Source organism: Polaribacter sp. (assembly GCF_049276715.1).
In the GTDB taxonomy this organism is placed as follows: Bacteria; Bacteroidota; Bacteroidia; order Flavobacteriales; family Flavobacteriaceae; genus Polaribacter.
Window position 1 is genome coordinate 115,344 of the sequence record NZ_JBASWY010000046.1, and the last position, 51,774, is coordinate 167,117.

Annotated in this window: 43 protein-coding genes and 3 tRNA genes (1 of these 46 cut by a window edge); 26 read left to right on the forward strand and 20 right to left on the reverse strand. The window is 30.1% G+C overall.

Going from position 1 to position 51,774, the window contains the following annotated elements; translation table 11 throughout:
• Both WAO74_RS12810 and WAO74_RS12815 read left to right on the forward strand, forming a co-directional pair.
• On the forward strand, positions 1-1,146 hold the 3' portion of the coding sequence (locus WAO74_RS12810) for a glycoside hydrolase family 30 protein (protein WP_422162648.1). Its footprint begins 360 nt before the window's first position; only the last 1,146 of its 1,506 coding nucleotides appear in the window; its start codon lies off the left edge, out of view; the stop codon is at positions 1,144-1,146.
• Positions 1,147-1,155: 9 nt separating this feature from the next.
• Positions 1,156-2,694, forward strand: coding sequence for a sugar porter family MFS transporter (locus tag WAO74_RS12815; RefSeq protein ID WP_422162649.1), 1,539 nt, complete (start codon positions 1,156-1,158; stop codon positions 2,692-2,694).
• 553 nt (positions 2,695-3,247) lie between these two features.
• Here WAO74_RS12815 and WAO74_RS12820 read toward each other — a convergent pair.
• The gene (locus tag WAO74_RS12820; RefSeq protein WP_422162650.1) at positions 3,248-3,520 is read right to left on the reverse strand and encodes a hypothetical protein; all 273 of its coding nucleotides are present in this window, start codon (positions 3,518-3,520) and stop codon (positions 3,248-3,250) included.
• Between the two features lie 503 nt (positions 3,521-4,023).
• Positions 4,024-4,377, reverse strand: coding sequence for a DUF7222 domain-containing protein (locus tag WAO74_RS12825; protein WP_422162651.1), 354 nt, complete (start codon positions 4,375-4,377; stop codon positions 4,024-4,026).
• An 879-nt stretch (positions 4,378-5,256) separates the two neighbouring features.
• On the opposite strand from WAO74_RS12825, the gene WAO74_RS12830 reads away from it, so the two are divergent.
• Entirely contained in the window at positions 5,257-6,975 is a 1,719-nt protein-coding gene (locus tag WAO74_RS12830; RefSeq protein WP_422162652.1) for a BT4734/BF3469 family protein, read from the forward strand.
• Between the two features lie 447 nt (positions 6,976-7,422).
• Positions 7,423-10,530 carry a DEAD/DEAH box helicase family protein gene (locus tag WAO74_RS12835; protein ID WP_422162653.1) on the forward strand — a complete coding sequence of 1,036 codons (3,108 nt, stop codon included), beginning with the start codon at positions 7,423-7,425 and terminating at the stop codon, positions 10,528-10,530.
• Between the two features lie 298 nt (positions 10,531-10,828).
• Here WAO74_RS12835 and WAO74_RS12840 read toward each other — a convergent pair.
• Together WAO74_RS12840 and WAO74_RS12845 are read right to left on the reverse strand one after the other, a co-directional pair.
• Positions 10,829-10,914, reverse strand: a tRNA-Leu gene (locus tag WAO74_RS12840).
• A 23-nt stretch (positions 10,915-10,937) separates the two neighbouring features.
• Positions 10,938-11,009, reverse strand: a tRNA-Gly gene (locus WAO74_RS12845).
• 335 nt (positions 11,010-11,344) lie between these two features.
• Here WAO74_RS12845 and WAO74_RS12850 point away from each other — a divergent pair.
• The gene (locus WAO74_RS12850; RefSeq protein ID WP_422162654.1) at positions 11,345-12,064 is read left to right on the forward strand and encodes a hypothetical protein; all 720 of its coding nucleotides are present in this window, start codon (positions 11,345-11,347) and stop codon (positions 12,062-12,064) included.
• A gap of 3 nt (positions 12,065-12,067) precedes the next feature.
• Entirely contained in the window at positions 12,068-12,631 is a 564-nt protein-coding gene (locus WAO74_RS12855; protein WP_422162655.1) for a DDE-type integrase/transposase/recombinase, read from the forward strand.
• A gap of 401 nt (positions 12,632-13,032) precedes the next feature.
• On the opposite strand, the gene WAO74_RS12860 is transcribed toward WAO74_RS12855, so the two are convergent.
• Positions 13,033-13,106, reverse strand: a tRNA-Asn gene (locus tag WAO74_RS12860).
• Positions 13,107-13,288: 182 nt separating this feature from the next.
• On the opposite strand from WAO74_RS12860, the gene WAO74_RS12865 reads away from it, so the two are divergent.
• From WAO74_RS12865 to WAO74_RS12890, 6 genes are all read left to right on the forward strand, one after another.
• A complete protein-coding gene (locus WAO74_RS12865; RefSeq protein ID WP_422162656.1) occupies positions 13,289-16,021 on the forward strand; it encodes a 2-oxoglutarate dehydrogenase E1 component in 2,733 nt (910 codons plus the stop codon).
• Between the two features lie 212 nt (positions 16,022-16,233).
• Complete coding sequence (odhB, locus tag WAO74_RS12870; RefSeq protein ID WP_422162657.1) at positions 16,234-17,442, forward strand: 2-oxoglutarate dehydrogenase complex dihydrolipoyllysine-residue succinyltransferase; 1,209 nt, start codon at positions 16,234-16,236, stop codon at positions 17,440-17,442.
• Positions 17,443-17,727: 285 nt separating this feature from the next.
• The gene (locus tag WAO74_RS12875) at positions 17,728-18,672 is read left to right on the forward strand and encodes a tRNA dihydrouridine synthase (protein WP_422162658.1); all 945 of its coding nucleotides are present in this window, start codon (positions 17,728-17,730) and stop codon (positions 18,670-18,672) included.
• 33 nt (positions 18,673-18,705) lie between these two features.
• Positions 18,706-19,884, forward strand: a complete 1,179-nt coding sequence (locus WAO74_RS12880; RefSeq protein ID WP_422162659.1) for an MFS transporter — start codon at positions 18,706-18,708, stop codon at positions 19,882-19,884.
• A 37-nt stretch (positions 19,885-19,921) separates the two neighbouring features.
• On the forward strand, positions 19,922-22,324 hold the full coding sequence (locus tag WAO74_RS12885; protein ID WP_422162660.1) for a helix-turn-helix domain-containing protein: 2,403 nt from the start codon (positions 19,922-19,924) through the stop codon (positions 22,322-22,324).
• A gap of 181 nt (positions 22,325-22,505) precedes the next feature.
• The gene (locus WAO74_RS12890) at positions 22,506-22,877 is read left to right on the forward strand and encodes a VOC family protein (protein ID WP_422162661.1); all 372 of its coding nucleotides are present in this window, start codon (positions 22,506-22,508) and stop codon (positions 22,875-22,877) included.
• A gap of 10 nt (positions 22,878-22,887) precedes the next feature.
• On the opposite strand, the gene WAO74_RS12895 is transcribed toward WAO74_RS12890, so the two are convergent.
• From WAO74_RS12895 to WAO74_RS12905, 3 genes are all read right to left on the reverse strand, one after another.
• On the reverse strand, positions 22,888-24,342 hold the full coding sequence (locus tag WAO74_RS12895) for an ATP-binding protein (protein ID WP_422162662.1): 1,455 nt from the start codon (positions 24,340-24,342) through the stop codon (positions 22,888-22,890).
• 141 nt (positions 24,343-24,483) lie between these two features.
• Positions 24,484-26,169: a single-stranded-DNA-specific exonuclease RecJ gene (recJ, locus tag WAO74_RS12900; protein ID WP_422162663.1), complete on the reverse strand. Its 1,686-nt coding sequence runs from the start codon at positions 26,167-26,169 to the stop codon at positions 24,484-24,486.
• Between the two features lie 21 nt (positions 26,170-26,190).
• Positions 26,191-26,616: an OsmC family protein gene (locus WAO74_RS12905; protein WP_422162664.1), complete on the reverse strand. Its 426-nt coding sequence runs from the start codon at positions 26,614-26,616 to the stop codon at positions 26,191-26,193.
• Positions 26,617-26,698: 82 nt separating this feature from the next.
• Here WAO74_RS12905 and WAO74_RS12910 point away from each other — a divergent pair, with 82 nt between their 5' ends.
• Complete coding sequence (locus tag WAO74_RS12910) at positions 26,699-28,855, forward strand: T9SS type B sorting domain-containing protein (protein ID WP_422162665.1); 2,157 nt, start codon at positions 26,699-26,701, stop codon at positions 28,853-28,855.
• 5 nt (positions 28,856-28,860) lie between these two features.
• The gene (locus WAO74_RS12915; RefSeq protein ID WP_422162666.1) at positions 28,861-29,463 is read left to right on the forward strand and encodes a carboxymuconolactone decarboxylase family protein; all 603 of its coding nucleotides are present in this window, start codon (positions 28,861-28,863) and stop codon (positions 29,461-29,463) included.
• A gap of 2 nt (positions 29,464-29,465) precedes the next feature.
• Here WAO74_RS12915 and WAO74_RS12920 read toward each other — a convergent pair whose 3' ends face one another.
• The 4 genes from WAO74_RS12920 to WAO74_RS12935 form a co-directional block, all read right to left on the reverse strand.
• The gene (locus WAO74_RS12920; RefSeq protein ID WP_422162667.1) at positions 29,466-29,807 is read right to left on the reverse strand and encodes a HopJ type III effector protein; all 342 of its coding nucleotides are present in this window, start codon (positions 29,805-29,807) and stop codon (positions 29,466-29,468) included.
• The gene (locus tag WAO74_RS12925; RefSeq protein ID WP_422162668.1) at positions 29,807-30,637 is read right to left on the reverse strand and encodes a DUF4886 domain-containing protein; all 831 of its coding nucleotides are present in this window, start codon (positions 30,635-30,637) and stop codon (positions 29,807-29,809) included. The genes WAO74_RS12920 and WAO74_RS12925 overlap by 1 nt, the downstream gene beginning before the upstream one ends.
• A gap of 95 nt (positions 30,638-30,732) precedes the next feature.
• Complete coding sequence (gene rsmI / locus WAO74_RS12930) at positions 30,733-31,404, reverse strand: 16S rRNA (cytidine(1402)-2'-O)-methyltransferase (RefSeq protein ID WP_422162669.1); 672 nt, start codon at positions 31,402-31,404, stop codon at positions 30,733-30,735.
• A gap of 84 nt (positions 31,405-31,488) precedes the next feature.
• Entirely contained in the window at positions 31,489-31,848 is a 360-nt protein-coding gene (locus WAO74_RS12935; protein ID WP_422162670.1) for a cupin domain-containing protein, read from the reverse strand.
• A 98-nt stretch (positions 31,849-31,946) separates the two neighbouring features.
• Between WAO74_RS12935 and aspS the strand changes: the two genes are divergently transcribed.
• The 3 genes from aspS (at position 31,947) to WAO74_RS12950 (ending at position 36,353) form a co-directional block, all read left to right on the forward strand.
• A complete protein-coding gene (gene aspS / locus WAO74_RS12940; protein WP_422162671.1) occupies positions 31,947-33,701 on the forward strand; it encodes an aspartate--tRNA ligase in 1,755 nt (584 codons plus the stop codon).
• A gap of 43 nt (positions 33,702-33,744) precedes the next feature.
• Entirely contained in the window at positions 33,745-34,455 is a 711-nt protein-coding gene (locus WAO74_RS12945) for a DUF6503 family protein (protein WP_422162672.1), read from the forward strand.
• A 122-nt stretch (positions 34,456-34,577) separates the two neighbouring features.
• A complete protein-coding gene (locus tag WAO74_RS12950) occupies positions 34,578-36,353 on the forward strand; it encodes a chloride channel protein (protein ID WP_422162673.1) in 1,776 nt (591 codons plus the stop codon).
• A 10-nt stretch (positions 36,354-36,363) separates the two neighbouring features.
• Here the strand turns inward: WAO74_RS12950 and WAO74_RS12955 are convergent, their stop codons facing one another.
• Both WAO74_RS12955 and glpQ read right to left on the reverse strand, forming a co-directional pair.
• Positions 36,364-36,897, reverse strand: coding sequence for a hypothetical protein (locus WAO74_RS12955; protein ID WP_422162674.1), 534 nt, complete (start codon positions 36,895-36,897; stop codon positions 36,364-36,366).
• Positions 36,898-36,959: 62 nt separating this feature from the next.
• Entirely contained in the window at positions 36,960-37,949 is a 990-nt protein-coding gene (glpQ, locus tag WAO74_RS12960; protein ID WP_422162675.1) for a glycerophosphodiester phosphodiesterase, read from the reverse strand.
• A gap of 114 nt (positions 37,950-38,063) precedes the next feature.
• Here glpQ and WAO74_RS12965 point away from each other — a divergent pair, with 114 nt between their 5' ends.
• From WAO74_RS12965 to WAO74_RS12975, 3 genes are all read left to right on the forward strand, one after another.
• Positions 38,064-38,303, forward strand: a complete 240-nt coding sequence (locus tag WAO74_RS12965) for a hypothetical protein (RefSeq protein WP_422162676.1) — start codon at positions 38,064-38,066, stop codon at positions 38,301-38,303.
• Between the two features lie 237 nt (positions 38,304-38,540).
• A complete protein-coding gene (hflX, locus tag WAO74_RS12970; protein WP_422162677.1) occupies positions 38,541-39,752 on the forward strand; it encodes a GTPase HflX in 1,212 nt (403 codons plus the stop codon).
• Between the two features lie 38 nt (positions 39,753-39,790).
• Positions 39,791-40,156 carry a hypothetical protein gene (locus WAO74_RS12975; protein ID WP_422162678.1) on the forward strand — a complete coding sequence of 122 codons (366 nt, stop codon included), beginning with the start codon at positions 39,791-39,793 and terminating at the stop codon, positions 40,154-40,156.
• Between the two features lie 48 nt (positions 40,157-40,204).
• On the opposite strand, the gene WAO74_RS12980 is transcribed toward WAO74_RS12975, so the two are convergent.
• The 6 genes from WAO74_RS12980 to WAO74_RS13005 all read right to left on the reverse strand — a co-directional run bounded on the left by WAO74_RS12980 (position 40,205) and on the right by WAO74_RS13005 (position 44,696).
• Complete coding sequence (locus WAO74_RS12980) at positions 40,205-41,320, reverse strand: CNNM domain-containing protein (protein WP_422162679.1); 1,116 nt, start codon at positions 41,318-41,320, stop codon at positions 40,205-40,207.
• 85 nt (positions 41,321-41,405) lie between these two features.
• A complete protein-coding gene (locus WAO74_RS12985) occupies positions 41,406-42,311 on the reverse strand; it encodes a DUF3078 domain-containing protein (protein ID WP_422162680.1) in 906 nt (301 codons plus the stop codon).
• Between the two features lie 152 nt (positions 42,312-42,463).
• Positions 42,464-43,330, reverse strand: coding sequence for a DUF3078 domain-containing protein (locus WAO74_RS12990; protein ID WP_422162681.1), 867 nt, complete (start codon positions 43,328-43,330; stop codon positions 42,464-42,466).
• Between the two features lie 49 nt (positions 43,331-43,379).
• On the reverse strand, positions 43,380-43,886 hold the full coding sequence (locus WAO74_RS12995; RefSeq protein WP_422162682.1) for a DUF2480 family protein: 507 nt from the start codon (positions 43,884-43,886) through the stop codon (positions 43,380-43,382).
• A gap of 62 nt (positions 43,887-43,948) precedes the next feature.
• On the reverse strand, positions 43,949-44,269 hold the full coding sequence (locus tag WAO74_RS13000; protein ID WP_422162683.1) for a DUF59 domain-containing protein: 321 nt from the start codon (positions 44,267-44,269) through the stop codon (positions 43,949-43,951).
• A 1-nt stretch (position 44,270) separates the two neighbouring features.
• Positions 44,271-44,696 (reverse strand): SufE family protein, encoded by a 426-nt coding sequence (locus tag WAO74_RS13005; RefSeq protein ID WP_422162684.1) that lies wholly within the window; start codon positions 44,694-44,696, stop codon positions 44,271-44,273.
• 73 nt (positions 44,697-44,769) lie between these two features.
• Here WAO74_RS13005 and WAO74_RS13010 point away from each other — a divergent pair, with 73 nt between their 5' ends.
• The 6 genes from WAO74_RS13010 to WAO74_RS13035 all read left to right on the forward strand — a co-directional run.
• Positions 44,770-45,696, forward strand: a complete 927-nt coding sequence (locus WAO74_RS13010; RefSeq protein WP_422162685.1) for a PfkB family carbohydrate kinase — start codon at positions 44,770-44,772, stop codon at positions 45,694-45,696.
• A 65-nt stretch (positions 45,697-45,761) separates the two neighbouring features.
• Positions 45,762-47,660, forward strand: coding sequence for an amidophosphoribosyltransferase (locus WAO74_RS13015; RefSeq protein ID WP_422162686.1), 1,899 nt, complete (start codon positions 45,762-45,764; stop codon positions 47,658-47,660).
• Between the two features lie 454 nt (positions 47,661-48,114).
• Positions 48,115-49,410 carry a tyrosine-type recombinase/integrase gene (locus tag WAO74_RS13020; protein WP_422162687.1) on the forward strand — a complete coding sequence of 432 codons (1,296 nt, stop codon included), beginning with the start codon at positions 48,115-48,117 and terminating at the stop codon, positions 49,408-49,410.
• Positions 49,411-49,826: 416 nt separating this feature from the next.
• On the forward strand, positions 49,827-50,117 hold the full coding sequence (locus WAO74_RS13025) for a helix-turn-helix domain-containing protein (protein WP_422162688.1): 291 nt from the start codon (positions 49,827-49,829) through the stop codon (positions 50,115-50,117).
• Between the two features lie 4 nt (positions 50,118-50,121).
• Positions 50,122-50,508 (forward strand): hypothetical protein, encoded by a 387-nt coding sequence (locus WAO74_RS13030; protein WP_422162689.1) that lies wholly within the window; start codon positions 50,122-50,124, stop codon positions 50,506-50,508.
• A gap of 183 nt (positions 50,509-50,691) precedes the next feature.
• A partial coding sequence (locus tag WAO74_RS13035; protein WP_422162690.1) for a hypothetical protein occupies positions 50,692-51,774 on the forward strand: 1,083 nt, incomplete at its 3' end.

Here is a 51,774-nt window from a genome sequence, read left to right on the forward strand (position 1 = left end):
TTACAAGCCTATTATGATACACAAAAAGGAATTGGGTATTCGTTAGCAAGAACTATTATTCATAGTTGCGATTTTTCAAGTGCAAGTTATACGTATGTTGAAGAAGGAGATAAAGATTTAAAATCTTTTTCCATAAAGCATGATAAAAAATATAGAATTCCATTTACAAAAAAAGCAATCGAAGCTGCTGGGGGTAAACTAACTATGTATGCAAGTCCTTGGAGTCCTCCTGCATTTATGAAAACAAATAACAATATGTTAAAAGGAGGTAAATTAAAAGAAGAATTTTATCAACCTTGGGCTAATTATTATGCCAAATTCATCAAAGCATACGAAAAAGAGGGAATTCCTATTTGGGGATTATCTATTCAAAATGAACCAATGGCAATTCAACGCTGGGAATCCTGCATTTATACAGCAGAAGAAGAAAGAGATTTTTTAAAAAATTATTTAGGTCCTACTCTCGAAAATGAAGGCTTAGGGGATAAAAAAATAATAGTTTGGGATCATAATAGAGATTTATTATATCAAAGAGCAAGTACTATTTTAAACGATCCTGAGGCAGCAAAATATGTATGGGGAACAGGTTTTCATTGGTATGAGGATTGGAAAGATGACAATCCAATGTATGAAAATGTTGCAAGAGTCAATGAGGCATATCCTGATAAAAAGCTAATCTTTACGGAAGGCTGTAATGAAGGGTATGATATTTCTAGAATAGAAAATGAAGATCCAAAATTAGCAGAGCGTTACGGAAAATCGATAATAAAAGATTTTAACAATGGTACTGTTGCTTGGACAGATTGGAATATTCTTTTGGATGAGACTGGTGGCCCAAACCATGTGGGAAATTTATGCTTTTCTCCAGTGCATGGTAATACACAAACGGGTGAACTTACGTTTACGAATTCTTTTTATTACATAGGACATTTTTCTAAATTTATAAGACCAGGAGCAAAAAGAATTAGTAGTGTAACTAGTTCAAATAAAATTATTTCTACAGCCTTTAAAAACAAAAATAAGAGTATTGTAATTATAGCAATGAATAGCTCAAACGAGTCTTTAAATTATTCAATTACTGTTGATTTAAAAACAACAAAATTACAAATATTGCCACATTCAATCCAATCAATTGTACTTAACTAACTTTTTCTTATGTCAAAAAAACTAGCACTCATTGCATTTGTAGTCTCTTTAGGAGGATTTTTATTTGGTTTTGATGCTGGAATTATTTCTGGAGTCATGTCGTATGCAAGTCCAGAATTTCAATTAACAGAACTACAAGAAGGTTGGGTGGTAAGTTCACCTTCTTTTGCGGCAATGATTGCCATGTTATTTTCTGGGAGATTGAGTGATATTTTTGGTAGAAAAAAAATCTTATTGATTGTGGCATTTTTATATGCTTTGTCTGCATTATTATCGGCAATTGCCAATTCTTACGAAGTTTTATACATCGCAAGAATGATTGGTGGCTTGGCTTTTGGAGCAGCTTTGGTATTAGCGCCCATGTATATTGCCGAAATTTCTACTTCAAAAAATCGAGGAAAATTAGTAGCAATTCAGCAATTGAATATTGTTTTGGGATTTTTTGCAGCTTTTTTAAGCAATTACTTTTTCAACAAATACAACACTCCTGAAAGTTCTTTTTTAACCGATGAAAACGTTTGGAGATACATGTTGGGTGTTGAATTGATTCCTGCGTTGTTGTATTTTATCTTTCTATTTTTCGTTCCAAAGAGTCCAAGATGGTTGTTTTTAAAAGACAAACCTGAAGAAGCAAAATTGGTGCTCATCCAAATTCATGGAAAAATTACTGCGGAGGAAGAAATTGCTGCCATCGAAAAAAACGTGACAGACAAAACGAATACATCAACCATAAACATCAAAGATCTCCTAAAACCAGGATTGAAGTTTTTGTTTTTAGTGGGTTTGGTCATCGGAATTTTGCAACAAATCACAGGCATTAATGCCGTTTATTTTTATGCCACTTCTATTTTCAAACAAACAGGAATTGGCACAGATGCATCCTTTTCATCAGGCATTTTATTGAGTTCTGTTTCTGTTATTTTTACTCTGATTTCGATGTATTTGATTGATAAAACTGGTAGAAGATCTCTGTTATTAGTGGGCACTTTTGGCATTGCATTTAGTTTGATTTTATGTGCTTACGGATTTCAAAAAGCCACCTATCAATTGACCACAGAAAAAATAAATTCTTTGACTTTTGAAGATGCTCCCAAATTGTTACCCATAGCAAATAATGTTTTTACCAACGATTTGGATTTTAAAAACGCAGCAAAATCATACTTAGGAAATCGGATATATCAAAAAAATGATGGTGCTATTTTGGAAGTTGCCACCAATATCAATGCAACCTTGGTTTTAGTTGGAATTTTAGGATTTATTGCTTGTTTTGCCTTTTCATTGGGCCCTGTAATGTGGGTGATCTTATCCGAAATTTATCCTATAAAATATCGTGGTTTGGCAATTGGCATTATCGCGTTTATCAACTCTTTAATCAGTTCTTTGGTGCAATTGGTTTTCCCTTGGGAATTGTCGAATTTTGGCAACGCATTGACCTTTTTTATCTTTGGATTTATCGCGTTGATTGGGTTTTTTGTGATGCTAAAAATCGTTCCAGAAACCAAAGGAAAATCGTTGGAAGAAATTGAAAGGGAATTTGTGATTAATTAATCGATTAAAACATCTTCATATCTAATCTTAACAATTTTAATACAACAATTGCATTTGGGATTATTTAAAAAAGTTTCTAATTAGTTTGCATTTAATTTATAAAATTTACTGCCAAAAGCTATAATTATATTAGAAACTATTGAATAAAATATTATCAAAAGTAAATACAATGATTACTTAAAAAAGTCCTTTTAAATAATTACAATTATTTTTTAAAGTTAATTATTAGCGTACAAAATAGTTATAGAATAGATTTTCAACGATTTTCAGCGATTTTAATATAGTTAAATCGATTTTCAGCTACTTATCTTTTTCTGTGTTAAAATCATTTTGCAATAAATTAATTTTCCTACAAAAGATAAATTTATAGAATTTAATAAAATTTTGGAACCAGATTATTTTATTGGAAGAATGGGTTATAATAAAGTAAAAGGAAAGTGCTTTTTATGGGTTAATACTTACATACCTACAAGACTTAATTTTATGTTGAGATAAGTAATTTAAATAAGAAACACGTAATTAAAATTATTAACTTATTAATTAAGTAAAAGAATCAAATAAGCATTTTAATATTTTCATTAAATAATTGAAAAGTAAAAATAATTTCAATCTGTCGAACCTTATCTTTTTGTTTATTTTTTTGCATATAATGTTGAATTGCAAAAAAACTTATTGAACAAGCACTAAAGATTAACATACCAGAAAGTATATATAATTGTTTTTGTTCATTTTGAATTTGTTCCGGTTCTTTAATTGTCACTATAAATTTACCTATTTCTTCAAGAGATGCTAGGCTCTGCATGTCAGTTAATATTATTGAATTCATGAGCTATTATTTTTTAAACACTATGCATTTGTTTACCATTTCAAAAAAGACATTGTACACATGATATAGTTGTTTTGTTTCACCATTATCAAACTGTACTTTCCTGAAATAGGTTGATTAAAAATTAAACCATTAATTATAGTCACATATGAAAACACATAATGAACACTGGCGAAAAAAAGAGTTCCAAAAAGACTTCCAGCAAGATATCATTGCTGATAAAGAACTCATAATAGTTTTGATATGTCAAATCATAATTAACCGATGTTTTAAAAACCAAAAAAGAGATAAAATCAGAATAGGCATGTTACTGCACTATTCTGATTTTCTTTTTCTATCCATTATTCTTTCCTCTGATCCAACTAATAATTAGCTCGACAGCTTCACTAATAACCCTAGAAATTTTTTCCTCTGAACTCTCTTTTTGATCCATCTTTTTGTAATTTTTTATTATTTCTATAAGGTTTGCTTTCCATTAAAAAGACCTCAACTCGAGGTCTTTTTTATTTGTCTAGAAATGATAAAATTTCACCCATCATTGATTCCCAAGCGAACCAAGAGAGCCAATTAAAATATTGAACCTCATCAGTTGAGCTCGGTTTGTTTTCTAACCTCCCACAGTCACTTTCAAAATCTTCTAAAATCTGAAGTATTTGTAAATGATGCTTTTTTGCAAATGAAACGGTGTCTTCATAATAAATCATTCCTGGAACAGATCCGCTATCTGCGGCATAATAATCCTCTGGATTTTCTTTCAGTAAAGACCATTCTACGTCTCCTTGTTTTAATAATTTCTTGTGGAAATTTGGAAAGGAACTATGGCTTTCTAAAAATCTTTTCTTGCTTAATTTTGACATAATATTTGTTTCTAATAAGGGGATTTTAGAACAATTTAGACCTCAAAAAATATGACTGTTATATTCTACAAGATAACCAGATACCTCCCTTCACTACTACCAAATACAACTAGATATTTGAGTGTACCAGTTGGGATTTAATGCACACTATTATATAACAACAATTGGTAAATCCCAACTGGTACATTTATAAAAGTTTATCAATGCAAAAAATAGATTAAATGATTAAGAATTATGATTATTTAGTAAAACATACTTTTTAACGTATTAATTTACAAATGGCTAGAGTCGTTATTCTGTATAAAAAATTGAACAAGAAAGAGCTTTTGATTCGATTAGAGAATAAAAGAGAACTATAGGAAAAGGTTTAATTATTATTTTTAAAACTGAGCCATGTGTTTAATGAGTAATTCTAAAGAGGCAATTTAAAAATTGTTTACCACTTTACCAAATTCTTTACCACTAAAATACTAGCTGTAACCCTTTCTATTGTTGAGGTTTACCAACTTTACCACGTTTACCACCCCCTATAAGTATAAGTGTTTATTTGATTCAAAAAAGTTTGAACAAAAGTATTTTAGATTGCTTTCGGTTCCTAAATAATCAAAACAAATACCGCCTGCTTTTTTTTGATGAAGCTTTTGTTTGCTGTATTTATGTATTACTTCATAGGCTTCTTTTATGAATTTGAAATTTACTCCAGATTAGAATTTTTTATCCAAAAAACCCAAAACAGCGAGTTAAAAGTCATGACCTTATAAGTAGAAATTATAGTGTACCAGTTGGGATTTAGCCCTAGCTATTATATAACAACAAACGGTAAATCCCAACCGGTACACTTAAGAAGTTTTATCAATATCTTAAACAGATTAAATTATTATGAATTACTATTACTTTGCTACTCATACGACTAATCCGTCAATTGAAAAATGGCTAGATGCAGGTCTAAAGTATAAAAAAATGAGTGCAAAAGAACAGAACCTACTTGACCAATTAGTAGAAGGATACAATAAAAGAGACAAAAGCAAAAGCGTTTTAAATTTCTGTTCTGAATTTATTAACAATCATCCTCTAGATTTTAAAAAATTAAACAAAGAATTTGGTTTTGAACTTAAGTATTTCCTTATGGATTACCTTGGGTTTCATTTCAAATGGCAATCCAGCATGAGGTCCTTTGGAAAATGGGATGATTATTTAGGAGAGAAAATAACAGAGTCAGATCTTATACAAGAATTGACAGATCCAAAAGGAACTATAAAGGAATTATTGGACGCAGCAGGCGGTGATGTAACAATCGTAAAATCATTCTTGCCTTTTATCATGATATCATTAGATGCCAACACTAGAGATAAAGAGAAAATGGAGTTCAAACATACGGGAAGGTTTGTTTTTGATTTTGACAAAATTGGAGACGAAACGACAACCATCGATTGGATGAATAAAGTTTGGAAAGGCACCAAAAATGTAAAACCATATATGGCTTTCGTATCACCAAGTGGAAATGGTTTTAAGATATTCTGTAAAGTTGATATTTCAAACCCCGATTTTATAAAGGATTTCGCCAGTGAAGAAAGGAAAGAGGTCATGATAAAGCATAAGCTTTGGTACGAAGGAGCGCGTAAGGAATTAGCTGCTGAATTTCCAGAAATTGAAGGAAATATTGATACTGCCACTAATGACCCTCAACGTTTAACACTGCTACCTTTCATATCCAATAAGTCAACTAATTTTAAATACGATTCTAAGGTATTTTCTGATTATTCAAATATAGTAGAAGCAGAGAAAAAACTTAAAAAAGAAGAACTTGACCAGAAAATTAAACAAAATGAAGCTGAGGTAAAAAAAGTCATGGAAACGAATGGCATCAAATCTAAACAAGATGCGTACCATTTACACCTTAAAAACAAGTCTGGAGATTTTGATTTAGAGTATGAAACTGACAAGTTTAAGCAGGTTGTAGAGTTTATAGTTCAGCTATCTCAAAAAGATACTAGAGTCAAAAAATGGTCGGAAGAAAATTTTTCTAGTTATGAAATCTTAAATAAACAAAGTTGGGTTTTATACGGAGTATTCGGTAGTATGGCTATTGATGAATTAAAGAAATTAATTCCTTTAGGTTCAAATAAGTTGGATGAAAATCATGGTGATTATAGATGGGCTAATAAAAGTGATGAAAATTATGATGATGACGAAAGACAAAAACTTACTCCAGCTTCCTTCTATAGATTAGTATTTGAAATTGGAGAAGTAAAAGATTTTATACTAAAGAATTACGTAGCAACCTCTAAACAAGTATCAGAGTTTAAGCTTTTAAACGAATGGCATGAAAAGTATAAATATAATTTGGATTTATCTATTGAAGATGAAGAGCAATCAGATTTATCAGAATTCCTAAATTATATAAAATCATATCTTGATAAGAAAAAGATACGATTACCCTTAATTAAAGATCTTGAGGAGATTAATGCTGAGGTTGAGCTAGGTCCTAATGAATATTTGGATAAAGATGTAATGGAGAATCTTTTCAAGGTTAAATATGCAGATAAAAAGATCTTCGTTTTAAGATCACAATGCGGTACTTCCTGTGCCGTCCTATAAAGGAATTTATAGGTAATAAAACATTTGAATTGCTGGAAGGCTAACCAATATTTCTTTAGAAATTTTGTATGCTAATCAGCAGCTAAGCTTTCATGTAAAAATACTTTTGCGTGTACCAGTTGGAGGTTTGTATATGTTGTTATATAATAGATATGGGCAACCTCAAAATGGTACACAAATTAAATTACATGATTGAAAGTTCAGAGACTATCCCGAAAGGGAGTACGCAGGGAGTCCTGTGGAAGCGAATGTCACCTAGACCAGGTGAAGATATAGTCCGATCTTATGGGAAACCATGAGCTGGAAAGGCATGCCCTTTTCCGGGTAAGGGTTAACGACCTTTACTGAACCTAACCGACAGGTAAAAATTCAATTGCATCTCATCCTAAATATGGGATTTCTGGAAGAGTCATTCTTGCAGTACCTTACAGAGTAATTAATGATCAAATGGCTAAGGAAGCCTCTGATAAAGGAGATAGACAAAACCAAATTTTTGTTCATTCAGGGATGGAAGAAACCGCTTTGACTTTTAAATCTCAAAATAAAGAAAAGGTGAGTATAAAACATGACAAAAGTCTGCATAATGTAACCTTACCAAAGGACAATGATCTTGTAGTTCATACAACTTACAATCAAATATTAAATCTATCTCACGAAAAGCTTGCAACATTCGATTATATATTTATTGATGAATCTCATGCTTTAACTAACGACATAGAGTTTCGTGCTGACACTATAGCTCAATTGATTTATCATCTTGTAGAATTCGTTGCTAAGAATTCTGACACTAAAACTAAGATTATTTTCATGAGTGGTACACCAAATGTAGAAACCAAAGTCTTACTTGATATAATGACGGATAATGATATTGATGATTTATTTCAAAGAATTATTGTTGATAAAGAATATAAAGTAACTCCTTCTATTAATTTAACTCATCTTGATTCGAGCATTAAGTCTGAGAGAGAAGACTCGGTAATTAATCAAATTAACGATTATCTAAAAGAAGGTAGAAAGGTTTGTTACATCTTCAACAATAAAGAAAAGATGGATGAAATGAAAAGATTAATCCAAACTAAACTTAGCAATAAAATCAAAGTAGGATTATTTTATTCTGGATCAACAGGAGAATGCACTGAAAATATCATATCAGGTAAATTTGGAGATTTTCATGTGGTATTAACTACTAACTATTTCATCAATGGAATTAATATCGATGGAGATGGATTAACAGATAATGATAAAAAAGCGGGTAAAACCTCAACTCAGAAATATGCCGTTGTATTAGACTTAGGTTTAAAATATAGTTGTATCAGCTCCATGGATACCATACAAACCATTAACAGGTTTAGAAATAGGTTGTGTCATTGTACGGTGTTTTTCCCTAAGATATTTAAACCAGATGAAGATAAACCGTCAAGAAAGTTTCATTTTGTAAATGCAGCTAAAGTATTACTAGGCATCAATAGGTATAATTATCATTTACTATCTGTGAATGAGAATGCTGCTGCAAATCAATTTGAAGAAAAAGACAATGCAGAAAAATTACATTTATTAGATGAGTTCCGAAAGAATCCGCTAAAAGTATCATTAGTTGATATTGCCGCCGCAACAAAAAAAGAGGAGCATAAAAATATAGTTACAAGTAAAATTACTCAAGAATCAAGGCTGTATAAAGATTGGTTTTACTCTTTGGATGGATACTACTACTTAGCTAAAGATGCTGGATTCGATCTTGAAATCATGAATAAAGACTTAGGAGAACCCCTTAAGGAGTTAACAGAAGATCAGGTTGAATTAGAGAATATAATTATTAGAAAATTCATTGAAAATAAAGATGTTATCCAGAAAATCTTTGAAAAATTAGAAGTTGGAAAAAAAATTATCATCAAAGCTTCTGATACAGTACTTGACCCTTTAAGTATTAGGGTTGATAACTTCTCAGTTAAAGACAATAATGATACTTACATCTTTGTAGGAGATTTCCATAGTTCTCATGAAAGAGCGTTGAATAAATTAATACGTTGTTATTCAACATTAAGTTTTCTTTACAAAGCAGATGAAGCTCACAAAATTCTAGAGTATTTGATCAATCCAGAGATAGATTTTTTACCGACAAGACATAAAAGTGTTCTCAAGTACATAACAACTTATGTTAAATCCTGTAGAGCTTTACAAAGTAAAAACTCCCTTGATGCTTTGAATTACATCAAAACATTAGATTATCTATCTCATTTAAATATTGGAATAGTTAAAGAGACCAAACCTACTTTTAATTCTTATACAATAATTAATGAAAAGCTAGTTGAGGTGCTTAAAAACATGTGGGCAAAAAACCAATTAAAAACAATAAATTACAAAATTAGATTATTTACTCAAAAAAATCAGTGGGGCATGCTTTCAGAAAAGAATAAAAACTTACACAATACATTGGTTAAATCATATAACTTCTTTGAGCATGAATTTGAAAATACTTTTATAAATCATCATGATAAAAAAGCTTTCAAAAATTATTTTTCGAATAAGGAATTAATTAATCAGCATGATCTTGAAAAATTAGAAAAACAATTAAAATATATATCTAATTATAAAAAGCTAAGTTACACTACTGATGGGAATCTTAAAAGTTTAGAAACTATAATAGTGCCTAAAATTATGAGAAGTTCAAAATTACTCCTACCTCTTGAAACGGAAAAAAATGAGTTTATGTTACCTAGAAAATCAACTTTAAAGAATAATGATGATAAATTCAACAAACTTATCGATGATCTTTTAAAAAAACTGGAAACTTATTTAACTACAGCTGTTGCAAATAATAACGCCCTCTTAGAATTTATATTTAGTTTTTCTATTAATAGGTTAAAAAGTAAAGACGTATTTGGGCTAATACAATATTTAGAAACTTTTATTAAGAATCCTAATACAGGTAAAACCGCAGATTTATTACCTATGATTACTACTATACAGAATGATCTTAACAAAATTGATCAAATAATTTTATCCGCTTTTAAAACTGCAGAGTACACAACATATAAGAATCTTAATGATCAAATAGTTTCCCCTTTTGATGATGAAATCTTTTTCTGTGATAAAAATTTCAAACTAGAAAGCTTGAATCAAAAAACTACTTTTAATTTAAACAATATAAAAGAGAGTGACATATTTGATTCTTTGTGCAAAAACTCTACTCTTTATAAGGATACTAAAAAAATAAGACTGAGATCTATTTCTGGCAGCAGACCTACTTTAAACAAGTCAAATATAATAACTAATGCTTTTGTAGTGATTGATAAAAACAACAAGTTGCTTTTTGCAGATTTTTCCAAAAGCAAAGCCTGTAAATTTTTGTGTGATTATGCCTATAAGAAAGAAAGCTTTAAATTAAAAGACGGAACTAGTCCTATAAAAAAATCTAATAGGGGTATTTATAATCCAGCAACTTTTAGATTAGAATATTACCCGAAGAAATCTATTAATAAGACCGTTGATAATTACAGTATTGAAGAATTAAATGTAGACATTAAGAAATATAAAGATTATGTAGATTCTTTATAAAAACAAACCAACCCATTTATTGGGTTGGTTTTTTTATCTTTTATTGTAAATGTATCCTCTTCTTTTTTTAATTCAAATAATTAGTAATTGATAACCATCTTTAATCATTGTGGAAATTAACTCGTTTTGTGTCATTTTTTTGATCTATGATCTTTTTAGAGTTATAAGGTTTTAATAATTTTATGAGGACCTAAATTATTTTGATTTTATTGATATAGAATACATAGGAAAAATCAATTTGTTGTACCTATGTTGTACCCAACAAAAAAACCGTAACAATTAAATGTTACGGTTTTTGTACTGAAGGCGGGACTTGAACCCGCACGAACATTACTGTTCACTGGATTTTAAGTCCAGCGTGTCTACCAATTCCACCACTTCAGCATTCTGATAGTAAAATATTGTAGAGCGAAAGACGGGATTTGAACCCGCGACCCTCACCTTGGCAAGGTGATGCTCTACCCCTGAGCTACTTTCGCAGTCATTTTAGTCATGAACTTTTTGCAATAATTTTTAAAATCTAAAATTTAGAGCGGTGCAAATATAGTAAGTTTTATATATGTAACAAATACTTTTTCCGTTTTTTTAATTCCAAAAATTAAATCTAGTTTTTTAGGTTTAATAATGTAATGTAGCTCCCCCTTATGTGCTACTATCGAACCAATTGTATTTGAATATCAGTGAGTTAGTGTAGTTTTGATCCCCTTTTATACATCGAACCACCCTGTTTTTGAGTTAGCTTTTCGAATTTTCGAAAAGGCTTGAAAAATGAAAATAATTTTATTTTTGAGTAAAAATCACTTTTATTTGTGAAATGAAAAAGTACAATTCATATCATTCATCCGTAAAAATTTGCTATGCTTTAGGTATTCAAAATCATCTATTGCCAGATAATTTTACATCAACGATAAAACCATCAACAGCTCATTACTGGAAGAACGATAATCCACATAAGTATTTGGGCAGTGAATTCTCAACAAGTATCAATACTAATATTGATGACTTACAAATCATCTATGATGAAAAAGTACTACAACTCAAAAAAATGTTCATCACTTTTTGTAAAGTGTATTTAACCATTTTAAACTTTATAGGGGAAAAAGAATTTAAAGCAATCATTAAAAAGAATAGAAACACAATTGTAAATCTTATAGAAAGTGTTTCGACTACTAATCACGAGAAAAACTTAATATGTAAATTTCTAAAAATAACCCCTCATAGTTTTCAAACTTGGAAACGCTATCAGAATTATTATTGTGAATTTTCATTAATCAATTTATGCTTTAAGAAAGTACCACAGCAAATTTCAAGAAATGAAATTGACGTGCTAAAGAAAATTATGAACAATAAACGATTTTACCATTGGTCAATCGCTTCAGTTTGGGGACTAGCTTTTAAACAAGGAAAAACCTCAATGTCTAGAGGTACTTGGTATCGCTATTCAAAAATTTTAGGATTAAGCAAGAGAAGAAATCAATACAAGAAAAAGCGAAAACGAATTTCAACAAGAGCAAATATTCCTAATGAAATATGACATATGGATGTGACCTATTATAAAACTATCGATAATATTCAATACTATATTTATACGATTGTAGATAATTTTTCAAGAAAGATTATCGCTTATGATGTATCCAAAAAACTATCAGCTAATATTAGATTGGAAAGTTTAAAGCGAGCCATTAAAAACGAGTTTAATGTTTCAGTAGGGAAGTCGAACGTAGATTTAATAGTAGATGGAGGTTCAGAGAATAACAACCATACAATTCACGAATTCATAAAAAATCAACACGTAAAGATTAATAAGAAAATAGCACTAAAAGATGTGAGGTTTTCAAATTCAATCATTGAAGGAACTTATCGAATATTAAAGAGTAAATACTTTCAAGATAGACCAATATTATCTACATCAATACAACAGGAAGTCGATTTTTTTGTGAATGATTATAATAATGTAAGACCACATTATGAGCATAAAATTTATACCCCGAATGAAATATTTAGAACGCCCTCATTAAAACAAATCAAACCTATATTAAAGAAATCATACAAAACTAGATTAATAGCAAACCAGTTAACTTCTTGTGAGAATAATTGCTAAAAGGGAAGATTAAGTCAAGTTTGAATTAAAAAACTCTTTTATTAAGGCAAAAACCAAAATTCAAAAAATATTAATAGAAGAAATCTAAAATTTATAATTAAAGAATTAGATTTAAGACCAATTTTACTCAAAAAAGAAAAAGTAGTTTTTCTAAAGGTAGTAATTCGAAAATTCGAATGAACTGATTAGGAAGTGTTTGGTTTCTTTAATCCTTTTAATAGTAAGACTTTGCTTGTAGTTTGTTGATTCTGTTTTCTCAAAGTATTTTTTTTTGACTTATGAGATGGAGTCTCGAACCGCTTCTATGAATGAACTCATTGCGATAATTCTCAGTAAACATAAGGGTTTCAGAAGACTGAAAATAAAAACACCTCGCCAAAATGGCGAGGTGTCTAAAAAAGCTCCCTCTCTTGGGCTCGAACCAAGGACCCTCTGATTAACAGTCAGATGCTCTAACCAGCTGAGCTAAGAAGGAGTTTGCAACACAAATTGTGTTTAGCGAGTGCAAATATATATCTTTTTAAAATATAGGCAAATACTTTTTTATATTTTTTAATAAAATTTAAAAGATTTATCATAAAAAATGATTTACATTTTATTCTTAAAATTGTATTTTTGTTTTAATATTTAGCTTACCAAAAAAGCATACATTATTATATGGACAAATTTTCGTTCTTAAACGCAGCACATACAGGCTATATAGCCGATTTATACGATCAATATTTAGTAAACCCAGATGCTATTGAGCCAAGTTGGAGAAGCTTTTTTCAAGGATATGATTTAGCAAATGAAAATTATTCTATAACAGAGGATCAAAATTCATTAGAAATTCCGCAAGAAGTTCGTAAGGAATTTTTAGTCGTCGATTTAATAAATGGTTATAGAACTCGTGGGCATCTTTTTACAAAAACAAATCCTGTTAGAGAAAGAAGACAATATCGACCTACTTTAGATATCCAAAATTTTGGTTTGACTGAAGCTGACTTAGAAAATGAATTTTCTGCAGGTGACGTTTTAGGAATTGGTAGAGTAAAATTATCTACCATAATTAAGCATTTACAAAGTATTTATTGCGATTCTATAGGTGTAGAATACATGTACATGCGTAACCCAGAAAAGCTAAAATGGTGGCAAAATCGTTTGAATGAAAATGATAACCATCCAAGTTATTCTATAGATTCAAAAAAATACATTCTTTCTAAATTAAACCAAGCTGTAACTTTCGAGAGTTTTTTACAAACCAAGTATGTTGGTCAAAAAAGATTCTCTTTAGAAGGTGGAGAAACATTAATTCCTGGAATTAGTGTTATGTTAAGAGAAGCTGCAGAAAAATATGGGGTTAAAGAATGCGTTTTAGGAATGGCTCACAGAGGCCGTTTAAATACTTTGGTAAATATCTTTAAAAAACCAGTTAGAGATTTATTTAGTGAGTTTGAAGGTAAAGATTTTGAAGACGAAGATATAGATGGAGATGTAAAATATCATTTAGGTTTAACACTAAGTAAAACCTATAGAGATGGACATCAAATAAAAATGAATTTAGTCCCAAATCCATCGCATTTAGAAACTGTAGCAGCTGTTGCAGAAGGTATTACAAGAGCTAAAATTGATAGAAAATACAATGGAGATTCAAGTAAAATTCTTCCAATTATAATTCATGGTGATGCAGCAATTGCTGGTCAAGGAATTGCTTATGAAATAGTTCAAATGGCAAAACTAAATGGTTATAAAACAGGGGGAACTATTCATATTGTAGTCAATAATCAAATAGGTTTCACAACGAATTATTTAGACGCACGTTCTAGCACCTATTGTACAGATGTTGCAAAAGTTACTTTGTCGCCGGTTTTACACGTAAATGCAGATGATACAGAAGCAGTATGTCATGCAATGGAAATGGCTTTGGAGTATAGAATGAAATTTAAATCGGATATTTTTATTGATTTACTTGGTTATAGAAAATACGGTCATAATGAAGGTGATGAGCCTCGTTTTACACAACCAACATTATACAAAGCAATTGCCAAACATAAAAATCCAAAAGATATTTATGCTGCTCAATTACTAAAAGAAGGCTCTATTAGCGCTTCTTTTGTTGATGAAATTACTGATGAATTTAAAGAAATGTTAGAAAGAGAATTCGATAATTCTAAACTAGACACCACTTCAAAAGTAAAAGAATTTATGCAATCTACTTGGGAAGGTTTTGAGCGTCAACATCAACCAGCAATGTTGCAAACTCTAGACACTAAGTATTCTGAAGATAGATTAAAAGAGATAGCCAAAGTAGTTTCTACAGTGCCTGCAGGTGCAAATTTTGTAAGAAAAGCAGAGCGAATTTTAGACGGAAGAACTAAAATGGTTTTTGAAACCAATGAATTAGATTGGGGGATGGCTGAGAATTTGGCTTATGGTTCTTTAATGGAAGAAGGATTTAATGTTAGAATTTCTGGTCAAGATGTAGAAAGAGGAACTTTTTCTCACAGACACGCCATTTTACGTGATGAGGTTACAGAAGAAAGAATTAATTTATTAAATACAAACCCGAACACAAAAGGTAAAATGACGATTTACAACTCGTTATTATCTGAGTATGGGGTTTTAGGTTTCGACTATGGTTATGCAATGGCAAACCCAAATACATTAACAATTTGGGAAGCTCAATTTGGAGATTTTTCGAACGGAGCACAAATTATGTTCGATCAATATATTTCTGCTGCAGAAGATAAATGGAAAGTTCAAAACGGAATTGTAGTTTTATTACCACATGGTTATGAAGGGCAAGGTTCTGAACACTCGTCAGCAAGAATTGAGCGTTATTTACAATTATGTGCAGAAGATAATATGTCAGTTGCAAACTGCACAACACCTGCCAATTTCTATCATTTATTGCGCAGACAAATGAAACGCAGTTACAGAAAACCTTTAATTGTATTTACTCCAAAAAGTTTATTACGTCATCCAAAAGCTGTAAATTCTGTTCAAGATTTAGCAAATGGCGAATTTCAAGAAGTTATAGACGATGTTTTAAATCCAGAAAATGTAAAAAAATTAGTTTTTTGCATGGGTAAATTCTATTACGATTTACTAGAGGAAAGAGAAAATTTAAATAGAGACGATATTGCTTTGGTTAGAATAGAGCAATTATTCCCTTTACATAAAGAAAAAATTCAAGCTGTTATTGATAGATATCCAAATATAGAAGAATATATTTGGGCACAAGAAGAACCAAGAAATATGGGAGCTTGGAGTTATATGTTACAACGTTTTGAGTTGGTAAAATTAACAGTTCGTTCTCGTAAATATTACGCTGTTCCTGCTGCAGGCTCTAGCACGCGTTTTAAGAAAAGACATAAAGCTGTTATTGACAGTGTTTTTAGTAATGAGTAAGTTGCGTTAAGGATTGAAACGACATCCTTTTCTTTGTCTAAATAAATAGGCGTCTTTGCGAGGAACGAAGCAATCTGTTATAATTAAAAGATTGCCACAGTTTACAAAAAAGTAAACTTCGCAATGACAAAAAAAGAAAAGATACAGTGGAAAGCCTGTTAAAACGCCCAAATAATAAAAAAGAATTTCAGATTAAAAAAAATAAAGAAACCATGAGTGTTTTAGAAATGAAAGTTCCTTCTCCAGGAGAATCAATTACAGAGGTAGAAATTGCAACTTGGCTAGTTGAAGATGGAGATTATGTTGAAAAAGATCAACCTATTGCAGAAGTAGATTCTGACAAAGCAACCTTAGAATTGCCTGCTGAAGAAAGTGGTATTATTACTTTAAAAGCAGAAGAAGGTGATGCAGTTGCTGTAGGTGCTGTAGTTTGTTTAATAGACACCAGTGCAGCAAAGCCAGCAGGTGATGCTCCAAAAGCAGAAGTTAAAAAAGAGGAAAAGAAAGTTGAAGTTAAAGAAACTCCAAAAGTAGAAACGTATGCAACAGGAACAGCTTCACCAGCCGCTAAAAAAGTTTTAGCAGAAAAAGGAATGGATGCTTCTTCTGTTAAAGGAACAGGAAAAGATGGTAGAATTACTAAAGATGATGCTGTAAATGCAACACCATCTATGGGAACGCAACCTACAAATGGTTCTAGAAATACGGAGCGTAAAAAAATGTCTATGTTACGCAGAAAAGTAGCAGAACGTTTAGTAGCTGTAAAAAGCGAAACTGCTATGTTAACTACGTTTAACGAAGTAAACATGCAGCCAATTTTCGATTTACGTAATGAGTATAAAGAAGCTTTTAAAGCAAAACATAATGTTGGTTTAGGCTTTATGTCTTTCTTTACTTTGGCAGTAGTTAGAGCACTAAAAATGTATCCAGATGTAAACTCGATGATTGATGGCGATTTCCAAATACAAAACGATTTTCAAGATATTTCTATTGCAGTTTCTGGTCCAAAAGGATTAATGGTGCCTGTAATTAGAAATGCAGAAAACCTATCTTTTAGAGGTGTTGAAAGCGAAGTAAAACGTTTGGCTTTAAGAGCAAGAGATGGGCAAATTACTATCGATGAAATGACAGGAGGAACTTTTACAATTACCAATGGTGGTGTTTTTGGCTCTATGTTATCTACGCCAATTATTAACCCTCCACAAAGTGCAATTTTAGGGATGCACAATATTGTAGAAAGACCAATTGCTGTAAATGGTACTGTTACAATTGCCCCAATAATGTATGTAGCACTTTCTTACGACCATAGAATTATTGATGGTCGTGAATCTGTAGGTTTTTTAGTAGCAATTAAAGAAGCTTTAGAAAACCCTGTGGAATTGTTAATGGACAACAACCCAACAAAAGCATTAGAAATGTAGGCTTTGTCAAACTGAGCTTGTCGAAGTTTCGCAGATAAATATTAAAATCCTGAGCTTTTATGCTTGGGATTTTTTATTTGAAGCTATTTCCTGCTTTCGCTACTCGCTTTTTTTGCAGAAAAAGCAAAAAAGAGCTCAAACAAAAGGCTCAATCAGGGCTAAGTTTGTTTACGAACTTCGAACATTTTTTAAGGGTTTGTGTTTTTAAAAATTAGACAACGCTTTATAACGATTGATGAAAAACCAAAAACCAAAACACGTATCTTTGCCCAACTAAAAAATTAGATGGTTCCTACCTTACTTTCAACACCTTTACAAGGCTTTACAGATTTTAGATTTCGGAATGCTTTTCAGCATTATTTTGGTGGCATAGATACTTTTTACGCACCATATATTCGCTTAAATGGGAAGTTAAAAATCAAGCAATCATATCAAAACGATTTGCAATTGGAGAATAATTCCACTTTAAATGTGATTCCTCAAGTAATGACGAATGACCCAGATGAATTTCTGTTTGTAGTTAAATATGTACAAAGCTTAGGTTACAAAGAATTGAATTGGAATTTAGGGTGTCCTTATCCTATGGTTACAAAATCTGGAATGGGTTCTGGCTTAATTTGCAATCCAACAAGAATTAACGAAGTTTTGCACAAAGCACATAACGAATCTGATATTGTGGTTTCTATGAAAATGCGAATGGGTTATGAAAATGCAACAGAAATTTTAGATGCTTTTCCTATTTTAGACAAGTATCCGCTGAGAAATATTGCCATTCACGCAAGAATTGGAAAACAATTGTACAAAGGTCCTGTAGATTTAGATGCTTTTGAAAAATGCCTTAGCAGCACAAGACACAAATTGTATTATAATGGAGATATTACCAGTGTTCAAAGCTTTAAAAAAATTCAAAATCGATTTCCAACAATCGACCATTTTATGATTGGTCGTGGTTTAATAGCAGATCCTTTTTTACCAAATATGATAAAAAATGATACTACAGTATATCCAAAAAATAGATGGGAAATTTTTTCTGAATTCCATGATCGTATTTATCAACAATATGATGAGTATCTTTCAGGACCAACTCCCATAAAAATGAAAATGTTAGGTTTTTGGGAATTCTTTTCGCAATCTTTTCCCAATCCACAAAAAACATATAAAGCAATTAAAAAAGCTAGCACTCCTAAAAAATATCAAGAAACAGTGGCATCAATTTTAAAGAATGTTTAGGGTTTTTCAACTTTAAATCAGAAAAAATTATACGTGTTTAAAAAAATAAATATCATTCTTCCCATTATTGTAATTGCTCAATTTTGTTGCACAACTCTTTGGTTTGCTGGCAATGGAGTTATTTATGATTTAATTGACAATTTTAACCTAAATAGCAATGCTCTAGGTTTGTTAACTTCTGCTGTGCAATTTGGTTTTATTGCAGGCACTTTAACCTTTGCCATCTTAACAATTGCAGATCGGTTTTCTCCATCCAAAGTGTTTTTTATAAGTGCTTTACTTGGTGCGTTTTTAAATCTAGGCATTTTATGGGAAGGGAATAATTTAATAAGTTTACTATCAATTCGGTTTTTAACAGGCTTTTTTCTGGCAGGAATTTATCCTGTTGGAATTAAAATAGCCGTCGACTATTTTGAAAAAAGTTTAGGAACAGCGCTTGGTTTTTTAGTAGGTGCTTTGGTTTTGGGAACCGCTTTTCCTCATTTACTGAAAGACTTAGTCAATTTTAACGAATGGAGAAATGTGTTAATTATTACATCTATACTTGCTACATTTGGAGGTTTTATAATGCTGTTATTTGTTCCAGATGGTCCTTTTAGAAAACCTAGTCAAAAAATAAATGTTCTCGCTTTTTTAAAAGTTTTCAATCATAAAAAATTCAGATCTGCAGCCTTTGGCTATTTTGGTCATATGTGGGAATTGTATGCCTTTTGGACTTTTGTGCCAGTTATTCTTACCAAATACAGCATAGAGCAACAAAAAACATTGAATATTCCTTTTTTATCATTTATAATTATAGGAATTGGAAGCTTAGCTTGTATAAGTAGTGGTTATATTTCGAATTCTATAGGTGTAAAAAGAACTGCTTTTGCCTCATTATTTTTATCCTGTTTATGTTGTATTGTTTCACCATTTATATTAACAAGTGATTATGAAATAGTACTAATTGTTTTTCTTCTTTTCTGGGGAATGGTTGTAGTTTCAGATTCGCCACTTTTATCAACTTTAGTGGCGCAAAATGCACCTTTACAATTAAAAGGAACCGCAATTACCATTGTAAACTGTATTGGTTTTGCAATTACAATTATTAGTATTCAACTTTTAAATAGTTTAACCAATTTATCAGACTCGAATATTATTTATATGATTTTGTCAATTGGTCCAATTTTAGGTTTGATTTCTTTAAGAAAGAGAAAGAAAATGATAACGTAATAATTTTTGATTCTTTATCTTGCATCAAAAAGCTACAATGTCCAAAAATCCTGAATTAAAACTTGCCATAAATTTCATAGAAAAAACGGATAGAAACCTGTTTATCACAGGAAAAGCAGGTACAGGAAAAACTACTTTTTTACATCAAATTAAAAACGAATCTTTAAAAAGATTAGTTATTGTAGCTCCAACAGGGGTTGCTGCTATTAATGCAAAAGGGGTTACGATTCACTCGTTTTTTCAAATGCCTTTTGGGCCAATTTTACCAAATCAAACTCAAAATAATCAGCAACAAAGAAGGTTTTCTAAAACGAAAATCGATATTATAAAATCGTTAGATCTAGTAATTATTGATGAAATTTCTATGGTTAGAGCAGATTTATTAGATGGCATAGATCAAGTAATGCGTCGTTATAAAAATCGAAATAAAGTATTTGGTGGCGCACAAATTTTAATGATTGGCGATTTGCAACAATTAGCACCAGTTGTAAGACCCAATGAATGGAGTTTGTTGCAACCCTATTATGAAACTGTGTACTTTTTTAGCTCTAAAGCATACCAAGAAGCCAACGTAGTTTCTATTGAGTTGAAACATATTTATCGTCAAAAAAATGAAGATTTTATCAAAATTTTAAACGAAGTTAGAAACGATAATTTATCTGATGAATCTGCACAAATTTTAAATAAAAACTACAATCCAACTTTTTCTCCCTCAAAAGATGATGGCTATATCACCTTAACAACACATAATAATAGAGCCAATTTAATCAACGATTCTCAACTTAATAAAATCAAAAATAAAAGCTATTTTTTCGATGCTGAGGTTTCTGGAAAGTTCAATGAAAACTCGTATCCAAATGATGAAAAGTTAGAGTTAAAAGTGGGTGCACAAGTAATGTTTATCAAAAATGATTCATCACCAGAAAAAAAATATTTTAATGGTAAAATTGGTATTGTAACCGATATTTCTAAAGAAAATGTAACTGTACAATGCCCTAATGAAATTGATGAAATTGTTACTGCAAAAGAAACTTGGGAGAACATCGATTATTCTATTAACGAAGAAACCAAAGAAATTAAAGAGGAGATTTCTGGTGCATTTTCACAAATTCCTTTGCGATTGGCCTGGGCAATTACCATTCATAAAAGTCAAGGTTTAACCTTTGAAAAAGCCATTATAGATGCAGAAGCTTCTTTTGCACATGGACAAACGTATGTAGCTTTGAGTAGATGCACTTCTTTAGATGGTTTGGTTTTAAAAACACCCATTACTAGCAACGCAATTATTAATGACAAAACTGTAAGTTCTTTTAATTTAAGTGTCGAAGAAAATCATCCTGATGAAACTATTTTAAACGAATCTGAAAAACAATTTCAACTAAATTTAATATCAGAATTGTTTGATTATCAACCTTTTTTATATCCAATAACAAGATTGATAGACATTTTTTACAGAAATCAAACGAGTATAAAAGGTGATGTAATTGATCATTTACAAACCATAAAAGATGATGGAGTTGTAAATTTGATGAAAGTTTCTAACGGTTTTAAAAATCAACTTTTACAAATTTCTCAAGACAATATTTTGCCCGAAAATAGTTCTCAAATTCAAGAACGATTTATAAAAGGGGTGGATTATTTTATCAATCAAACACAAAATAACATTCAAAAACCTTTGGATGCGATTGCTTTTTCATCAGACAACAAAGCTGTAAAAGCAGATTTTACAAAACAGTTTGATAGCTTGCAAGAAAAACTAGATGAGAAACTTTTTGCCTTGCAAAAATCGACTGAAGGCTTTAAAACACACCAATATTTGCAAGTAAGAGCCAATGCAGTTTTGCAAAAAACCGAACCTAAAAAGAAGAAAAAATTAAGTTCGAAAAGAGACCCAATTTTAGCTCTAAAACTTCGTGAATTAAGAGATGGAATTCGAATTGCAGAAAATATACCTGCTTTTCAAATATTTACGCAAGAAACGTTATATGCCATGTGTGATGCTTTGCCAAGAAGTAAAAAAGAGTTGTTGCAAATTTCTGGAATGGGTAAAATTAGAGTGGAAAAATACGGAAAAGAAATTTTAGAAACAATTGAAGCCTATTGCTTAGAAAACGGAATTAATAAATTTAACGAACAGAAAAAAGAAGATAAAAAAAGCACCAAACAAATTACTTTTGAGTTGTTTAAATCTGGACTGACAGTTAAAGAAGTTGCTAAAGAACGCAGTTTAACAAAAGGAACTATAGAAAGTCATTTGGCAAGTTTTATTCCTTCTGGTGAAGTGGATATTTTAGAATTGGTACCTCTTAAAAAGTATAAAAAAATTATAAAAGCAATAGAAGAAACAGAGTTTAAAAACCTCACAGAACTAAAAGAAAAAGTAGATAAAACGTTTACTTTTATGGAGTTAAGAATGGTTTTATTGTCTATGGAGAGTTGAAAAATACTGTCATATCGAATTTGATTTTTATCAAATTAGTATAGAGATGTTATTTTAAAAAGTTCTCGATACAATTTTTCTCATTACAATCGAAAAACCACTCGAACTTACAAACACAATAAATAGATTAGAATAAAAAATATTTTCTTAACTTTAAAAGATCAACCAAAAAACAAAAAGTATGAAATTAGGTGCAATGTCAATTAGTTTATCAGTAAAAGACATACATAAATCACGAGAATTTTATGAAAAATTAGGTTTTACAGTTTTTGCAGGACAAATAGAAAAGAATTATTTAATTCTCAAAAACGGAAATGCTTTAGTAGGTCTTTTTCAAGGAATGTTCGAAAATAACATTTTAACCTTCAATCCTGGTTGGGATGAAAGTGCCAATAAATTAGATGAGTTTGATGATGTAAGAACCATTCAAAAACACTTAAAAAGTGAAGGTGTAAAACTAGAAACTGAAGCAGATGAAACTACTTCTGGGCCAGCAAGTTTTGTGGTTTTAGATCCTGATGGAAATGCTGTTTTGATTGATCAGCATGTTTAGATAAATACTCTTAATGCGAAATAGCCATAGATTTATTTAATCTTCTTTCTATTGCATTTCTACCCACTGTATAGCAATAAATACTACTTGGTGTAAAATCGTAAATAAGTCCATCATTTTCTTTAATTTCTTCTATATCTATAGTAGTAATTAAAGTTCTATCTAAATTATTTTTTTCACAAAAAGATTTTAGATTTGAAAGTTTTTGTAAACTTTTTACAAATCTATTACTCCATTTAATTTCTACTGCCCATATAGGTTTTTGTTTTTCATTAGATAAACTTACAATATCAACTTCTCCATTTTTCCATCTTGCATAATAAGGGGTAAAACCTGTATTATGACCCCACTGAGAAAAAATGGCAGTTTCAACCATATTCCCAATAAAATCATCACCTTTATCTAAAGGTGAAAATAACGCACTTCTTAAAGATGGGTTTGTTAAATAAATTTTAAAAGAAGTAGCTCTTTTAAATTTTTTTGCATTTTGATCTATTTTGTTGATTACCCTTATTAAAAAGGCTGCTTCTAAATATTCTATATATTTTTTTAAAGTATTTTTTACAATTCCAGAGTTTTTAGATAGCTCTTCATAAGTAAATTCGTTTCCAGAATTATAAGCAATCGTTGTAAATAAAGAGTTTAATTCTTGTACGTCTTTTATACCATAAAGACTTGGTAAATCCCTTAGTAGTACTTTATCAACAATATCATTTCTAATATATCTTCCAGGATCTAATTGAATTTCTTTTGATAGAGAAACCTCAGGATAACCACCAAAATTAATATAGTCAATAAAGTGCTTATTAAAAATCGCTATTTTATCTGTATGATAATAATTACCGGCAACTCCTTTCCATTTTTTAATTTTTAGTGATATTAAATGAGATAAATTTTTTAAATCTATATATTCATAAAAAGTTAAAGGAGGTAACATAAAATCAGTAAATCTACCTGCTCCAGATTCAATACTTTTTAATTTTAGAGCTGCTGCTGCAGAACCAGAAACAATAAATTTAATTTTATGATATGAATCTACCAAAGCTTTTAAATGAACTTCCCAGTTTTTTAAATATTGAATTTCATCAAAAATAACATACAATTCGTTTGAAGAAGATAGCTTGTTATATTCTAAAAAATGAAGTAACATTTCTTCTAAAGAAAGACTATTATAAATTGGGTTCTCTATAGATAAATAACAGATATTTTTTGCAGGAACATTATTATCAATCAAATCTTGTATTAGATGAAAAAGCATTACAGTTTTTCCAACTCTTCTAGGTCCCATTAATACAATAGCTCTTTTTATTTTTTTTTCATAAACCAATGGAGAAAATAGTTCAAAATAGAGTCTTTTTTTCATCGATGAATAATATTCATCAATTTTATTGTTTTTCCACCAGGGATTTTCAAAATTAATTTTATTTATAATTTGTTCTTTAGAGAAAGCTCTTAATAAACTCATTCTTTGATGTTTTTTGTGCTAAACAAATATACAAAAAATAGAGTCAATTAAATGACTCTATTTTAATTTCGACTTTAAATATTTTTTATATAGCTGAAATTCAAATATATACAACTTTATTAATAGCTTAAATAAGAAAATCTATTTCAAATCTTTTAAAACCAATTGCACAGATTTATAGCCATTCCATTCGTTTTCATCTAAACTGTAAACAATATCAAAATCATCTTGAACAAAGTCCATTTTATCCCCCAAATTAAAACCAATAGCATTGTAGGTTTTTTGATTATCACCTTGAAAAACATTTAGTTTTAAATGCGTTTCGTTTGCACCAACTTTTTTCCCATAACCATTATCTCTCACACAAGAAGTTTTAAAAACAGGCTTCATATTCTGTGGTCCAAAAGGTGCCATTTGTTGAATAATTCGAAAAAATTTAGGTGTAATTTCTGTTAGTTCAATTTCTGCATCAATAGAAATTTCTGGAGTTAAGAGTTCTTTATCTATGGTTTTTGCAACTACGGCTTCAAACTTGTTTTTAAAATTCGGGTAATTTTCTGGCAACAATGTTAAACCAGCAGCATATTTATGGCCACCAAATTGTTCTATAAATTCTTCGCATTGTAACAAAGCTTCATAAACATCAAAACCTTTTACAGAACGTGCAGAAGCTGCTAATTTATCACCACTTTTTGTAAAAACTAAAGTGGGTCTGTAGTAGTTTTCTATCAATCTAGAAGCTACAATTCCAATAACTCCTTTGTGCCAATCTTCTTGATAAACTACTGTAGAAAATCGATTTTCTTCTTCATTATCAACAACTTGAATAATGGCTTCATCTGTAATTTTTTTGTCTAAATCTTTTCTATCTGCATTAAAAATTTCAATTTCTGCTGCAAATTTAATGGCAGTTTCAAAATCCATTTCTGTTAATAATTCAACAGCATAATTGCCATGTTTCATTCTTCCAGCAGCATTAATTCTGGGTGCAATTATAAAAACAACATCTGTAATTGTGAGTTCTTTTTTCTTAATTTGATGAATTATGGCTTTGATTCCATTTCTCGGATTTTCATTAATTACCTGCAAACCATAATAAGCCAAAACTCTATTTTCGCCAACCATAGGCACTATATCTGCTGCAATTGCTGTGGCTACCAAATCTAAATAGGGTACAAAATCTGTAATAGTTTGGTTTCTAGAAACACCCAAAGCTTGAATGAGTTTAAAACCAACTCCACAGCCACAAAGCTCATCAAAAGGATAGTTGCAATCTTCTCTTTTTGCATTTAAAACAGCGACTGCTTTCGGAATTTCTTTTCCTGGTTTATGGTGGTCGCAAATAATAAAATCGATATTTTTTTCGGATGCATAAGCTACTTTTTCGATGGCTTTAATGCCACAATCTAAAGCAATAATTATAGAAAAATCGTGGTCTTCTGCAAAATCAATTCCCATATAAGAAACCCCATAACCTTCAGCATATCTGTCAGGAATGTAAGTTGCTACGTTTGGTGTAATGGTTTTTAAATAGGAAGAAACTAAAGAAACTGCAGTAGTTCCATCCACATCATAATCACCAAAGACCAAAATATTTTCGTTGTTGGCAATTGCAGTTTCAATTCTTGCAACAGCAACATCCATATCTTTCATTAAAAAAGGATTGTGAATGTCTTCTAAACTTGGCCGAAAGAATTTTTTTGCATCCTCAAATGTTTCAATATTTCTTTGACAGAGAATTTTTGAAATAGTTCTATCAACATCTAATTCTTTTGCTAATTGGTTTACCTTTTCTTTATTTGGTTCTGGTTTTAAAGTCCATCTCATAGCTTTTTATTAAGACTTTTTTTACAAATTATTTAAATGAATTTCAATTTCCACGTCTGCGAATTGCCTAAACATTTCCATCACTCCACAATATTTCGTGACCGATAAATTTACTGCCTTTTGAATTTTTTCAGGTTGCAGTTCTGTATCAGAAAAATAATAATCAACTTTTACCTTGTTGTAAAATTTTGGATGCTCATCTGTTAATTCTGCAGTAACTTCAATATAAAAAGCTGCAACTTCTGCACGCATTTTTTCTAAAAGTGAAACTACATCTAAACCAGAACAACCAGCTAAAGAAGAGAGCATTAATGCTTTCGGAGCAAAACCAATAACATTTCCATTGTCTTGAGATTTATCGAACATTGTAAATGTATGTCCACTTGGGTTATCTGTTTCGAACTGCGATTTCTGTGTCCATTTTGTTGTAACAATATTTTTAACCATAATTTATATTTTTTTAAAAATTGAAGTCTTAAATTGTGCTTTCTTACAAAAATAAGAAATCACAAAGAAGTTACTCATTAAAATGGATAAATCTCTATATTTAAAAAAGGTATTTTTTTATCTTTTTTTGTTTTTTTTTACAATTTCATTTGCTCAAACAGATAATGCACCAGTTGTTTTTGCAGAGGGAAAGCAAGTTTTTTGTCCAGGAAATCCAATCAACATTGTTACAGATTTTACAATAACAGATTTAGATGATACTACTATTGATGCATTTTTTATACAAATTTCGTCTGGTTATCAAGCAAATTTTGATAGATTAGAATTAACAGGCAGTCATCCAACTATTTTTCAAAATTGGAATATTACAGAAGGGAAACTAACTTTGTTTTCATCAAATAGTACATCAATTTTATTAACAGATTTAGAAAACGCTGTAAAAGAAGTAGTATTTACTACTACAGCAAGTACTATAGAACCAGAAAAAACATTTTCTTTAACTATTAATGATGCCAACTATTTACCTTTAACCGACCATTTCTATCAATTTATAGACGAGCCAAATATAACTTGGAGCAATGCAAAGATAGCTGCAGAAAACCAAACTTATTATGGGAGAAAAGGTTATTTAGCAACTTTAACTAGCCAAGAAGAAGCAGATTTTGCAGGAAAACAAGCCTCAGGTGCAGGTTGGATTGGTGGTTCTGACGAAGAAACAGAAGGTGAATGGAAATGGGTTACTGGCCCAGAAGCTGGTACTGTTTTTTGGCTAGGACAAGTAAATGGAACAACACCAAATTTTGCATTTTGGAATAATAACGAACCTAATAATGTAGGCAATGAAGATTATGCGCATATTACAGATCCTTCCATTGGAATTCGTGGAGCTTGGAACGATTTACCAAATGCAGGTGGTACAGGTCCATATATACCAAAAGGTTACATTGTAGAATATGGAATACCTTCAGACCCACCATTAAATATTGTTGCAAGTACAAGTATTTATATTCCTCAAATTTTATCAACCACAACAGCTACAATTTGTGAATCGGGTTCTGCTACAATTACTGCAAACCCAAGTGAAGGAGATATTTTATGGTTCGATGCTCAAACTGGAGGAACACAACTAGCTGAAGCATTGTCTTTTACAACCCCAAACTTAACACAAAATACTACTTTTTATGCAACAATTTTTGCTAATGGATGTTCAAATTTTCTTAGAATTCCTGTAGAAGTTATTGTAAATCAAAGACCTATAATAACAAGTACAACAGACGATTTAATTTGTTCTGGAACTGCTGTTTTAAAAGCAGAAGTTTCCAATGGAGAAGTATATTGGTTTGAAACTTTAACAAGCACAACACCCTTGTTTATTGGTGCTAATTTTCAAACACCAACATTAAACACAACAACAAGTTATTTTGTTGAAGCCAATAATAATAGCTGTATTTCTGCTACAAGAACAGAAGTAATTGCTGTGGTAGATAATACAGTTCCTGTATTTGAATTGCTTCAAAACACTTTTGCTTTGTGTGAAGATATAGGTTCTTTAGAATTAGAAACTATAAATGCCCAGGGAAATTATAGATATGTTTGGAAAAAAGAAGGCGTTATTTTAGCTGGCGATTTATCAACCATAACCTTAAACGCATCTGGTATTTACACAGTTAGTGCAATTTCTGAAGCTGGTTGCCAATCTTTAGAACAAACCATTACAGTATCAGATTCTGAAAAAGCAACCATTACAAAGGAGGATGTTATTATTACTGATGATTCAAATAATAATTCAATTAAGGTTGCAAATACAAATTTAGGAAATGGAGATTATGAATTTGCTATTGATGATGAATTTAGTGTTTATAAAGATGACGGATTTTTCTCAAATTTAACAACAGGCATTCACACCTTATATGTTAGAGATAAAGGAGGATGTGGAACAACAGCATACATTTTTTCAATTTTAGCATATCCAAAATTTTTTACACCAAATGAAGATGGACAAAATGATGTTTGGGAAATATCTGGTTTTGATAGTACTTTTTATACAATATCAGATATTTATATTTATAATAGATTTGGGAATCTCGTTTATAAAATAGATGAAAACAGCAAAGGTTGGAACGGAATTTCAAGAGGCGAAAAAGCACCTTCTAACGATTATTGGTTTCGAGTAACTTTAACAGATATCAATGGTTTATCAATAGAAAAAACAGGAAATTTTAGTTTAATAAGAAAATAAAAAACATGGCTTTAGTAACTCCACTTGCAGCAGAACACGATTTAGAAACCAAAAAGTTGGCAGAATTTTTTAATGAAACTCTAGGTTTTTGTCCAAATTCAGTTTTAACAATGCAAAGAAGACCAGCCATTTCTAAAGCATTTATCAATTTAAATAAAGCAGTTATGGCCAATGAAGGCAGAGTTACATCTGCATTAAAAAGAATGATTGCTTGGGTTTCTAGTAATGCAACTGGTTGCAGATATTGTCAAGCACATGCAATTAGGGCTGCAGAACGTTATGGAGCGGAACAAGAACAATTAGATAATATTTGGGAATATAAAACACACGAAGCTTTTTCTGATGCAGAAAGAGCAGCTTTAGATTTTTCTTTGGCAGCTTCAATGGTGCCAAATGCTGTAAATGCTGAAATTAAGTCAGCACTTTATAAATATTGGGACGAAGGAGAAATTGTAGAAATGTTAGGTGTAATTTCTTTATTTGGCTATTTAAATAGATGGAACGATTCTATGGGAACAACTTTAGAAGACGATGCCATAGAAAGTGGCAATCAGTTTTTAGGCAAACACGGTTTTGAAGTTGGCAAACACGATGGTTCTAAATATTAAAATTATTTCAATTTCAGAGGCTCATAATTAAAAGATAAACCTTTAAAACCAGTTTTCATAAAATTTCTAATATTTTGATGAGAAGTTCCATTGGCATCATTTAAAACACTTTGATAATGCTCACCAAAACAAAATAAGGTTTCTTCTTTGGTAAATTGATGATGTTTTGCAAAAGCAAATAACTTGCAAGAACCAGAGTTTTCTCCTGCTTCATTTTTAATTTTTCCATTTGTAAAAGCTGTAGGTATAAAATGATAAAAACCATCTATAACTAACATAGTTTCTGAAAAAGTAACCTCAGTTGGATTCGCTTCTAGCTTATTTTTAAATTCTTGAAGCGTCATTATTGTTTGGGATTTACAATAGGAATAGGCTCAACTTTTTGCTCTAAAGTTTTAAAAGTGAATTCATTAACTAATTGTTTAAAAAACTTAGCATCTAAATCGTTCATAAAAATTAGATATAAAATCTGACCATTCGAATCTAAAGTTGAAATATTTGTAGGGATTGCATTTACATTTTTTCCTGTAAAATACTTGTAAAAAGCCAACCCTAAAAGATACGTCCCATTGGAAGATGGATGTATATCATCATGATACAATTCTAAATTAGGTCTGTATTTTATTGAACTAGCAAACAAAGGACCACCAGGAACAAAATTAGAGTTAGTAGTTTCGCAAAGCTTTTTATACATTTTTTCAATTTCTGGCAACATTAATGGGTTAGATTTGTAAGCCCAAGTCATCATAAAAATGGGTTCTGCACCTTTTGTTCTTACTAAATCTGCAAACTTTTTACCATAATCCATAAAACCCTCAGGCTTTTCAATAGAACTTAAACTATGATTGTTAAAAACTACATAGTCCCATTTTTCTAATTCTATCATGGTTCTAGTTTGAGTACCTCTTTCACTTTTCCAGTGATTTTCGAGGCTACTTCCACCAACTGTAGAATGTTTCGTTTCAATAATAATATCTTGCGATTTTGCCATGGCAGAAACTACATGAGGCAAATTGTTATAATAGGTAAAACTGTTCCCTACAAACAAGACTCTAATTTTTTTATTTTGAGGAATTATCGTAGTTGTATTTGTAACTGTTTGAGCAGATAATGAGCTGTTTACAAATAAGATAACTGTTAAAATATATTTAAATAATTTTGTTTTTAATTTCATAAATAAAGGATTAAATAGACCACAATATTAATGATTTTTTTAGTGCTAAAGTGATAAGTATTTTAATGATTTTCAATTAGATTTTATTAAAACAGTTATTTTTTCCCCTCTACAATAATAACAATTTCACCTTTTGGAGGCTTAATTGTATAATGAGCTAGAACTTCAGTTACAGTTCCTCTCACAGTTTCTTCGAACATTTTTGTGAGTTCTCTTGAAACAGAAACTTGTCTATCAGCTCCAAAATATTCTATAAAATTTGCTAAAGTTTTAGCAAGTTTATGTGGCGATTCATAAAAAATCATTGTTCTTTTTTCTTCTGCTAAAAATAAAAAACGAGTTTGTCTTCCTTTTTTTACTGGCAAAAAACCTTCGAAAATAAACTTGTCATTTGGCAAACCAGAGTTCACTAAAGCTGGCACAAAAGCAGTTGCACCAGGTAAACAATCAACTTCAATATTATTTTCTACACACGCTCTTGTCAATAAAAAACCAGGATCTGAAATGGCAGGTGTTCCAGCATCAGAAATTAAAGCACAAGTTTCACCTTGTTTTATTCTTTTTACAATTCCATCAATAGATTTGTGTTCATTATGCATATGATGACTGTGCATTTGCGTGCCAATCTCAAAATGTTTTAAAAGTTTTCCACTTGTACGTGTATCTTCTGCCAAAATAAAATCGACTTCTTTTAAAACACGAATCGCTCTAAAAGTCATGTCTTCTAAATTACCAATTGGTGTTGGTACTAAATATAGTTTACTCATTCATTTTAGTTTTTTGTTGTTGGTTGGTTTTTTTTGGGAGTTATGGAAAAACCACTAACTATAAACCAAAAACCACCAACTAATTTAAATGCTTTCATAATTTTCCACAGTAATATCAGCCATAATATCTCCTGTATGTTTTATAGAAAGAGGTTCAAATAATAAAACATGAACTTCTTCTTTTGCATTAGGTTTGTGTTCTACTCCTTTTGGTACGATGTAAAATTCACCTTCTTTTAAAGTGATGGTTTTCTCTCTTAACTCAATCTGCAAAGTACCTTTTATCACTAAAAAAAACTCATCTTCATGTTCGTGAGAATGCCAAATAAATTCACCTTTAAGCTTTGCTAATAATACTTGTTGCCCATTTAACTCTCCAACTTTTTTGGGAGTCCAATGTTCAGAAAATAATTTGAATTTCTCTTGAATATTAATTGCGCTCATACAACAAATTTACAAAGATTTTGTGGTTATAAATCAAATACTAAAACACGACTTTTTTCTGATGAAATGATTAAATTTGCACCTTAAATTTTAGAGAAATGTATAGAAGTCATTCTTGTGGCGAGTTAAGAGCATCACACATCAATTCAGAAGTAACCTTAGCTGGTTGGGTTCAGAAAAGTAGAGATAAAGGATTTATGGTTTGGGTAGATTTACGTGATAGATATGGAATTACGCAACTTATTTTTGATGAAGAACGCACACCAATTGCAATGATGGACAAAGCAAAATCTTTAGGAAGAGAGTTTGTAATTCAAGTTACAGGAACTGTAATTGAGCGTGAATCGAAGAATGATAAAATGCCAACTGGAGCTATAGAAGTTTTGGTTTCTGAGTTAAAAATCTTAAACGCTGCAAAATTACCTCCATTTACTATTGAAGATAAAACTGATGGTGGAGAAGATATTAGAATGAAATATAGATATCTTGATATTAGAAGAAATCCTGTAAAAGACAGTTTGATTTTTCGTCATAAAGTAGCCATGGAAGTTCGTAAATATCTTTCTAATCAAGATTTTATTGAAGTAGAAACTCCATATTTAATCAAATCTACTCCAGAAGGCGCACGTGATTTTGTGGTGCCAAGTAGAATGAATGAAGGACAATTTTATGCATTGCCACAATCACCTCAAACCTTTAAACAATTGTTGATGGTGGGTGGAATGGATAAATATTTTCAGATTGTAAAATGTTTCAGAGACGAAGATTTACGTGCAGACAGACAGCCAGAATTTACACAGATAGATTGTGAAATGGCGTTTGTAGAACAAGAAGATATTTTAAATGTTTTTGAAGGATTAACACGTCATTTACTAAAAGAAATTAACGGAGTAGAAATTGAGAAATTTCCAAGAATGTTGTATGATGATGCCATGAAAATGTATGGAAATGACAAACCAGACATTCGTTTTGGAATGGAATTTGGCGAGTTAAATGCAGTTACACAACACAAAGATTTTGGTGTTTTTAATAGCGCAGAATTAGTGGTTGGTATCGCAGTTCCAGGTGGAAATTCTTACACAAGAAAAGAAATCGATGCTTTAATTGATTGGGTAAAAAGACCACAAATTGGAGCTTTAGGCATGGTTTATTGTAGAATAAATGAAGACGGTTCTTACAAATCATCCGTAGATAAATTTTACGACCAAGAAGATTTAGCAAAATGGGCAGAAATTACAGGTGCAAAAGCAGGCGATTTAATTTGTGTTTTATCTGGAGCAACCAATAAAGTAAGAACACAATTATCTGCTTTAAGAATGGAATTAGCAACACGTTTAGGTTTGAGAAATCCAAAAGTATTTGCGCCACTTTGGGTAGTAGATTTTCCATTGTTGGAATTAGATGAAGAAACAGGGCATTATCATGCAATGCATCATCCATTTACATCACCAAAACCAGGACAATTAGAAATGTTAGATACAGATCCTGGAGCTGTAAAAGCAAATGCATATGATTTGGTTTTAAATGGAAATGAAATTGGTGGAGGTTCTATAAGAATTCACGATAAAAAAATGCAAGCAACCATGTTACGTCATTTAGGTTTTTCTGATGAAGATGCCAAAGCACAATTTGGATTTTTAATGGATGCTTTCGAATATGGAGCACCACCTCATGGAGGTTTGGCTTTTGGTTTGGATAGATTGGTTGCTATTTTAGGAGGACAAGAAACCATTAGAGATTTTATTGCATTCCCTAAAAATAACTCTGGAAGAGATGTGATGATAGATGCTCCTGCATTTATAAATAATGAACAACTAAAAGAGCTAAGTTTGAAACTAGATATTCAAAAATAAATTGAAATCCTGCTTTTGCAGGATTTTTTATTACATTTAAGTTATGAAAAAAATCACCACACTTCTGTTCCTTTTCACTTCAATAATTTCATTTTCCCAAGAAATTACAGGAAGTCAATTATTAGAAAAAGCAATCGAATTTCACGATCCAAATAACAATTGGAATACTTTTAATGGAGCACTTTTTGTAACCATGGAAACTCCTAAAAATGGTGATAGATTGAGTAAAATAAACATCAATTTACCAAAACAATATTTTTCTGTTGTTGCAAAAAGAGATACCATTATTACTGAATTTATTGTTGATAAAAACAAAATCAGCTTTTCTCTTAATGGCGATAAAAATCCATCAGAAGAACTAAAAAAGAAATTCAGTTTAAATGAAGATAGAGCCAATTTGTATAAAAATTATTACACTTATTTATATGGTTTGCCTATGAAATTAAAAGATAAAGGGACAATAATTGATGAAAAAGTAGAGCGTAAAAAGTTTAAAGGCAAGGAATATTTGGTGCTAAAAGTTACGTATCCAAAAGAAATAGGAAAAGATACTTGGTATTTTTATTTCAATCCTAAAACGTATGCAATGGAAGTCTATCAGTTTTTTAAAGACACAAAAGAGAGTGGGGAATATATTTTATTGTCGGGTTTAGAAACAATAAATGAAATCAAAATGCCAAAAGTTAGAGCTTGGTATTACAACAAAGACAATGTGTTTTTAGGTACTGATATTTTATCAACTAAAGAAAAATAATTGTATACGAATGTCATTTCGAAATGAGCTTTTTTGCGATTGAGAAATCTCAAAATAAAACCATAAGATTTCTCCATAATGTCGAAATGACAAGCTATTTTTATCTTTAGATTAAAAACAAAATGCCAACAAAAAATAAATACTTAAAACAAATTCTTATTTGGAGGTATAAATATATTTCCGAGCGTCAATTTATTTATGTTTTAAGCATTTTAGTAGGTTTTTTAGCAGGTTTAGGAACGGCTGTTTTAAAAAATTTAACCTTCTTTATTGAAAATGTCATAGAAGGAAAATTTATTAAAGATTTTCATTACTCGCTATATTTTATTTTCCCAATTATTGGTCTGGTTTTGGTGTATTACATCAAAAAGAAAATCATTAAAAAGGAAATTGGTCATGGTATTTCAACCACTTTGCATGCTGTCTCTAAAAAAAACGGAATTATAGAAAAATACAAAATGTATGCTTCTTTAATTACGGCACCTATTACTGTGGGTTTTGGAGGTTCTGCAGGTTTGCAAGGACCAGCTGTAAGCACTGGAGCTGCTTTAGGTTCTTATGTTGCGCAATTATTTCACATGAGTGCAAAAACCAGAATGTTGTTAATTGGTTGTGCAACTGCAGGAGCTATGTCATCTATGTTTAAAGCACCTGTTGCAGCTATTATTTTTGCTGTAGAAATTTTTAGTTTAGACTTGGCTTTTGCTTCTTTAGTACCACTTTTATTGGCTTCTGTTTCTGCTGTAATTACCTCTTATTTTTTCTTTGAAAAAGATGCGCTTTTTGGTTTTAAATTGATTGATGCTTTTCAAATAAAAGACATTTTTTATTACATTATTCTGGGTTTTGGAACTGGTGTTGCCTCTGTTTATTTTTCTAAAATTTATTTTAGAATTACCAATTTTTTCAAACGGATAAAAAAACCAATTCATAAGTTAATTGTTGGTGGAATTGCAATAGGCATTATGCTGTATTTAATTCCGCCTTTATATGGAGAAGGCTATGGCCTAATCAACAATTTATTAAATGGAAATACTTCTGGTGCCTTAGCAGACATTCCTTACAAAGTAGATTTAACCAATATTTGGATTGTTATTGGCTTCTTGTTTTTAATAGCTCTTTTTAAGGCAATTGCAATGACAACAACTTTTGCAGCTGGTGGAGTTGGAGGTATTTTTATACCCACATTGTTTATGGGCGCTACTTTAGGAAACGTTTTTGCCAAAGTAATTAATACTTTAGGAGGCAGCGTTTCTGAATCTAATTTCACCTTAATTGGTATGACAGGTTTAATGGCTGGGGTTTTACACGCGCCTTTAACAGCCATATTTTTAATTGCAGAAATTACAGGAGGTTACGAACTTTTTGTGCCATTAATGTTGGTGGCAGCCATTAGTTTTGCGTTTACAAAATACTTTATTGCAAACTCCATTTACACCACAGAACTTGCCAAAAAAGGAGAACTTATTACACATGATAAAGATAAAAATGTGTTAATGATGATGAAAATTGACAGACTTATTGAAAAGAATTTCAAGGCAATAAACCCAGATATGTTATTAGGTGAAATGCTAAAAAACGCAGTAGCAAAATCTACTAGAAATATTTTTCCAGTGCTTAACAAAGAGAAACAATTTTTAGGAATTGTACTTTTAGACGATATAAGACCCTTTATGTTCGATACAGAAATGTACAATAGTGTAACTGTAGAAACCTTAATGAAATCTGCACCAGAAATTATTTTTTATAATGATTCTGTAGAAGAAATTATGCAAAAATTTAAAACTAGTAATGCTTGGAATTTACCTGTTATTAAAGACGATAAGTATGTTGGTTTTATATCAAAATCTAAATTATTAACAGCTTACAGAAATAAATTGATTGAGGTAACCTCCTAATTGTTGATAATTAAGTCCAAGGTTCATCGTTAATTTCTAACTGTTTCTGACTTGTTAAAACAGAATTTGAAGTACGTTCGGTTTCTCCTACTTTTAAACAAGAAAATAATAAAAAACAAAATTCCAAATCTTTTTTATCTAAAAGTAACAATTTAATTTTGTCTTTATACTCTTCGCTTACACAAGCTTCGTTAAATTCGGCTATTTTAATTCCGTTTTTATAAACAGATTTTTTCTTTTTGTAGTGAACTTTTATCTCGTAAGTAATCTCTTTAACATCAATAGAATAAATAGTTTTTTTGTTGTTTTGAGAAATTAATTCTGATAACACCATGTTATCTTTTTTAATTTTATAAACCATTCTCCATTTCCAAAACTGAAACTGTTTGTATATAGAATAAATTATTTTTTCTTCTTTATTAAAAACCTCGCAACCAAATTTTCCAAACTCCATAAACCAACTAGAAGAATATAGCTTTTCGTTAGAAGAATACAAATCTAAAGTGTTATTAAAGTGTTTTATAGCGTAAATGTTTAATTCCATAAAAAGCAAAGTTTAATATCAAAAATAAGGTAACTTAAAGTAAATTAGAATGTTTTTACGAATTAATAATTAGTTTTTTGTTTTTCTAAAAAAGAGATTACTTTATTTGGGAAATCTGTAAAAGCACCATCTACATTTGCATCTATTAATAAGGTTTCCATCATTTCTTCAAAAGAGGAAAACTCAGCTAAAGCATCTGCTCTAAAAGTATATGGATGCACTTGTAAACCCAATTTATGGGCATCAGAAACTAAAGAAGTAAATGTAAATTTACCATCAATTTTTTCTGATAAAATTTGTCTGTACCAAGGTCCAATTCCATCTGCATACCTTGCAAAATGACCTAGTTTTTTTGCTTCATCTTCAAACTCCATCAATTGTACTAAAAATAACTCAGACTTTAATTCTTTTCTGATTTTTTCTAATTCTTTGGCATCAAAACATTGCAGAATACAATTGTCATTTTTGGTGTTGTAACCATAATCTGCCAAAACTTTTAGAACAATTTTGGTTAGATTTTTTCCTTCTTTCGCATGAAAAGCTGGTTCTTTAATTTCTGGATAAATTCCGATATTTTTTTGGGTTGATGCATTTAAACCCTGAATCAATTCAATTTCTTCTTGTAAAGAATGCAGTTTAAAATTCCCTTTCCAAATAGGAAAACGATTTTTATAAACTTGTTCACCAGTTTCTGGATTAAAACGTTCTGTTACTTGTAAAGTTTTTAGTTCATCAAAAGTAAAATCGATTACATAAAAACGGTTGTCTTGTCTTTTTCTATTAGGAAATTTTGTAGAAACATTAGTAACATCATCCAAATAAATATCATGAATTACAATAGGCACATCATCTTTGCTCAGCACCAAATCTTGTTCAATAAAATCAACATTCATTTCATGTGCCATTGCTTTTGCTTCTAAAGTATGTTCAGGTAAATATCCAGAGGCACCTCTGTGCGCAATAACAATTTTCGGTTTCATAGTCTGTGGTTTTTTAGTTTGATTGCAAGAAATAACAAGCAAGCAAATGAAAAATAATGAAATTGATTTCATTTTTTGTAATTTTAATCTAAGTCGAACAATGTCGAAATCTAATCATTTTTCAACTTCGCTCGAAAAGATCTATTTATTTAAAAAATAAAGATAGAACTTTTGTAAATTTACAACATGAAAATAGCGTTAAAAATAATGTTTATCGTCTTTTTAGTTTGGGTGATTATTGGTGTTTATTTAATAAATATCGAAGACGAAAAAGCCCAGGTTGTAATGGGTTTAAGTGTTTTTTACTTTTCATTTTTGTTTATGCCATTATTTATTTATTACAGATACAGAGATGGTAAGTACAAAAAATACATTTTAAATGATGAAAAATTATTGAATGCTTTTAAAAATCAAGGGAAAGATTAATCTCTTTTTTTATTAGAATAATTTTTCAATTCATAACCTAAAATATATGTTTTCTTAACCTTTAAATGTTCTTGATTGTCTTAAATCTATATAAATTTGTAGGGATAAAAAATTTGAACAAGGCTATTGAAAAGAAAAAGCAAAAAGTAAATTTGAATTTGAATTAATTAGGAAATCCTCAACTTGTTGAGGATTTTTTTGTGTGCAAAAAACAAGTTTTGTTCGTACTTTTGTTTTATGATAGATCAAAAAGAAGCCATTTCTGAAAAAGCCGTTTTAATTGGAGTTGTTACTCAAAATCAAAACGAAATTAAATCTAAAGAATATTTAGACGAATTAGAATTTCTTACACTTACAGCAGGTGGAGTTGCTGTGAAACGTTTTGTTCAAAAAATGGAAAGACCAAACCCTAAAACTTTTTTAGGAATTGGAAAATTAGAAGAGGTTAAAAATTATATTGATGCCAATGATATTGGAACAGCCATTTTTGATGATGAATTATCTGCAGGTCAATTAAGAAATATAGAGAAAATTTTAGATTGTAAAATTTTAGACAGAACCAATTTAATTCTAGATATTTTTGCACAAAGAGCGCAAACAAGTTCTGCAAAAACGCAAGTAGAATTAGCACAAAACCAATATATTTTACCTAGATTAACCAGACTTTGGACACACCTAGACAAACAAAAAGGGGGAATTGGAATGCGTGGTCCTGGAGAAACTGAAATTGAAACAGATAGACGTATTATTCGCGATAAAATAGACGTTCTAAAAAAGAGATTGTTAACCATAGATAAGCAAATGGCTACGCAACGTAAAAACCGAGGGCAAATGGTTAGAGTTGCTTTGGTTGGTTACACAAACGTTGGGAAATCTACTTTAATGAACGTAATTAGCAAAAGCGATGTTTTTGCAGAAGACAAGCTTTTTGCAACTCTAGACACTACAGTTCGTAAAGTGGTGATTAAAAACTTACCTTTTTTAATGACAGACACAGTTGGGTTTATTAGAAAATTACCAACACAATTGGTAGAATCTTTTAAATCTACTTTAGATGAAGTTCGCGAAGCAGATTTGTTATTGCATGTAGTTGATATTTCGCATCCAAATTTCGAAGATCATATCGCTTCTGTAAATACGGTTTTAGATGATATTAAATCTGCAAACAAACCTACTTTAATGGTTTTTAACAAGATTGATGCTTACGAATATGAAACCATTGATGATGATGATTTGGTAACCGAAAAAGGAAAAGAACACTACACTTTACAAGACTGGAAAAAAACTTGGATGAATGATAAAGAAGTTGCCTCTATTTTTATATCTGCTTTAAACAAAGAAAACTTAGAAGATTTTAAAGACAAAGTTTACGAGGAAGTAAAGAAAATTCACATTCAACGTTTTCCTTACAACGACTTTTTATATGATGAGTATAAGGAGGAGGAATAGAAAGTTGGGAGAGTACTGTTTGGTAAAAAATTATGAAAATGACAGAGAAAGAAACTTACTATGCCAAAAGAGGAAATTTCGTCGAAAAAACCAAACGTTATTTTGAGTTTTTGATAACTGAATTTGATTTTGACAAACCGATTTACAAGTTTTCTGAACAACCAAATGGTGTAATAATTTCGGATGAATTTGAATTCAATAATGAGGACAAAAATCTAAAAATTGTTTTGTCTAATTCCTATCATCCTGTTGATTATGGATTTGAAATAATCTTGATTAATTTAAAAACCGGAAATGAAGAAATGCTTCATTACGTTCTAAAGGAAAATCAAGATGTCGAACAGAACTATCTAATAAAAGCAGCTCAATATTTAAAAAACGGATTTATACAAAGATTAAGCTGAAATAAAATAAATCACCAAAACAAAGAATGTCTAAAAACAATTTTTAATTTATTCTTCTTTCCCATCTTCAATAATTCCCATACGTTTTGCTCTGTTTTCCCAAGATTTTCTGGCCAAAGCTTGCAAATCTGCAACAGAATCACTTTCGTCCATAATTTCTAAACCTAGTAAAGTTTCTATAACGTCTTCTTGAGAAACAACGCCAGAAACAGAGCCATATTCATCTACTACCAAAGCAATATGTTCTTTTTCGTTGATGAGTTTATCAAATAAATCTGGAATCGATAAATCTCTACTCGTTATTAAAATATTTCTTTTGATGCTTGCTAAAGTGTCATTTCCTTTTTCATTTATCATGGCTTCTAATAAATTATCTTTTAGAAAATATCCTGTAATTTCATCAGGATTTTCGGCAAAAACAGGAATTCTAGAAAAACGTAAATTTTTATGTTCGTTGTAAAAAGAAGCTATGGTTTGGCTTTCATCAGCAATTTCTAAAACAGATCTAGGGGTCATTACATCAGCAACTTTTATGTTTTTAAAACCTAATAAATTCCTGATTACCTTGCTTTCGTTCTTTTTAAAAACTCCATCTTTTTCAGCCATATCTGTCATCACTAAAAAGGTTTCTCTACTTAAAATACTTCCATGACCTTTACCTCCAATTAATTTTGTAGTTAATTGTAATGCCCATAAAACACCAGTATATTTTAGTGGAAAAATTAAAATATTTAATGCTGTAGCAGTAAAGCTTGCAAGCTCTTTCCAGTAAGTTGCACCAATGGTTTTTGGTATAATTTCTGAGGCTACTAAAATTAAAACAGTCATTAAAGTCGAAACAATTCCAACCATAATATCTTCTGTAAATGCAAAACCAAAAATGGTTTGTTCTGCTGTTCCATACATTTCTGCATAGGCTACTTTTGCCTGTACACCTACCAAAATTGCACCAACTGTATGTGCTATTGTATTAATAGTTAATATAGCAATTAGGGGTTTGTCTACATCCTTTTTTAAAGTTTCAAGTATTTCAGCATATTCTAAACCTTCGCTTTTTTTTAAGTTGATAAAAGTAGGAGTAATGCTAAGCAAAACAGCTTCTAGAATAGAGCAGAGAAATGAGAAAAAAATTGAAATTGTAGCGCAAATAATTAATAGTGTCATTCACAGAAATTTAAAATACAAAAGTAACTAAAATAAAAAACCTCAAGAATTTCTTGAGGCTTAAAAATTATTTCTTTTTTTATTTCTAGAAATTGTAGCTTAAACCAAATAACCAGTAAGATTGTAATTTGTTATCTGCATTTGCCAAAGCAACATTCTGAAAGTTTGCAGCTTCTTGTCTGTTATTACGCAAACCGAACTCAAAACCTAAACCAATTCCATTCCAAATTGTATACCCAAAAGAGTTGGTCCAAGTCCAGTTAGAAAAATTACCATCTTTATAACTTTGGAACATAGATAGGTTAGATTTTACATTTAACCCTCCATATTTATTGGTATAATCTGCCACAATTTTTGCTCCCATAGAAGATTCAAAAACAGTATTTCCACTACTAAAAACAAAATTGTAGTTTCCAGGGTGCATTACTACAACTAAGTGGCTAGTTGGAGTCCAAGTAAAACCAGCACCAATATCTAAATAACCTGGATCGTTAAAATTATCTAAAATGGTAGTTCTATACTCTCCAAGAGTAGAAACTGCCCACTTACTGCTAAGTTTTCTACCATACAAAGAAGAAATGGTAAAAACATCTGTTGCAGTTTCGAAAGCATCGCTATCAGTTGGGTCGTCTTTGTTATCTATTTTAACCCAACCTAAATTAACAGTTGCTGAGTTTCTCCAAAAGAATTTTTCTTCAAGTAAATTAGCAAATCCATTTATTGTAATTCCAATATTTCCTGCAGAGGTATTTGGAGCTGTTCTTGCATACCAATTGCTAAAGCCAGATAGACTTGCACCAATGGTTCCAAAAGCACCTTTTCTCCAACCAGGAAGAGCATCTATTTTACCTTGAAGAGCATTTGCTTTTGATTGTAATTTAGAAATAGAATCTTTCTTAGAAGCTAATTCTTGTTTTAATTCATCTGCTGTTTGTGCATTTGCAGAAATTCCTACAAATATGAACGTTAATAAAATGAATATTTTTTTCATTACCTATAAGTTTTTAAATTTTCGGTACAAATTTATATTTTTTTCGTTTTTAATTAAAATTTTTTAGACGAGTAACTTTAAAACAAGTAATTTAATACTGATTTACAGTGCTTTAAGTTTTGTTTTAATTGGTTGAATGCAATCAATATATACTAATAGGTTACTTTTTGATGAAAACTATAGTTTACTCCTAAACCAAATAATTGTCTGTATTGTATTTTGGAACTCGCATTATCATCTGCAATAACATTTATTGTAAAATTCATTTTTACATATTTGTTTACAATAAAGTGAATGTTTGTTTGATGTTCTAAATCTATGTTTAAAATTACATCTAAATAATCTGAGTATAATGTTAAAATGTTTTCTACTTCAATGTTTTCCATCAAATCAAACTTGTAATAGCCAGCAAAGTTTAAACCTAAGCTAAATGCTGTATTTCTTCCTTCTTCTACACCAAAATTTCCCGAAAAATTATCATTTACAAAAGTATATCTTGCAGTTGCAGGAGCGAAGTTAAAACTTAAATCGTCAGATTTTTTCCACAACATTCCTGGCCCGAAACTCAAATAAGCAGGAGATAAAAAGTCAGAAACTACTTCTTTCGGCTCTACTTTGTAATTATATCCTTTGGTATATTGTGTTTTAAAGTTTACGAAATAGGAGAAAAACCAGTAATTTTTGGTTTTATATCCAAAAAGGGAATTAAACTCAAATCTGTCATTTGTTTTTCTTAGTCCTTTAGCACTTATGTGACTTAAACCATAACCAGTTAAAAGTCTGCTATCCCAATTTATGTTTTTTTTCTTGTAGTTAAAATCGTAGTTTATATTTATATCTCCAGCAATGGTATTTTCGCCACCAGCAACCCAATTAGAAAATGAAGACTGATTTAACACAAAAGCGAATCTTCCATGAATTTTCATCTTCGGAATTGGAAGTGTATCTTTTTTCTTCTTTTTTTGAGCATAAAAAGTAGATGAAAAAATGAGTATTAAAAGAAGTAGCAAACTTCTCATTTGGTAATTTTAGAAGAGCAAAAATAAAATTATCTAATTAAAAATAAAACTATTTTTTAGATTTATAAAGAGGAACTGTAGAGCAAGCTTCACCAAAAAGTATACTTTTTGCTATGGGTTGCAGTTTTGCAATTAAAAAAGCATAGGCAGAATTTGGAATTGGTTTATTTGCACAACCTTTTATAATTACAGGTTTATTTACAAAATCTTTAAAATCTAAAAAACTTATTAATTCTTGATAAATAACAGTTTCTAATAGTTCTAAATCTCCAATAACTATTTTGTGGGCATAAGGCGTTAATTCTGATGAAATTAACATAAAAGCCCAAGAAGGAATAATTGCATCTACAGAGCAATTAATAGCAACAAAAGAATTTTTATATTGAGACCAGTTGTGATTTTGAACAAATTCTCTAAAGTCCTTTTCTTTTAAGATAATTTCTTCAAACAACCAATCTTTTATATCGAATAAAACTCTTTTTCCTTCAGGATAAATTTCTTCTAAATCGAAGGTTTTAAGTTTACTGTTTGCAACTCTATTTATAATTTCTTCCATTTTTTTAGTTTCAAAGTTTCAAAGTTTTCAGTCACCACTCAAAACTCAACATTTATAACTACTTAAAGCATTCCTAATTCTAACTTAGCTTCTTCGCTCATCATTTCTGAGGTCCAAGTAGGATCGAAAGTAATTTCTACTTCGCAGTCATTAATTTCCTTTAAAGATTTTACTTTGTCTTCCACATCTCTAGGTAAACTTTCTGCAACAGGACAATTAGGTGATGTTAACGTCATTAATATTTTTGCGTTGTTTTCATCACTTACAAAAACATCGTAAATTAACCCTAATTCATAAATATCTACAGGAATCTCAGGATCATAAATAGTTTTTAAAACTCTTATAATTTTATCGCCTATTTCTTCTAATTCTTTATCTGTCATTTTAATTTGCTAATTTAGTTTGTTGCGCAATCGCATACATTTTAATTTGTTTTACCATAGAAACCAACCCATTTGCTCTTGTAGGTGATAAGTGTTCTTTCAAGCCAATTTCATCAATAAAACCAGTTTCTGCGGTTAAAATATCTGCAGGTTTTTGTCCAGAATACACTCTTAATAATAAAGCCACAATACCTTTGGTTAAAATGGCATCGCTATCTGCAGTATATTTTATGGTTTCATTTTCTAATTCAGAATACAACCAAACTTTAGATTGGCAACCTTTAATTAAATTTTCATCTAATTTATAATTTTCATCAATAATTGGTAGAGATTTTCCTAATTCTATAATGTATTCATAACGTTCCATCCAATCATCAAACATCGAAAACTCATCAATAATTTCTTCTTGTATTTCTTTGATAGTCATTTTTAAAACTTATTTTTGCGCTGTTTAATTGTTTGTACAATTCTTGTGCAAAATTACTGATTAAAATTAAGAAATGAGCAAATTATTAGCAGTTGGTACTGTAGCATTTGATGCAATTGAAACACCTTTTGGTAAAACTGATAAAATATTAGGAGGTTCAGGAACCTTTGTAGGTTTAGCAGCAAGTCAATTTGGTGTAAAAACAGGTGTGGTTTCTGTGGTTGGTGGAGATTTTCCAGAATCTTATTTAAAAATGATGAATTCTAAAGGAATTAATACTGATGGAATAGAAATTATTAAAGAAGGAAAAACGTTTTTTTGGAGTGGTAAATATCATAATGATATGAATTCACGTGATACTTTAATTACAGAATTAAATGTTTTAGAGAATTTTAAACCAATTGTTCCAGAGAGTTTTAAAGATTCTAGCATTGTAATGTTAGGTAATTTGCACCCTTTAACACAGGCATCTGTTTTAGATCAAATGTCTAAAAGACCAAAATTGGTTGTTTTGGATACCATGAATTTTTGGATGGATATTGCTTTAAATGATTTACACACTGTTTTAAAAAGAGTAGATGTAATTACGATTAATGATGAGGAAGCTCGTCAACTTTCTGGAGAATATTCTTTGGTAAACGCAGCAAAGAAAATTCATAAAATGGGGCCAAAATATGTGGTGATTAAAAAAGGAGAACATGGAGCTTTGTTGTTTAACGAAGGAAAAATGTTTTTTGCACCAGCTTTGCCTTTAGCTGAAGTTTTTGATCCAACAGGAGCAGGAGATACTTTTGCAGGCGGTTTTTGTGGTTATTTAGCAAAAACAGAAGATGTATCTTTTGAAAATATGAAAAACGCCATTATTTATGGTTCTAATTTGGCCTCTTTTTGCGTAGAGAAATTTGGTACAGAACGAATGCAAAATTTAACAGATATTGAAGTAAAAAAGCGTTTACAAGCTTTTAAAGACTTAACACAATTCGACATTGAGTTATCATAAATGAAAATCCGCGTGTAAAAATGCGGATTTTTTTATACATAAAACAGTAAATAACACCTAAGTAAATGAGTGACGCAATTAAGCACGAATGTGGAATAGCATTAGTGAGATTAAAAAAACCTTTGCAGTTTTATAAAGACAAGTATGGTTCTGCTTTTTACGGCATTAATAAAATGTATTTATTAATGGAAAAGCAACACAATCGTGGCCAAGATGGGGCTGGTTTTGCAAGTGTTAAGTTTAATGTGCAGCCAGGAACAAGATATATAAGCAGAGTTCGATCGAATCAAACACAACCCATACAAGATGTTTTTGCACAAATAAACGAACGCATAAATGGTGTTTTTGAAGAAAATCCTGATAAAAAAGACAATGTTGCTTGGCAAGAAGAAAACATGCCTTATGTGGGTAATCTTTTTCTGGGACATGTACGTTATGGAACTTTTGGTAAAAATAGCATTGAAAGTGTGCACCCGTTTTTACGTCAAAGCAACTGGAAACATAAAAACTTAATTGTAGCTGGGAATTTTAATATGACAAATTCCAACCAAATGTTGCAAGAATTGGTAGAATTAGGTCAGCATCCAAAAGAGTTTACAGATACTGTAACTGTTATGGAAAAGATTGGGCATTTTTTAGAAGATGAAGTTGGTAAATTGTATCAACAAGCAAAGAAAAAAGGCTTTAATAAAAGAGATGCATCGCCTTATATAGAAGAAAATTTAAGCTTAAAAAAGGTTTTAAAAAGATCTTCTAAAAATTGGGATGGTGGTTATGCAATGGCTGGTTTGGTTGGTCATGGAGATGCGTTTGTATTAAGAGATCCAAATGGAATTAGACCTACTTTTTTTTATGAAGATGATGAAGTTGTAGTAGTTGCATCAGAAAGACCTGTAATTCAAACGGTTTTTAATGTTGATATTGATGATGTGCAAGAGCTAGAAAGAGGACATGCATTAATTATTAAAAAAAGTGGCAAAGTTTTTATTAAGAAAGTAAATGAGCCTAAAGAGAAAAAATCTTGTTCTTTTGAACGTATTTATTTTTCTAGAGGAAGTGACGCAAGTATTTATAAAGAGCGTAAAAATTTAGGGAAATACGTTTTTCCACAGATTTTAAAATCGATAAATTCTGATATTTCAAATAGCGTTTTTTCCTTTATTCCAAACACAGCAGAAACTTCTTTTTACGGAATGACAGAGGCTGCAGAAGATTTGCTTAACAAGCAAAAGACAGCGAAAATTTTAGCTGGGGGTAAAAATTTATCAGCAGAAAAAGTAACTCAAATTTTATCAGAAAGAGCACGTTTTGAGAAAATTGCTATTAAAGATGCAAAATTAAGAACGTTTATTGCAGATGATAATTCACGTGATGATTTAGTAGAACACGTTTACGATATTACGTACGGAGTTGTAAAACCAACAGATAATTTAGTTATTATAGACGATAGTATAGTTCGTGGAACCACACTTAAAAAGAGTATTATTAGGATTTTAGATAGATTAAATCCGAAGAAAATTGTGGTAGTTTCTTCTGCTCCACAAATTCGATACCCAGATTGTTATGGAATTGATATGGCTAGAATTGAGGATTTTATTGCTTTTAAAGCAGCAATTGAATTGTTAAAAGATCATGATAAATACCATATTGTGGATGATGTTTATAATAAGTGCAAAGCACAATATGGAAAACCTGATGCAGAAATTATAAACTTTGTAAAAGAAATTTACAAAGCTTTTTCTGTCGAAGAAATTTCTGCTAAAATTGCAGAAATGCTAAAAACAGAAGATATAAAAGCAGAAGTAGACGTTATTTATCAATCTATAGAAGGTTTGCACAAAGCATGTCCAGATAATTTAGGCGATTGGTATTTTACAGGAAATTACCCAACTCCTGGAGGAATGAGAGTTGTAAACCAGGCTTTTATTAACTTTTATGAAGGTAATAACAAAAGAGCTTATTAGATAAAGCCGGCCTAAACATAGGTTTAGATTATTATTAATTAAAATTAAGCCAGTGGATTTATTTTCTCTGGTTTTTTTGGATATAAATTTAGAAGATTTTCATATTAAGATTCAAATATGGTCTTTTATTATTAAAAACTTCCATTGACCTACTAGTTAATTGGTTTAATTCTTTGGCTCACCTATGTTTGACCCAAATAAAAAGCTGGAGTTTAAAACTCCAGCTTTTTATTATGTACTCAAGGTGGGAATCGAAATGCTTATATATTAGATTTTTAAAAACCCTTATAAAGATTGATAAAGCCTTTTAAAATCAATACATAATTAATAAAAAGAACTTGTTGAGGTTGTCTAAATTTATCTAATGAATATTAAAAAGGTTGTAAATTGGTTGTCAAAACGTTGTCAAATTAAATGATTTTGTATATTTTTACATTATCTAAATAGTATTATTATGGCAACTATAAAATTTGAAGTTTTAAGCAATTCACAAACTGCACCAATTTATTTAAGGTTATCAGTAAAAAGAGGTATTACTCCAAGAACAAAAACAGGTTTGTTTATCAATAGTAAAGATTGGAGTACAGATACTAAACTCCCTAAACAAACAAAGTCAACAAATAAGAACATTACGACTGACTTAATAAAACTCAAGGTTTTTATTTTAGATAAATTAAACCAATCTGTTATTAAAAATGATACTATCAATAAACAATGGTTAGAACATTATATAGACGTTTTTTTCAATAGAATAGACGAAAACAAAACTCAAACAAAAGTTACTTACTGGATTGACTATATCATTAAAAACGCATCTTTAATGGAAAATACAAAAGGTGGTTATGGTTTGAGTAAAAGTAGAGTAAAAGCCTATAACAGTTTATTAAAAAGGTTTACAGAATATCAAAATAATAAAACAATCAATATAAAAGATTTGGATAAAAACGGTTTCAATGATTTTAAAATATGGTTGTTTGATATAAAAAAATATAGTCCAAGTTCAGCAATAAAACTATTAACAGATTTGCAAAAGGTTGTAAGGGTTGCATCAGAATTTACAACTATTGCAGAAAATTTTCACTCTATTAAGTTTAAAAAGGTTTCTACTTATGATGACGATATGAATGTAATAACTTTATCATTAAACGAAATTCATAGAATAAAAGATTTAACGATTACTAATGAATCATTGATAAACGCAAGAAAATGGTTAATACTTGCTTGTTTTACTGGTCAGAGGGGAGGTGCTTTACTTGATAGAATTAAAAAAGAAAATTTTCATTTTTACGGTAAGGATTTAATTATTACAATTAAACAAAAAAAAGTAAATCAAAATATCACTATTCCTGTTTTACCTCCTGTAAAAGAAATATACGAGCAAGGTTTACCTTATAAAATATCTACTCAAAAACTGAATAAGCATATTAAAACAATTTGTGAACTTGCAGAAATTAACGAGTTGGTTATGGGTAAAAAAAGAAATAAAGAAACCAATAGAAACGAAAAGAAATTAAGACTTAAATTTGAATATATCTCTACTCATACAGGGCGCAGAACCTTTGCAACTTTGCATTATAATAAAATACCTACTCCTATTATTATGAGGGTAACAGGGCATAAAAAAGAATCTACATTTTTAGAATATATCAATCAAAACAATGACGACCATTTGGATAAATTTTTAGACTTCTATAAGACTAAAGAACTAAAGGAACGTAAAGAAACTGTTTTGAATGTGGTAAATAGGTAGTTAAAATACTGTTTATCAGTTTGTTAAAACATAGTTATTAACAATTTACGCATTTAAGTTGTTGTTTTTCAAGAATTTAACTTTTTATAAATTTACTCAAAAACATAAGTAACTTAAAATAAGTGTTTTAAGTTTTTTAAATAGTTGATAACTTGGTAATGAAAATAAAGTTCAATTTAATAATGTGCATTATATTTGTAGAATAACAAAAGGTTTACACTTTTAAAGCATAAACCCTTGTTTATTGTCTTATTAAGTATATTTTCGACGACGTACTTAATAATAATAGTTTCGTAAAACTTCTACAAAGATAATTATATATTTTGATTTTAAATATATTTTTAAGAAGTATTTTAACTCATCAATATTCAAAGGACTTATTTTTTTACTGTGTAAACTCATAAAATTAATAAATTATGAGTGATACTGCAAGAACAGTACAATTTATTCAGGTAACGCCTGAACAACTACAAACCTCAATAATTGAGGGCGTAAAACAACAATTTAAGGAGTTTAAGGAACATTTTAAACCTGATGAACCAAACGAATATATAAGTCGTTCAGGGGTTGCAAAATGGTTAGGAGTAAACGAATCAACAATTCACAATTGGAAGTGCAAAGGAATTATTTCTGCATATCAAATTGGAGGGCGTGTTTTCTTTAAACGTAAAGAGGTTGAAAGTGCAATAGTTAAACTTAAAAACTAATTGTATGGCAACCAAAATACCGAAACCAAGTATCTATATTTATAAGGAAATAAATGTAGGTAAGTACAGTACTACAAAACATTTTGAACTTGTTAATCAAAATAATGATAACGACAATCTTACAAATCTAATTAAGATTAGTAAAGATAGGGGTTTTGCAAAGTCAAATCCTTTGTATTGGTTGAATACACAAACCAATAATAAATGGAATAAAAGAAACTTAACAGGGTTGTTTAAAACTTCAATATCAAACTTATTTAAGGGTGATATTGATATGAAAAAAAACCTACTTCTTATTAAGTTTTCAGAGGGTGCAAATAGTTTAACAGTTTATTGCTTTAAGAACTACTATACAAGCAATTTAGATAACGTTTTACAATTAATATACTAACGTTTCAATCAAGTATTAAGAGGGTGTAAAAACCCTCTTTTATTTATTTGATAATGTTTTGTTGAATTTACAACTGTACAATAAATTTACTCTACTTTTTTATTGATTGACTTTATAAAAATATATGTTAAGAATATAAATATCGATTTAATCGAGCATAACCCTCTACTTGACTTTTTGCTATTGATAAATACTAAAACAGGTGAGTTTAATTCTTATAAAAGTGCCTATTATAGAGGTTTGGAATTCAAGATATATGAACCAACAGAAAAAACAAATTATAGGCGTTTAACTATTGAGGGGAGTTTACATAAATACTGGAATAATGGGGCGCATAATTTTAATGATTTTGGCATAGGTGAGGTTTACAAAGTTGTTAATGAGTTGGAATATTTATTTAATATTGATATTTCTTTTTGCACTTTAAGACAATTAGAAATTGGAGTAAATATAAACCCTCCTGTAAGTACAAAACAAATCTTAAAAGCCTGTATAAAGTATAAAACTAATGATATTAAATGGGTTTATACAAGTGATGAGGGCAACTATATACAAGCAACAAATCAAAGGCATTTTATAAAAATATATGATAAGAAAACCCACTACACAAATAAAGGTTTTCAAATTGAAAATGATATAATGCGCATAGAAAAAAAGTGGCGCAAAATGGTTGAGTTAAACGATAAAGGAATCTACACATTAAAAGACCTGTTAAACTATGGTTTAAGCAACTTTAAACAAGACTTATTAAAGGAGTGGAGTAATGTTCTTTATTGTGATTTTAATACGGTAAAAGGCACAAAATACGAGGACAAATATACCAACGTAAATTGGTGGGAACGTTTGAGTTATGATAAGTTAAAATATCATAGAAACAACCTCAACAAAATGATAAAAAATGATAGTGATAATTTTAAAAATCAAATCTCAAGATTGAGTAGTTCTAAAGTTGATTTTCTAAATATGGAAACCTCCGAAATTAACCCTTTATATATAGGGTTAAAAAAGGGTGTTTGTACTAATGATAAACAAGATATAAATAGGCGTTTTTGTTTGATTACAGGGTTAAATATTTCAATGCAAAAAAGCAATAGTTTTTTATTATCTCATACAGGATTGAAGTATTACTATAAAACAGATAAAAAGGTATTTTTGGAGGTAAAGAGTAAATACTTATCTGTTAAATGGATTGAAGCAAACCACAAAATACAGATTAAAGAAATTGCACATAATATTAGAAATAAATATAACAACAATCTTTTAAGT

Coding starts and splice junctions, on each gene's coding strand:
- WAO74_RS12815 (WP_422162649.1), top strand. CDS start 1,156: ATGTCAAAAAAACTAGCACTCATTGCATTTGTAGTCTCTTTAGGAGGA.
- WAO74_RS12820 (WP_422162650.1), bottom strand. CDS start 3,520: ATGAATTCAATAATATTAACTGACATGCAGAGCCTAGCATCTCTTGAA.
- WAO74_RS12825 (WP_422162651.1), bottom strand. CDS start 4,377: ATGTCAAAATTAAGCAAGAAAAGATTTTTAGAAAGCCATAGTTCCTTT.
- WAO74_RS12830 (WP_422162652.1), top strand. CDS start 5,257: ATGAATTACTATTACTTTGCTACTCATACGACTAATCCGTCAATTGAA.
- WAO74_RS12835 (WP_422162653.1), top strand. CDS start 7,423: ATGGCTAAGGAAGCCTCTGATAAAGGAGATAGACAAAACCAAATTTTT.
- WAO74_RS12850 (WP_422162654.1), top strand. CDS start 11,345: ATGAAAAAGTACAATTCATATCATTCATCCGTAAAAATTTGCTATGCT.
- WAO74_RS12855 (WP_422162655.1), top strand. CDS start 12,068: ATGGATGTGACCTATTATAAAACTATCGATAATATTCAATACTATATT.
- WAO74_RS12865 (WP_422162656.1), top strand. CDS start 13,289: ATGGACAAATTTTCGTTCTTAAACGCAGCACATACAGGCTATATAGCC.
- odhB (WP_422162657.1), top strand. CDS start 16,234: ATGAGTGTTTTAGAAATGAAAGTTCCTTCTCCAGGAGAATCAATTACA.
- WAO74_RS12875 (WP_422162658.1), top strand. CDS start 17,728: ATGGTTCCTACCTTACTTTCAACACCTTTACAAGGCTTTACAGATTTT.
- WAO74_RS12885 (WP_422162660.1), top strand. CDS start 19,922: ATGTCCAAAAATCCTGAATTAAAACTTGCCATAAATTTCATAGAAAAA.
- WAO74_RS12890 (WP_422162661.1), top strand. CDS start 22,506: ATGAAATTAGGTGCAATGTCAATTAGTTTATCAGTAAAAGACATACAT.
- WAO74_RS12895 (WP_422162662.1), bottom strand. CDS start 24,342: ATGAGTTTATTAAGAGCTTTCTCTAAAGAACAAATTATAAATAAAATT.
- recJ (WP_422162663.1), bottom strand. CDS start 26,169: ATGAGATGGACTTTAAAACCAGAACCAAATAAAGAAAAGGTAAACCAA.
- WAO74_RS12905 (WP_422162664.1), bottom strand. CDS start 26,616: ATGGTTAAAAATATTGTTACAACAAAATGGACACAGAAATCGCAGTTC.
- WAO74_RS12910 (WP_422162665.1), top strand. CDS start 26,699: ATGGATAAATCTCTATATTTAAAAAAGGTATTTTTTTATCTTTTTTTG.
- WAO74_RS12915 (WP_422162666.1), top strand. CDS start 28,861: ATGGCTTTAGTAACTCCACTTGCAGCAGAACACGATTTAGAAACCAAA.
- WAO74_RS12920 (WP_422162667.1), bottom strand. CDS start 29,807: ATGACGCTTCAAGAATTTAAAAATAAGCTAGAAGCGAATCCAACTGAG.
- WAO74_RS12925 (WP_422162668.1), bottom strand. CDS start 30,637: ATGAAATTAAAAACAAAATTATTTAAATATATTTTAACAGTTATCTTA.
- rsmI (WP_422162669.1), bottom strand. CDS start 31,404: ATGAGTAAACTATATTTAGTACCAACACCAATTGGTAATTTAGAAGAC.
- WAO74_RS12935 (WP_422162670.1), bottom strand. CDS start 31,848: ATGAGCGCAATTAATATTCAAGAGAAATTCAAATTATTTTCTGAACAT.
- aspS (WP_422162671.1), top strand. CDS start 31,947: ATGTATAGAAGTCATTCTTGTGGCGAGTTAAGAGCATCACACATCAAT.
- WAO74_RS12945 (WP_422162672.1), top strand. CDS start 33,745: ATGAAAAAAATCACCACACTTCTGTTCCTTTTCACTTCAATAATTTCA.
- WAO74_RS12950 (WP_422162673.1), top strand. CDS start 34,578: ATGCCAACAAAAAATAAATACTTAAAACAAATTCTTATTTGGAGGTAT.
- WAO74_RS12955 (WP_422162674.1), bottom strand. CDS start 36,897: ATGGAATTAAACATTTACGCTATAAAACACTTTAATAACACTTTAGAT.
- glpQ (WP_422162675.1), bottom strand. CDS start 37,949: ATGAAATCAATTTCATTATTTTTCATTTGCTTGCTTGTTATTTCTTGC.
- WAO74_RS12965 (WP_422162676.1), top strand. CDS start 38,064: ATGAAAATAGCGTTAAAAATAATGTTTATCGTCTTTTTAGTTTGGGTG.
- hflX (WP_422162677.1), top strand. CDS start 38,541: ATGATAGATCAAAAAGAAGCCATTTCTGAAAAAGCCGTTTTAATTGGA.
- WAO74_RS12975 (WP_422162678.1), top strand. CDS start 39,791: ATGACAGAGAAAGAAACTTACTATGCCAAAAGAGGAAATTTCGTCGAA.
- WAO74_RS12980 (WP_422162679.1), bottom strand. CDS start 41,320: ATGACACTATTAATTATTTGCGCTACAATTTCAATTTTTTTCTCATTT.
- WAO74_RS12985 (WP_422162680.1), bottom strand. CDS start 42,311: ATGAAAAAAATATTCATTTTATTAACGTTCATATTTGTAGGAATTTCT.
- WAO74_RS12990 (WP_422162681.1), bottom strand. CDS start 43,330: ATGAGAAGTTTGCTACTTCTTTTAATACTCATTTTTTCATCTACTTTT.
- WAO74_RS12995 (WP_422162682.1), bottom strand. CDS start 43,886: ATGGAAGAAATTATAAATAGAGTTGCAAACAGTAAACTTAAAACCTTC.
- WAO74_RS13000 (WP_422162683.1), bottom strand. CDS start 44,269: ATGACAGATAAAGAATTAGAAGAAATAGGCGATAAAATTATAAGAGTT.
- WAO74_RS13005 (WP_422162684.1), bottom strand. CDS start 44,696: ATGACTATCAAAGAAATACAAGAAGAAATTATTGATGAGTTTTCGATG.
- WAO74_RS13010 (WP_422162685.1), top strand. CDS start 44,770: ATGAGCAAATTATTAGCAGTTGGTACTGTAGCATTTGATGCAATTGAA.
- WAO74_RS13015 (WP_422162686.1), top strand. CDS start 45,762: ATGAGTGACGCAATTAAGCACGAATGTGGAATAGCATTAGTGAGATTA.
- WAO74_RS13020 (WP_422162687.1), top strand. CDS start 48,115: ATGGCAACTATAAAATTTGAAGTTTTAAGCAATTCACAAACTGCACCA.
- WAO74_RS13025 (WP_422162688.1), top strand. CDS start 49,827: ATGAGTGATACTGCAAGAACAGTACAATTTATTCAGGTAACGCCTGAA.
- WAO74_RS13030 (WP_422162689.1), top strand. CDS start 50,122: ATGGCAACCAAAATACCGAAACCAAGTATCTATATTTATAAGGAAATA.